47 protein-coding genes and 1 tRNA gene (2 of these 48 running past the window's edge) are annotated in these 57,671 nt (G+C 49.6%); 23 read left to right on the top strand and 25 right to left on the bottom strand.

Translation table 11 applies throughout. From position 1 onward, the window contains the following. Together K300_RS15435 and K300_RS0110805 are read left to right on the top strand one after the other, a co-directional pair. A protein-coding gene (locus K300_RS15435) for a substrate-binding periplasmic protein (RefSeq protein WP_022851689.1) crosses the window boundary here: on the top strand, positions 1–95 show its end. Its footprint begins 604 nt before the window's first position; 95 of the gene's 699 nt are visible here — the last part of the coding sequence; its start codon lies beyond the left edge, outside the window; it ends in the stop codon at positions 93–95. A 6-nt stretch (positions 96–101) separates the two neighbouring features. Further along, a complete protein-coding gene (locus tag K300_RS0110805; RefSeq protein WP_026836420.1) occupies positions 102–2,231 on the top strand; it encodes a sensor histidine kinase in 2,130 nt (709 codons plus the stop codon). A gap of 129 nt (positions 2,232–2,360) precedes the next feature. Here the strand turns inward: K300_RS0110805 and K300_RS0110800 are convergent, their stop codons facing one another. The 4 genes from K300_RS0110800 to aroF form a co-directional block, all read right to left on the bottom strand. Next, on the bottom strand, positions 2,361–3,668 hold the full coding sequence (locus K300_RS0110800; protein WP_022851688.1) for a pyridoxal phosphate-dependent aminotransferase: 1,308 nt from the start codon (positions 3,666–3,668) through the stop codon (positions 2,361–2,363). Between the two features lie 88 nt (positions 3,669–3,756). Then, entirely contained in the window at positions 3,757–5,082 is a 1,326-nt protein-coding gene (gene der, locus K300_RS0110795; RefSeq protein WP_022851687.1) for a ribosome biogenesis GTPase Der, read from the bottom strand. Then, complete coding sequence (gene gltX, locus K300_RS0110790; protein WP_022851686.1) at positions 5,079–6,527, bottom strand: glutamate--tRNA ligase; 1,449 nt, start codon at positions 6,525–6,527, stop codon at positions 5,079–5,081. Before gltX ends, der begins: the two co-directional genes overlap by 4 nt. 147 nt (positions 6,528–6,674) lie before the next feature. Next, a complete protein-coding gene (gene aroF / locus K300_RS0110785; protein WP_022851685.1) occupies positions 6,675–7,691 on the bottom strand; it encodes a 3-deoxy-7-phosphoheptulonate synthase in 1,017 nt (338 codons plus the stop codon). Positions 7,692–7,985: 294 nt separating this feature from the next. Here aroF and K300_RS0110780 point away from each other — a divergent pair, with 294 nt between their 5' ends. After that, positions 7,986–8,693 carry a DUF547 domain-containing protein gene (locus tag K300_RS0110780; protein ID WP_022851684.1) on the top strand — a complete coding sequence of 236 codons (708 nt, stop codon included), beginning with the start codon at positions 7,986–7,988 and terminating at the stop codon, positions 8,691–8,693. Here K300_RS0110780 and K300_RS0110775 read toward each other — a convergent pair. From K300_RS0110775 to K300_RS0110760, 4 genes are read right to left on the bottom strand one after another with little or no spacing between them, the layout of a single operon-like run. After that, positions 8,690–9,391, bottom strand: coding sequence for a Rossmann-like domain-containing protein (locus tag K300_RS0110775; RefSeq protein WP_022851683.1), 702 nt, complete (start codon positions 9,389–9,391; stop codon positions 8,690–8,692). The two genes, K300_RS0110780 and K300_RS0110775, sit on opposite strands and share 4 nt — an antisense overlap. After that, positions 9,388–9,690, bottom strand: coding sequence for a phosphoribosyl-ATP diphosphatase (gene hisE, locus K300_RS0110770; protein WP_022851682.1), 303 nt, complete (start codon positions 9,688–9,690; stop codon positions 9,388–9,390). Before hisE ends, K300_RS0110775 begins: the two co-directional genes overlap by 4 nt. 4 nt (positions 9,691–9,694) lie before the next feature. Further along, the gene (gene hisF / locus K300_RS0110765) at positions 9,695–10,459 is read right to left on the bottom strand and encodes an imidazole glycerol phosphate synthase subunit HisF (protein ID WP_022851681.1); all 765 of its coding nucleotides are present in this window, start codon (positions 10,457–10,459) and stop codon (positions 9,695–9,697) included. A gap of 14 nt (positions 10,460–10,473) precedes the next feature. Beyond that, positions 10,474–12,297, bottom strand: coding sequence for a phosphohexomutase domain-containing protein (locus tag K300_RS0110760; protein ID WP_022851680.1), 1,824 nt, complete (start codon positions 12,295–12,297; stop codon positions 10,474–10,476). 169 nt (positions 12,298–12,466) lie between these two features. Here K300_RS0110760 and K300_RS0110755 point away from each other — a divergent pair. Further along, positions 12,467–12,542 (top strand) — tRNA-Phe (locus K300_RS0110755). A gap of 178 nt (positions 12,543–12,720) precedes the next feature. Here the strand turns inward: K300_RS0110755 and K300_RS0110750 are convergent. Together K300_RS0110750 and K300_RS0110745 are read right to left on the bottom strand one after the other, a co-directional pair. Further along, positions 12,721–13,140, bottom strand: a complete 420-nt coding sequence (locus K300_RS0110750; RefSeq protein ID WP_162139888.1) for a hypothetical protein — start codon at positions 13,138–13,140, stop codon at positions 12,721–12,723. A 567-nt stretch (positions 13,141–13,707) separates the two neighbouring features. Continuing rightward, the gene (locus K300_RS0110745; protein WP_022851678.1) at positions 13,708–14,040 is read right to left on the bottom strand and encodes a DUF2023 family protein; all 333 of its coding nucleotides are present in this window, start codon (positions 14,038–14,040) and stop codon (positions 13,708–13,710) included. 259 nt (positions 14,041–14,299) lie between these two features. On the opposite strand from K300_RS0110745, the gene K300_RS0110740 reads away from it, so the two are divergent. The 6 genes from K300_RS0110740 (at position 14,300) to K300_RS0110715 (ending at position 23,622) form a co-directional block, all read left to right on the top strand. Then, complete coding sequence (locus K300_RS0110740; protein WP_022851677.1) at positions 14,300–16,465, top strand: ATP-binding protein; 2,166 nt, start codon at positions 14,300–14,302, stop codon at positions 16,463–16,465. Further along, entirely contained in the window at positions 16,462–16,833 is a 372-nt protein-coding gene (locus K300_RS15430) for a response regulator transcription factor (RefSeq protein WP_022851676.1), read from the top strand. The genes K300_RS0110740 and K300_RS15430 overlap by 4 nt, the downstream gene beginning before the upstream one ends. Before the next feature lie 62 nt (positions 16,834–16,895). Further along, positions 16,896–17,951, top strand: a complete 1,056-nt coding sequence (locus K300_RS0110730) for an EAL domain-containing protein (RefSeq protein WP_022851675.1) — start codon at positions 16,896–16,898, stop codon at positions 17,949–17,951. After that, positions 17,948–18,550, top strand: coding sequence for an NUDIX hydrolase (locus K300_RS0110725; RefSeq protein WP_022851674.1), 603 nt, complete (start codon positions 17,948–17,950; stop codon positions 18,548–18,550). Before K300_RS0110730 ends, K300_RS0110725 begins: the two co-directional genes overlap by 4 nt. Before the next feature lie 190 nt (positions 18,551–18,740). Continuing rightward, positions 18,741–20,717: a hypothetical protein gene (locus tag K300_RS0110720; RefSeq protein ID WP_022851673.1), complete on the top strand. Its 1,977-nt coding sequence runs from the start codon at positions 18,741–18,743 to the stop codon at positions 20,715–20,717. A gap of 7 nt (positions 20,718–20,724) precedes the next feature. Then, positions 20,725–23,622: a carboxypeptidase-like regulatory domain-containing protein gene (locus tag K300_RS0110715; RefSeq protein WP_022851672.1), complete on the top strand. Its 2,898-nt coding sequence runs from the start codon at positions 20,725–20,727 to the stop codon at positions 23,620–23,622. Positions 23,623–24,712: 1,090 nt separating this feature from the next. Here K300_RS0110715 and K300_RS0110710 read toward each other — a convergent pair. The 7 genes from K300_RS0110710 to K300_RS0110680 form a co-directional block, all read right to left on the bottom strand. After that, positions 24,713–25,471: a 3-hydroxybutyrate dehydrogenase gene (locus K300_RS0110710; RefSeq protein WP_022851671.1), complete on the bottom strand. Its 759-nt coding sequence runs from the start codon at positions 25,469–25,471 to the stop codon at positions 24,713–24,715. Between the two features lie 71 nt (positions 25,472–25,542). Continuing rightward, positions 25,543–26,292, bottom strand: a complete 750-nt coding sequence (locus K300_RS15425) for a FadR/GntR family transcriptional regulator (protein ID WP_022851670.1) — start codon at positions 26,290–26,292, stop codon at positions 25,543–25,545. 15 nt (positions 26,293–26,307) lie between these two features. Continuing rightward, on the bottom strand, positions 26,308–27,546 hold the full coding sequence (locus K300_RS0110700) for a (Fe-S)-binding protein (protein WP_022851669.1): 1,239 nt from the start codon (positions 27,544–27,546) through the stop codon (positions 26,308–26,310). Continuing rightward, positions 27,547–28,920, bottom strand: coding sequence for an FAD-binding oxidoreductase (locus tag K300_RS0110695; RefSeq protein ID WP_022851668.1), 1,374 nt, complete (start codon positions 28,918–28,920; stop codon positions 27,547–27,549). Positions 28,921–28,946: 26 nt separating this feature from the next. After that, the gene (locus K300_RS0110690; protein WP_022851667.1) at positions 28,947–30,269 is read right to left on the bottom strand and encodes a TRAP transporter large permease; all 1,323 of its coding nucleotides are present in this window, start codon (positions 30,267–30,269) and stop codon (positions 28,947–28,949) included. After that, positions 30,270–30,770, bottom strand: coding sequence for a TRAP transporter small permease subunit (locus K300_RS0110685; protein WP_022851666.1), 501 nt, complete (start codon positions 30,768–30,770; stop codon positions 30,270–30,272). 89 nt (positions 30,771–30,859) lie between these two features. Continuing rightward, a complete protein-coding gene (locus K300_RS0110680; RefSeq protein ID WP_022851665.1) occupies positions 30,860–31,942 on the bottom strand; it encodes a TRAP transporter substrate-binding protein in 1,083 nt (360 codons plus the stop codon). 282 nt (positions 31,943–32,224) lie between these two features. Between K300_RS0110680 and K300_RS16300 the strand changes: the two genes are divergently transcribed. Then, positions 32,225–32,710: a LutC/YkgG family protein gene (locus K300_RS16300; protein ID WP_022851664.1), complete on the top strand. Its 486-nt coding sequence runs from the start codon at positions 32,225–32,227 to the stop codon at positions 32,708–32,710. Between the two features lie 7 nt (positions 32,711–32,717). Continuing rightward, positions 32,718–34,826 (top strand): L-lactate dehydrogenase (quinone) large subunit LdhH, encoded by a 2,109-nt coding sequence (gene ldhH, locus K300_RS0110670; protein ID WP_238320651.1) that lies wholly within the window; start codon positions 32,718–32,720, stop codon positions 34,824–34,826. A gap of 65 nt (positions 34,827–34,891) precedes the next feature. Here ldhH and K300_RS0110665 read toward each other — a convergent pair whose 3' ends face one another. From K300_RS0110665 to K300_RS0110655, 3 genes are all read right to left on the bottom strand, one after another. Then, complete coding sequence (locus K300_RS0110665) at positions 34,892–35,197, bottom strand: AzlD domain-containing protein (RefSeq protein WP_022851662.1); 306 nt, start codon at positions 35,195–35,197, stop codon at positions 34,892–34,894. Continuing rightward, a complete protein-coding gene (locus K300_RS0110660; protein ID WP_022851661.1) occupies positions 35,187–35,891 on the bottom strand; it encodes an AzlC family ABC transporter permease in 705 nt (234 codons plus the stop codon). Before K300_RS0110660 ends, K300_RS0110665 begins: the two co-directional genes overlap by 11 nt. A gap of 61 nt (positions 35,892–35,952) precedes the next feature. Further along, positions 35,953–37,350 (bottom strand): sensor domain-containing diguanylate cyclase, encoded by a 1,398-nt coding sequence (locus tag K300_RS0110655; RefSeq protein ID WP_202898562.1) that lies wholly within the window; start codon positions 37,348–37,350, stop codon positions 35,953–35,955. Between the two features lie 257 nt (positions 37,351–37,607). Here K300_RS0110655 and K300_RS0110650 point away from each other — a divergent pair, with 257 nt between their 5' ends. The 5 genes from K300_RS0110650 (at position 37,608) to K300_RS0110630 (ending at position 43,705) form a co-directional block, all read left to right on the top strand. Further along, positions 37,608–38,189: a D-sedoheptulose-7-phosphate isomerase gene (locus K300_RS0110650; RefSeq protein ID WP_022851659.1), complete on the top strand. Its 582-nt coding sequence runs from the start codon at positions 37,608–37,610 to the stop codon at positions 38,187–38,189. 13 nt (positions 38,190–38,202) lie between these two features. Beyond that, positions 38,203–41,526, top strand: a complete 3,324-nt coding sequence (gene mfd, locus K300_RS0110645) for a transcription-repair coupling factor (RefSeq protein WP_022851658.1) — start codon at positions 38,203–38,205, stop codon at positions 41,524–41,526. A gap of 66 nt (positions 41,527–41,592) precedes the next feature. After that, positions 41,593–42,570, top strand: a complete 978-nt coding sequence (locus K300_RS0110640; RefSeq protein WP_162139887.1) for a peptidylprolyl isomerase — start codon at positions 41,593–41,595, stop codon at positions 42,568–42,570. Then, positions 42,482–43,408 carry a peptidylprolyl isomerase gene (locus K300_RS0110635; protein ID WP_022851656.1) on the top strand — a complete coding sequence of 309 codons (927 nt, stop codon included), beginning with the start codon at positions 42,482–42,484 and terminating at the stop codon, positions 43,406–43,408. The genes K300_RS0110640 and K300_RS0110635 overlap by 89 nt, the downstream gene beginning before the upstream one ends. Continuing rightward, positions 43,409–43,705, top strand: a complete 297-nt coding sequence (locus tag K300_RS0110630; RefSeq protein ID WP_022851655.1) for an RNA-binding S4 domain-containing protein — start codon at positions 43,409–43,411, stop codon at positions 43,703–43,705. Here the strand turns inward: K300_RS0110630 and K300_RS15415 are convergent, their stop codons facing one another. Together K300_RS15415 and K300_RS0110620 are read right to left on the bottom strand one after the other, a co-directional pair. After that, positions 43,706–44,674: an ADP-ribosylglycohydrolase family protein gene (locus K300_RS15415; protein ID WP_022851654.1), complete on the bottom strand. Its 969-nt coding sequence runs from the start codon at positions 44,672–44,674 to the stop codon at positions 43,706–43,708. Then, on the bottom strand, positions 44,674–46,446 hold the full coding sequence (locus K300_RS0110620; protein WP_162139886.1) for a hypothetical protein: 1,773 nt from the start codon (positions 46,444–46,446) through the stop codon (positions 44,674–44,676). The genes K300_RS15415 and K300_RS0110620 overlap by 1 nt, the downstream gene beginning before the upstream one ends. A 131-nt stretch (positions 46,447–46,577) precedes the next feature. Here K300_RS0110620 and K300_RS0110615 point away from each other — a divergent pair, with 131 nt between their 5' ends. From K300_RS0110615 to dnaJ, 6 genes are all read left to right on the top strand, one after another. Continuing rightward, the gene (locus K300_RS0110615; RefSeq protein WP_022851652.1) at positions 46,578–47,120 is read left to right on the top strand and encodes a flavodoxin family protein; all 543 of its coding nucleotides are present in this window, start codon (positions 46,578–46,580) and stop codon (positions 47,118–47,120) included. A gap of 65 nt (positions 47,121–47,185) precedes the next feature. Continuing rightward, positions 47,186–48,160 (top strand): class II fructose-bisphosphate aldolase, encoded by a 975-nt coding sequence (locus K300_RS0110610; protein WP_022851651.1) that lies wholly within the window; start codon positions 47,186–47,188, stop codon positions 48,158–48,160. 247 nt (positions 48,161–48,407) lie between these two features. Beyond that, positions 48,408–49,442 carry a heat-inducible transcriptional repressor HrcA gene (gene hrcA, locus K300_RS0110605; RefSeq protein WP_022851650.1) on the top strand — a complete coding sequence of 345 codons (1,035 nt, stop codon included), beginning with the start codon at positions 48,408–48,410 and terminating at the stop codon, positions 49,440–49,442. 20 nt (positions 49,443–49,462) lie between these two features. Beyond that, entirely contained in the window at positions 49,463–50,008 is a 546-nt protein-coding gene (grpE, locus tag K300_RS0110600; protein WP_022851649.1) for a nucleotide exchange factor GrpE, read from the top strand. Between the two features lie 25 nt (positions 50,009–50,033). Beyond that, positions 50,034–51,965 carry a molecular chaperone DnaK gene (dnaK, locus tag K300_RS0110595; RefSeq protein ID WP_022851648.1) on the top strand — a complete coding sequence of 644 codons (1,932 nt, stop codon included), beginning with the start codon at positions 50,034–50,036 and terminating at the stop codon, positions 51,963–51,965. Positions 51,966–52,078: 113 nt separating this feature from the next. Beyond that, positions 52,079–53,206 carry a molecular chaperone DnaJ gene (dnaJ, locus tag K300_RS0110590; RefSeq protein WP_022851647.1) on the top strand — a complete coding sequence of 376 codons (1,128 nt, stop codon included), beginning with the start codon at positions 52,079–52,081 and terminating at the stop codon, positions 53,204–53,206. Positions 53,207–53,258: 52 nt separating this feature from the next. On the opposite strand, the gene K300_RS0110585 is transcribed toward dnaJ, so the two are convergent. The 3 genes in view from K300_RS0110585 to K300_RS15410 are tightly spaced (each overlapping or abutting the next) and all read right to left on the bottom strand, a layout consistent with a single transcriptional unit that may run on beyond the window. Further along, complete coding sequence (locus K300_RS0110585; RefSeq protein WP_022851646.1) at positions 53,259–56,366, bottom strand: efflux RND transporter permease subunit; 3,108 nt, start codon at positions 56,364–56,366, stop codon at positions 53,259–53,261. After that, positions 56,356–57,609, bottom strand: a complete 1,254-nt coding sequence (locus K300_RS0110580) for an efflux RND transporter periplasmic adaptor subunit (RefSeq protein WP_022851645.1) — start codon at positions 57,607–57,609, stop codon at positions 56,356–56,358. The genes K300_RS0110585 and K300_RS0110580 overlap by 11 nt, the downstream gene beginning before the upstream one ends. After that, on the bottom strand, positions 57,599–57,671 hold the 3' end of the coding sequence (locus tag K300_RS15410; protein ID WP_022851644.1) for an efflux transporter outer membrane subunit. It continues 1,370 nt past the right edge of the window; the window shows 73 of its 1,443 coding nt (coding positions 1,371–1,443); its start codon lies off the right edge, out of view; its stop codon occupies positions 57,599–57,601. Before K300_RS15410 ends, K300_RS0110580 begins: the two co-directional genes overlap by 11 nt.

Below are 57,671 nucleotides of genomic sequence, written 5' to 3'. Positions count from 1 at the left end.
AGCACGCCCCCTTGGCTGTTAAACTCAAGAATACACTTGAATTAATGGAGGATTCGGGCGAAATTGAGGCTATAAAGAAAAGAAGACTACCCTAGGTTTTGATGAAAAAACACAAAAGCACATTGGTTTACCGCCTGTTCATATGGACTTTTTTATTTTTCCTCTTCATTACAGCTCTTTTCACCGCAGTCGAACTGTATCGTGAACGTGAAAGTGAGCGCAGCAGGCTAAACCGATACGTCAACCACTTCTTCGAAGCGCAGATAAACTCCATAGCAGAAGGGCTTTGGGTCTTTGATAGAGAGATTCTGGAGGCTCAGGCTAAGGCAGCCGTATTCGATAAAAATATCAACTTCATATATATAGAAGACAACTCCGGCGTTATTAAGATCGAGGAAGGCGAGAGAATGCCCTCCCCGGAGATTAGTATAACCAGAGAGATCATAAGAGAAAGGGGTAGCGAACAATATCTGCTAGGAAAGATAACCCTGCAGGCGACACTCGAACCCATCGGCATGGTTATAAAGGAGAACCTCCCCTATATCCTTTTCTCCACAGGGATCAAGGTTCTCCTTGTTGCCAGTATGATTACTATACTGTTCTACCTGTTCATAGTACGGCACATCATTAAGGCTTCCAACTATGCCGATCAGGTGAGCATTGATGATGTAAACAGTATAAGACCGCTCAGCCTAAACAAACACTCCGCCGACGACGAGCTTGATATACTAGCATCTTCAATAAACAAGCTTATCGACAACACAAAGAAGGAGCTCATGAGCAGGCTGGCAGCCGAGAAAAGGCTGCAGGCTGAAAAGATGCGCCTGCTGAGCACACAGGCAACACTCGAAAAGGCAAACAGGATCGGCAATACCGGTCACTGGGAATATAAACCCGATGAGGGCAAGGTCTGGCGTTCCCCCCAGATGCTTAATCTGCTCACCCTGGACACAGAGGAAACAACCGAAACAATGGATGATCTCTACCACCGTATCATCCCTGAAGATGCCTACATTGTTGAGGATTTCATGAATAGCCTCGAAAAGTTGGACACCTTCGAATTCGAGTACAGGATCAAAACCCCCTACGGCAACATCAAGCATATCCTAGAAAAGGGAGAAGTCGTTAAGGATAAGGACGGCCATATCCTCTCCGTTCTGGGCCTCGCCAGAGACATCACCGAGATACGTGAGGCCGAGAAAGAGAAGGAGGGATATACCAAAAAGATACAAGGGCTTTACAACGAGCTTGAAACAATCCTCAACACGGTTGTGGACGGGGTTATCAAGGTTGACGATACCGGACACATCGTATACGTAAACAACTCCGCAGCAACTATGCTTGAATACGAGCAGGAGGAAATGATAGGCAGAAACCATCACGCCCTTGTTCATCATACAAAGTCCGATGGAACTCCCTACCCTGAAAACGAATGCTGTGTATCGAAGGCATATCTTTCCGGGGAACAATGCCGTACTCAAGAGGATATCTTCTGGAGGAAAAGCGGCAGAAGTATAACAGTAGACAGCTCCAGCACACCGATAAAAAGGGATGATACAATAATCGGAGCCGTTATCAGTTTCCGGGATATCACAGAACAGACAGCGAACAGGAGAGAACTCCAGAAGTCACTCAAGGACAAGGAGACACTCCTCAAGGAGATACACCACAGGGTTAAAAACAACCTGCAGATCGTTTCAAGCCTCCTCAGTCTCCAGTCCCTCAGCATAAATGAGGAGGATGCCGTATACCTCAGAGCAAGTCAGGACCGTATAATGACCATGGCGCTCATCCACAAGATGCTCTATGAATCCGACGATCTGGGGCATGTGGAGATGTCCGAGTACGTTACGAGTCTGTTCAACTACCTGAAAGAAACGTATCACACCACTGGCGTTCAGCTCAGGGGGAGGATGGAAAGAGTCTTCCTCAGCATCGACAAGGCGATACCCTGCGGTCTCATCGTAAATGAGCTTCTCACAAACACGCTCAAATATGCCTTCACTGAAAAAGAGATGGACAAGATAGTTCATGTAAGCATCTTCAGGGAGGATAACGACGTTGTTCTTCGTATCAAGGATAACGGAAAAGGGCTTCCTAGGGATTTCAATATCGATGAATGTGAAAGCCTCGGCTTGCAGCTTGTGCAGAACCTCACAGAACAGCTCTACGGCAGGCTTAAGATCCTTAAGGGGCAGGGAGCGGGATTCGAGATCAGGTTCGAGGAGTAAAGGGACATCCAAATCCCCGCATCTAAAACCCCATAGAGTTCAATAACTTCAAATAAAAAAGACCGCCCTTTCGGACAGCCTTATAATTTATATTTTGATTAACTCTTCTGTTCTCAATCACCCTCAACGCTATTTTCTACTCGATTCCACATACTCAACGATCTTATCCGCAAGCACCTTAACCATATGCTCAAACCTGTCCGCATCCTTTTCAAGGAGGGTCATACGGAAACCGGGCTTGTTTGTGAAGAATGAGGTAAGGGGAACTGTGCAGATACCCGTTGCGCCGAGGAGATAGTAAACGAAACGCTTGTCCGGCTCTATCCTCCCTTCGGTGATCCCCTCCACATAGTCACGAACCTCGGGCTGTTCGATATGCAGAGACTGATGACCGTTCAGTACAGCCTCATTGAAGACAACGGACATATAGAAAGCACCGTTGGTACGGTTTACCACAACGTAGGGAACATCCTTGAGGATGTTATATGCGATGTTACTGAGCTTCTCATAATGCTTAAGCTTACTTTTGAGGTAAGGCTTATACTCCTCATGCGCCATGATTCTGGGTATTGACATCTGGGGGAGTGTTGTGGAACAGACCTCGGCCATCTTCTGGGTCAATATTGCATCGATGTAGCGTTTAAAGGTCTCGTCCTTATCCTGATTGTATACCTCAATCCAGCCGCATCTAGCACCGGGCCATGGGTATTCCTTGCTTATCCCCTTCATGCTTATCCCCGGCACATCGCCGATAACATCGCAAAGCTGGGCGGTCTCTTTTCCGTTATAGGTCATGTTGTTGTATATCTCATCGAAAATGAGCATGAGGTCATACTCCTTTGCGATGCGAACTATCTCACGCAGGCTCTCCTCGGAGTGGACATAGCCTGTGGGGTTATCCGGATTGATTACGAGAATACCCACGATGGAGTTATAGCTTCTAACCTTGCTCTCAAGCTCGTTGAGATCGGGAGCCCAGCCGTTGTAAGGATTCATCTGGTAGGTGTTCGGCGGGAAGGAGGCGTGCAGAACCTCAGCAAGCAGATGTGTGGAATAGGTCGGTTCGGGCATGATGATACGAGCATCAACCCGTATGGAGCTGTAGGACCTTGCAATGGCGTCACCAAGACCGTTGAAGAATATTATATCCTCCTTATCGATCTGTGCGCCACCCCTGCTGTTAACCTGTTCGGCGAGGAATTCCCTCGTTTCCACAACACCTTTTGTGGGGGAGTATGCATAGGCATCATTATCCATTACGATCTTCGCTATCTCTTCACGCATCCATAAAGGAAGCTCTTCACCCTTAACAACGGGATCCCCGATATTCTCGAAGTAAACATCCACGCCCGCTTCCATGAGCTTGTTTGCAACTCCGACAATATTTCTGATTTCATAGGTAAGCCCGTTTCCGCTTTTAGCAAGATCGTATCTCATAGCACCCTCTTAAACACCGTTTTAAAGTAAATTCACGGTTTATATAACAGATTAATAAAGATTTCAAGCCCGCAGAGGGGCAAAAAACCTAATCTTCCTTCTTATCCCCTCTTTTTCTCAGGTAAAGCCTTATGGGGATTCCCTTAAAGCCGTAGCGCTCCTTTATGAGGTTTATGATAAACCTCTGGTAGGAAAAGTGTACCGCCTCGGGGTAGTTCACAAATATAACGAACTGAGGGGGTGCGGAGGCAACCTGTGTCATATAGAAAAACTTGAGCCTTCGGTTCCTGATAACCGGCGGCTGATGCCTCTCCTGCGCCTCCTGGAGGAGTTCGTTAAGCTCCGACGTCTTGATCCGCTTCGTGTAGTCCGCATAGAGCCCCTGCACAGCCTCGAAGATCTTAAAAGAGTTCTTCCCGGAAACGGCCGAAGCGTATATCACAGGGGAATCGCTGAGGAACTGGAGCTTGAAGTCGAGATCACTACGGATCTTCTTCGCAGCCTCATCCCTGTTCTGTACCGCATCCCACTTATTAAGCACGAGAACAACGGGCCTGCCCGCCTCCCATGCATCGGCGATAACCTTCACATCACGCTCGGTTATACCCTCAACTGCATCCATTATGCATACAGCAATGTCCGAACGCTCAACGGCATCCTCCCAGCGGAAGTAGCCGTATTTCTCGATCTTATCCTTGAACATTACGGATTTGCGTCGGATTCCGGCGGTATCTATGAGGACATAGCGCCCACCTTCGTAATCGAACACGGTATCTATGGCATCCCGGGTTGTTCCGGGTATGTTTGTTACAATAACACGCTCCTCACCGAGCCAGCAGTTCACCATGCTCGATTTACCCACGTTCGGCCTTCCGGTTACGAGAATCTTGATGCGGTCCTTGTAGTCCGGTTCAACGCCGTCATCCTCGGGGAGGTACTCGATTATTACATCGAGAAGCTGGTCGATATTCCGGCCGTGGGTGGCGCTGATGTTATATACATGTTCAACACCGAGGGAGAAGAACTCATATGCGGCGTTTTCAAGGCTGTCGCTGTCCACCTTGTTCGCCACGACGAAGAAGTTTTTCCCCTCCTCGCGTAGCATGTCGCATACGATCTCATCGAGGGGGTGAAGGCCGTCACGGGCATCCACCATCAGTATGAGAAGGTCCGCCTCTTCAAGGGAGTTGCGGAACTGTCTCTGCATCTCCTTCTTGACGATCTCCTCTTTCAGGTCGAAACCGGCTGTGTCCACAAGGCGGAAGTGTCTGCCCATCCACTCAACGGTGAATTCTATCCGGTCTCTGGTTACTCCGGGCATGTCGTCTACAATGGCTATGCGCCTTCCGGCGAGCCTGTTAAAAAGGGTGGACTTGCCCACATTGGGGCGTCCGATGATTCCAATAGTTTTCATTTAGTTATCATTTCCAGTGTTTTATCTATTCTTCGAACAAGCTCCTCCACGGGGAGAAGTGTTGCAAGTTTATCAAGCTCAGGCCCCTTGCTGGAACCGGAGAGCCCCACACGTATCGCCATGAATAGTGCCTTGCCCTTAGCGCCGGTCTCCTTCTGGATGGCCTTGGGGATCGGCTTGAACATATCCACAGGTATGTATTCACCCAACTCAAGCGACTTTGTTTTGAATGCCTCAAGAACCGCCGGGGTTGTTTCAAGCTCGAGGATCTCCTTCGCCGCTTCGTCCGGTTCCTGAAATTCGAAATATACCTTCAGCTGATCTGCGGCTTCGCTGAGGATATCGAACTTGTCGTGTATGGAGTAGACCATCCTCTCATAGCGTTCGGGATTCTTCTCCGCAAAACCTTCGGGGAGGACATCCTGCACGAAGGGCTTCACTATCTCCGCCAGCTCCTCACTACTCTTGGAGCGGATATAGTTCCCGTTCATCCAGCGCAGCTTGTCAAAATCGAAAACCGCTGCCGAGGTGGAGACACGGTTCAGGGTAAAGACCTTTATCAGCTCCTCTGCATCGAGCATCTCACGCTCCTCCTCATCGGACCAGCTGAGCAGGGCAAGGAAGTTGAATATGGCCTCGGGGAGGTAACCCTGTTTGCGGAACTGCTCCACGCTTGTGTTGCCATGACGCTTGCTCAGCTTCGATTTATCGGGGCCGAGGATCATCGGTATATGGGCAAATACGGGTCTTTTAAAGCCGAGGGCATCGAAGATGAGTGCCTGCTTGGGGGTATTGCTCAGGTGGTCATCACCCCTGATAACGTGGCTTATCTTCATGAGCGCATCGTCAATAACAACAACGAAGTTGTAAACGGGAACCCCTCCGGGGCGGACAATGATAAAGTCGCCGATGGGGTCGGTGCTGAATTCGATATCACCCTTAACGGCATCCGCCACGGGAACCTCATCCACATCCACACGGAATCGGACGGAGAACTCTCTGCCATCATTGAGGTTTTGATTTATCTCATCATCGCTGAGGTTTCTGCATTTTCCGTTATATTTATAGGCTCTGCCTTCGATGCGGGCCTTCTCGCGATCCTTCTCAAGCTCATCCTTCGAGCAGAAGCAGCGGTATGCCTGCCCCTTATCGATAAGCTTCTGTGCGTACTCGTTATAGAGCTCAAGCCGCTCGGTCTGGCGGTATGGGCCGTAATCCCCCCCTTTGCGGGGACCTTCGTCCCAGTCCATCATGAGCCAGCGCATATCCTCGTAGATAAGCTCCTCACTCTCAAGGCTGGAACGCTCAATGTCGGTATCCTCCACACGCAGGATGAACGCTCCACCCTGATTCCGTGCAAAAAGATAGTTAAAAAGCGCTGTTCTTGCGTTCCCGACATGCAGATGCCCTGTGGGGCTTGGTGCGAATCTGACTCTAACGGACATGCAATCCTCCATTGTAAATATATCTGGACGCAGTTCGACTGCGTACATTTTCAGTGAAGAAACAGATTATAGCTTTTTATGAAGAGATCAAGGGGAAGTTGATTAATAGGATAAAAAAGCCCCCTTTCGGGGGCCCTGGAATGATTATTACATGTAGCGGCCTATGGAGAGGGCAACCGCTTTGAGCTCGCCCATGAGCTTCACGAAGTGCTCGGGACTTATGGTCTGGGCGGCATCGCTCATAGCGTTATCCGGCTCGGGGTGCACCTCAACAATAACTCCGTCCGCACCCACGGCAACCGCCGCCCTTGAAAGGGCTGTCACATAAGGCCTGTGTCCACCGGAGTGGCTGGGGTCTATGATGATGGGGAGGTGGGACTTCTCCTTAACCACAGGCACACAGCTTATATCAAGGGTGTTCCTTGTGGCGGTTTCGAAGGTTCTTATACCCCTCTCGCAGAGGATAACGTTCTTGTTCCCCTCGCAGAGGATGTATTCAGCGGCCATAAGGAATTCTTCTATTGTAGTTGCCATTCCCCTCTTGAGCAGAACGGGTTTATCCGTCTGACCGAGGAGGCTGAGAAGGGCGAAGTTCTGGATATTTCTGGCGCCCACCTGAAACATATCGGTGTACTTATAAACAACGTCCACGTTTCTGGGGTTTACAACCTCGGTGCAGAAGGGCAGACCCGTTTCTTCTCTGGCTGTGGCAAGGTGTTTGAGTCCCTCTTCCTGCAAGCCCTGGAAGGAATACGGGCTGGTTCTGGGCTTGAATGCGCCCCCACGGAGCATCTTTGCACCCGCTGCCTTAACATGCTGGGCGGAGCGGACTATCTGCTCCTCACTCTCAACGGCGCAGGGACCTGCAATGGCGACAACCTCGTCACCGCCGAACTTAACACCCGCAACATCGACAATGGAGGTCTCCTGTTTGACCTCCTTACTGGCAAGTTTGTACGGCTTAGATATGGGGACAATGCGGTCAACACCCGGCATCTCTTCGATAACACCAACGTTTTCACGCTTACCGTTAACCCCCACAAGGCCGATTACGTTACGTTCTTTGCCGAAGATTACGTGGGGGGAGAAACCGAGCTCCTCAGCCTTTTCCACAACCTCTTCAAGTGCATCCTTTCCTGCGTCCATCCTCATTACTACGATCATCTTTTCCTCCGTTACCGGGGTACAGATTCATACAGTCCGCAGGCATAAAAAAAGGCCGCGGAGCTTATCGAAGCTGACCGCGGCCTTTGTTAATATACTTTTGGTATTTTAACTACACCTCAGACAGCCTCTCCCTAAAGAAGAAGTAAAAAAAGTAGCTGCTAAAAAAGTAGTTAAAATAGTTTTTCATTTCCATACGCACAATAAAGCACGCATGGTAATAAAGTGTCAAGCATTTAATTTAGCTTGATTAATTCCTGACATCAGGGTGTTATTAGTTATACGGGGGCGATGATGAGATATATTATTACAATTACGATATTTTTACTCTCAGTTACGGCATATGCCGATAACCTTACGATCTACACCGAGCTGCTGGACAGATACGTTAAAAACGGTCTGGTGGACTATGACGGCCTCAAGCGAAACGAGTCGCTACTCGATGATTACCTCGACAGTGTAAAAACCACCGTTCCGGATGATCTCCCCCGAAACGATCAGCTCGCCCTATACATAAATGCATACAACGCATGCACTATGAAGCTGATTCTGAAACACTATCCGGTCAAATCCATCAAGGATATCGGTGGGCTGTTCAAGTCGCCTTGGGATATCGAGTTCTGCCGTGTGGGATGCGCACCGATGACGCTGGATGAGATTGAGCATGAGATTATACGCCCGACCTTCAAGGACAACCGCATTCATTTCGCAGTGAACTGCGCCTCCATGGGGTGCCCTAAGCTTCTGGATGAGCCTTACCGCGGGGAAACTATCGACGTACAGCTGGACATGGTGACGAAACGTTTCCTGCGAAACGGTGAGAAAAACTATATCGAAGGGAGCAGGCTCTACGCAAGCAGGATATTCGACTGGTACGATGAGGATTTTCCAAACGGAACCCTAGCCTTCTTCCGGAGATACTACCCTGATATGCAGGGGCTTTCCATGGTTGATAAGGTAAAAAATGCCGATTACGACTGGTCACTTAACAAGGCGGACTAGAGCCAGACCTTTGCGACAGAATCGCCGAAGCGCCTTGTACCCTGTCCACGGCTCACAAGCTTCATAACCCTTTCACAGTCCACAACCTTTGTGCCACCCAGCAGGTAACCTCTGTCTGCAAGAACCTGCACAACGGGGGTTGACGGACCTATGATTATCTTCTGCGCATTATCGTTCATGTAGGGTTCATAGGTGTGCAGAGTCTTATTTATGAGCGTAACACCTGTGATTATAAAGGTATCGCAGTCTGGCATGTAATCGGGCGCATCCTCGGGGTTGAGCGTCCCCTCTCTGTCCTTTAACTCGAAGACATGCACTCTGCCCCCCTGCCTTTCGATCATAGCCTGAACGGGGCGCAGATGCCCCACCATGCCCACAGTTTTCCCGCTGAAATCCGTATCCTTTAGAGGGTCAATATCCCTGCCGCCGCTCACTGTGCTGTTTATAACGGCCATGCCCACGGCGGCATCAAGCAGGTTTTCGGACATATAAATGCGGGCCGCATCCGCCGCCGGCATACCCTCTATCTCGTCACTCAGGAGGGTACAGCTCTCAGGCTCAAAATCACGCAGAACATAACCCAGACCGCAACCTGCCTCCGTCCTCACGCAGACATAGTTCAGCCCCACTACGTAATCAAGAACGCTAAGCCCCTCCAGCTTTGGGAGGACCTCGTTCAGGATCCCTTCGTAGTTCATTTTCTGATGCCGGGCTTGCCGAAACGCTCCTCCAGAACACCAACAACATCCTCAAAGGGAACGCCTCTGTACTCCAGAGCAACGATCATGTGGTAAATTATATCCGCCGCCTCGCCGGCAACGGCTCCGTCGCTCTCTTTGATAAGCGAGCGGATGAACTCCGCATTCTCTTCTCCCAGCTTCTTAACCAGCTTATTCTCCCCCGCTTCGAGGAGCTTGCATGTATATGAATCATCCTTGGGATTGCTCTTTCTCTCACGCACTATCTCAACAAGTCTGCCGATAACATCTGTATTCATCCGATTAAACCTTCCTTATCTCAACACCCCTTTCGGCCAGATAATCCTTAACCTCGCCTATGGAGTATTCCTTATAGTGAAATATACTTGCGGCGAGCGCCGCATCCGCCTTCCCTTCTGTGAGCCCGTCGTAGATATGCTCCGGATTCCCCACACCGCCAGAGGCGATCACGGGGATGGAAACAGCCTCGGAGACGGCTCTGGTCAGCTCGATATCGAAACCGTCTTTCGTACCGTCACAATCCATGCTGGTAAGCAGGATCTCTCCGCATCCGTAGTTCTCCATCTTCACAGCCCACTCAACGGCGTCAAGCCCCGCAGGGTTCCTTCCGCCATGGGTGTATACCTCCCACCCGCTTCCGTCCGCCTTGCGCTTGGCATCTATGGCCACAACGATGCATTGTGAACCGAAACGCTCCGCCGATGCACGAACAAAGTCTGGATTCTTTACTGCGGCGGAGTTGATGGAGACCTTGTCCGCACCACTGTTAAGCAGGTTTCGTATATCCTCCTGCACACGCACACCACCGCCGACCGTGAGGGGCATAAAGACACATTCCGCCGTTTTGGCAACAACATCGAGGATGATTCCCCGATTGTCCGAGCTTGCGGTTATGTCCAGAAAGGTGAGTTCGTCCGCACCCTGTTCATCGTATATCTTCGCAACCTCCACCGGATCGCCGGCATCACGGAGGTTAACGAAATTAGTACCCTTAACAACCCTGCCGTCCTTAACATCCAGACAGGGGATAATCCTTTTAGCAAGCATCTATTCTCCTCGTATCAAAGGGGAAGCTCTTCAACATCCAGCCCGAACTCTGCGAGGAAATCCCCCGCCATGCCGTCATTTAGCGTCACCTTGTCCGGTTCGGGTGTCTGATAGCCGGATTCTTTGATAAAAAAGTCGTTCTCACTTAAGTCCATGGGCGCATCGTCGCCGTGCTTCGCCTTGTAGAGGTTGTGAAGCCCGAGCATAAAATGCAGTGCAGAGTTTCTAAGTGTCTCCGTTGAGCCCTCCACCATAAAGGTAAGCTTCGGGGAGGTGTTGCTCATGCCGTACATAAGGAAGCCGGCCGGCCAGTCTATGCGTATCTGCCCTTCGAACTCCACCATATCAACGCCGTCCATCCCGCCGAAGGTTTCACGGATTACGTTCACAACATCCGCCGTAACTCCCTCCTTCGCCTCGTTGGAGTTGGAGGGCGTTCTTATCTCCTTGGTGGTGAAACGGGAGGGAACCGCCTCGAAGAACCTTGCGAGGTCGTCATGCCCCATCTCTGCGAAGATCTGCTCGAGGATAAAGATATTCTCCACAGCATCATCTCTGGGGAAGCCGTCCTCAGAATCCGTAGCAAAGAGATGGAGCGATGCTTCGATCTGCAGGTCACGATAACCCGTTCCTTCGGCGAAGGCTCCTATGCTGTCGTATCCGGCAAGCTCGGCCATCTTTGCCATGTTCGCCGTTATTGTCTCCTTCCAGAGGGAATGCCCCTTGGCATGGAAGACAGTAGAGCCTCCGAGCTCCTCAACGAAACGCTTAACTCCGCTGGTGTAGCGGGCATCAATGTACACCGTTTTTGCAATTCTCTCAATCTCATTCAGCTTTTCCTCTGCAACGCCTGCGCATTTAAGATTGTTCACCAAAAGGGGAACAGCTCTGCGGAGTTTGTATTCTGCCAGTATATAGGCAAGGGCATCGCCGAGGTAGTGTCCTGTTTTACCGGTTTCAAGGGCATCTGCCCCCTGGGTTACGGAGCCTCTGTCCGCATCGAGGTCGAAGGAATGTATCCGCTTACCGGCATCGAGTGCATCCTGAAAGCCGGGGACCTTTGCCACCATCTCCTTGCGGGTGGGGTCGGCAAGGAGACCGCCGCTGTTCACATCGAGCCCCTCACCGAGGATGGTTACATCATCACCGAAGACGCTTCGGAAAAGCTCGGGGTATTTGCTTCCCGTTCCGCCGAAGAGGTTTACGGCGATCTTTGAGTTGTCTTTATTTTTGAAGTATCCGCTGTATCTGGAGGTCATCTTATCGGCGTATTCATCCAGCCCTTTGTCCGTAAGATCTGTTATCTCCCCCTTTTGGGAGGGAACGGGGAGTTCTATGTCGTTTTTGAGTGCTTCGTTCATCTGTTTCAACAGGTAGGTATGGATCCCCTGGGAGCCTATGCCGAATTTTGCGCCGTTTGTTGTTACCTCAACGTGGGAGCGTGTTATCTGCACATGCCCCTGTGCGCCGAGCTGTGTCTGGTTCTGATAGACCTGTCCGGAGCCGGATATTCCTATGAGATAGACATTTACGCCGGATTCACTCAAACCTTCGGCGAAGGCGTTCGCCAGCGGTTCGGATGTGGGTCCGTTGTCGTATCCGATAACAACTGTGTCACCTTCGCGCAGGGTCAGTTCTGAACCGTTCTTGAGCTTGAAGGTCATTCCGCCCATGAGCCTGCCTGCAATACGCACCGCTTCCGGCGTAAGCACGGCATCATCGCCGAAGAACCTGCCCGGTTCACCCACATAGGCCCGTATATCGTATGAAGTACCTTTGAAAAGCTTGTCCGCATTGGCAGAAACGTTCGCCGGAGCATTTAGTCGCTCAACAGCCATTATTCACCCCCTTTGATGAACTCAATCCTTTATGCACTAATACTATATCCCAAAGATTAAAGGCAAACAACCCGCAGGGGGATTGGAGCCTGGATGATCGGGGTAAATTTTTATAAAATTTTTCATTGACAATAGGGTAAGCTTTTTGTAACGTATGCCTTCCAAAGTTGCCCAGGTAGCTCAGTCGGTAGAGCAGGGGACTGAAAATCCCCGTGTCGGCAGTTCGATTCTGTCCCTGGGCACCATTTAAATTTACCGACTAACGATATTCCAAGGCCAGTGTGAAAGCACTGGCTTTTTTTGTGGCACACTCTTGGTAGATTTTTGATTGAGAATTAGTGGGTAGAATCGGTTAAGAGTTAAGCAAAAATAGTTTATTGTAAAAACTTAGTCCCTAACATATAGTTTAGGACTAATAATAGTCTAAGATGCAAAAGAAACAAACTCAAAAGCATCTCTATTAATTTCAGTGTACTGAAACCCAGCATCCTTTCTCATCTCAATCACGACCGAACGATATGCCTGCTCTTGTTCGTCTTCTGTTGCTGATCCATGATATTTATTAACACTACAAACTACAAAATCATTCAAAGCAGTTAATACACTGTCAGATGCCCATAACCAAGAATTAGCATAATTATTGAGAAATTCACTTTTTGTATCTTCAGATGAACTCCTGCCAGAAAGAAAAACACCCATTGAAATTAATAAATTTTGGTAAACTTGACGTTTTTTTTTAATACGATCATATTCATCTATACTTTCTTGCTTAACCTGCTCTACTTTATTCGTTATGTAAGCAATATCTTCTTTAGTGGCTTTATTCTTGCCCTTCTCTTTCATATAACTAAAGTTAAAAGCTATAAACAAAAGTATTAGTAAATTAATCAATTCAACAACAGTATCTAACGACATAATTTCTGACCTCACTTGCTTTCTTACAGTCAATATATGCTAGAAAAAATCGTATTATTCAATATTTTCAACTCTGCACTCGAAAGCTAAGTTGAATAGATTTATAGTTCAGACCATTTTTCGTTCTAAATTGAATCTCGTCCAATTCGGTTGAAAACTGCCAAAATACAAAGTAACTCCTTCTTATAATGAACAATATATGCATTTGCTCATTAGCAAAGATTATAATTCATTATCAACGATGTGTTATTCAATTAATATTGTAAACGATTAACAAGATGGTCGTGCTGGGATTTATAAACGAGGTAAATTGTACCGCACCAGATTCAGAGTTAAGACAGGCTGTCAACTTCTTTAAATTACTATCGTTCATAATTCCTAGTTATCGTTATTTTATTTACAAACATATTGTTTGCATTTCGGATATTATACTAACGATTACACGGAACAATCAAGGCAAGTTTACATTTTGTCTAGGATTTTTTCATATTCTCCTCATCCCGCCATCTGCTCACTGCTTTCCGTGCGCTGGAGGTAGCGGCGGCATTGGAGGATTCGGTCGTAGCCGAGCATGATACCCAGAATGAAGTCCTGCTCGTTCGTCAGCTTATCAAGAGTCGCATCAAAGCGGCGCACAACCTCAACGCAGTTCGGCTCTCCAAAGAAGATATTAAAACGCTTCGTGTCGATGTCCTGAATCAAATAATCTATACCGTTCTTCTCCAGCTTTGATACCATTGCTTTTTTGTGCACAGACTGTGCCGTATGCAATATAAGACTGCGAAGACCCTTCTTATACTCGTATAGATGATGACAAAATACCTGCATCTGATAACCCTCTCAACAATGAATGTTTTATTAGTTTACGATTGTTAGATGAGCCTAACTATTTATCATCACCTAGTCAAGAGGTATTGTTTGCCTCTTCCCATAGTTTTGTCACATTATTGTCATTATGAATGTTCATTAACTTTACAATGGTTAAATAGCAGTTTAATATTTTTATAGAATTACAAATTCCATAGATTGGATGGCGATGTCAGTAAAAAACAAGACGACCCTTTTGGTGTCAGCTGCTCTTTTATTTTTGACACTCTTTTTCATAATATCGATTCACGCTGAGCACAGAAGGGATCTCGAGCTTTTCAGACAGAACGACAAACAAATTGTAAACCGCATGGTAAGCCAGATACCGAAGCGTCTTAACGTTGTTCTCCAGTCTCACATCAATCATGTACTCTCGAACAACCAGATTATGACCGCATTTCTGAACAGAGACAGAGAGCGGCTGGCAAGATATGCAGATCCCTTTTATAAACAATTCAGTGCCGAATTCCCCGGCGTGCGCACTGTTCTGCAGTTCCACAATGCAGACGGCACATCACTTTACCGTGCCCACGCCCCCGATTTCCACAGCGACGAGATAAGAGCCAGAAGAAACATGCTGAGGGTTGCCAGAGAGCATAGAAAACCCGTTAGCGGCATCGAGATAGGACGATTCGCCGCCGCTCAGCGTTATGTTGTGCCCGTAATGGACGGCGACAGTGTAAGCGGAATGATTGAGGTGGGCATAGGCATTTCTGTTATGGCTCAAAGACTCAACATGGCCGCCGGTTTCGAATCAACACTCCTGCTGAAAACTGAAAACAGCGACATATACGAACTCTCCGACAAAAGAGAGGTTTTTCCCGGATACTACGAGCTTTTTAATACCCACCCCTCAATTTTCTCGTCACTCTTCCTCAAGGTAAAATCACCCGATTCCTTCCCTATGCAGGCGGAGGTTACAGGGAAGATATACCGTATCATAAGTGACTTGCAGCTAACAGACTTCAGCGGCGACAATATCGGTCAGTTTGTTTTCATAACCGATATAACAAATATTTCAGATAAGTATAAGTCGTTCCTAACAAAAAGCGTTGCCGCTTCTATTATCCTTGTATTAATCATACTTGTACTCATCCGCAAAGGCTTCAATGAAACTGTGGGGAGTCTGGAGAAGAAGCATGAGGAGATGTTCGAAGAACTCAGTATCAAGGAAAAGAAATACAAAAGATATATGGATACCGCCCCAACACCCATTTTTATTATAAACCGCTACGGCGAATATTTAGAGGTTAACGCCGCCGCAGAGAGGTTAACCGAATACTCCGCAGAGGAGCTTTACACCATGCGGGTTGTGGATCTATGGCTCCCGGGGCATGAGGAAAAGGGCTTCGAAGTCGTTAATCGACTGGTGGATACAGGTAGCACCTCCGGCGATCTGAGGTTTATTAGCAAGACAGGTAGAAACTTCAGCATGCGCGTAACAGCCGCCGCCATTGACGAAGACACCTTTATGGGGATCTGTGTAGACACCACCGAGGTAGAGGAAAGCAAACGAAAACTTGAGGAGCTCAACTCCGAACTGGAAAGGCTTAATAATGAGCTCACCGCCAAGGTGCAGTCCGAGGTCGATAAGCGGAGAAGAACTGAACAGCTCCTTGAGGAGCAGAAGAAGTTTGCCGACATGGGGCAGATGATAAGTGCCATAGCACACCAGTGGCGCCAGCCCCTCAATGCCCTTGCGATATATATACAAAACGCCGCCGACGACTACGACAGTGAGCTCATGACAACAGAGATAATGGAGGAGTTTGAAGGGCAGAGTATGGAGCTTATCAAAAAGATGAGCCAGACCATCGACGATTTCCGGATGTTCTTCGCCCCCGCCAGAGACAGTGCCCCCTTTGATATAATCACCGAGGTGGTAAACCTCGTTAATCTTATGAGTGCACAGATGAATGCCAGAGGTGTTCAGTACCAGATAGTTTGCAAATGCACAGATAATGAATTCGAGGTTCGTGACAGGGCAGAATTTCCCGAATGCCGATGCAGCAAGACCCGCCTGAACGGCTATCCGGGAGAGTTTAAGCACTCCCTGCTGAACATTATTTACAACGCCCTCGACTCCATCGAAAAGAACAGGAAGCTGGGCAGAATCAACAGCGGCCTGATAGAGTTCCTTGTGGAAGGCTCCGATGAAACAGCGAAAGTAACCGTTACGGATAACGGAACAGGAATAGGCGAAAGTATTATAAACAAGATCTTCGACCCCTACTTCACCACAAAAGAGGAGGGAAGCGGCACAGGCATAGGCCTTTATATGACCCGTATGATGGTGGAAAAGCACATGAAAGGAACCATCACAGCAAAGAACAACAAAAACGGCGGGGCAAGTATCATAATGACATTCAGCAGGAGTATTTTGTGAACGACAAACTCAACAGCAAAATTCTTTACGTAGAGGACGATCCCACGATAATGGGTATTATGGGAAAGTTTCTGGAGAAAAAGTTTGAGACCGTTCTTAAAGCAAGAAACGGACAGGACGGCCTCGCATTATTCTTAAGCGAAGGTGCGGATGTCGTGATAACCGATCTCGCAATGCCAGTGCTGGACGGGTTTGAGATGATTAAAGCTATCCGCAGGGAATCTCCAGATGTGCCGATAATAATAACAACGGCCTACAGGGACGAAACGAGTGCCCTCAACGATTACAATGTAACAATACTGCATAAACCCATAAGCACAAGAGAACTTTACAACAAAGCAGCAGAAGAACTCCAACACCTTCCTTGACATTTTTTTGTTCATAACACTAATCTTAATCTGATATAATATTTAATTATGAGGTCTGATTAATGCCCTGTAAATGTATCAAGGTTCCTGAAACCGACTACTCGGATAAATCCATCGTTTTTACATCCTCCGTCCATGCCCTTTTGGACTATGTTAAAGCCAAGGCGGACGATAGCCGTATCCCCTTCACAGAGCAGTCAAACGTACTGCAGGTTCATGCACCCGGCGGAGAAAAGGTGCTTGGAATGATCTGTGAGGACGAAGCCATAACCGATATGGAAAAAGAGGAGATTAAGTTCGTTGCCATTGATGAAGGCGCCCCCATCGATATATCCATCTTCGCCACCATCCAGCCTGTGCAGAAGTACTGCACACTCCGTAACTCCGCGGACGTGATCGATCTTATAGAGCGCCGTGCATTTGTGAGCCACTTCCAACCTATTGTTGAGCTTGAAACGATGGAGATCTTCGGCCATGAATGCCTTCTAAGAGGCATAAACCGGTGCGGAGAAACTGTTTATCCGGGTGACATTTTCCCCAAGGCAAACTCCAACGACCTGATCTTCCGCCTCGACAGACTGGCACGGGAAACGGCCCTTGAATGCTCGGCTTCTGCCAGTGTTAAGGGGAGTATCTTCATAAACTTCATCCCCACCTCCATATACAATCCCGAAACATGCCTGAACACAACATGTGCCATGGCCGAGGAGCTGGGCATAGATTTTAGAAGGATCGTCTTTGAGGTTGTGGAAACCGAGCGTGTGCAGGACTTCAAGCACCTGCGCAACATCGTGGACTACTACAAGAGAAAAGGCTTTCGCACAGCCCTAGACGACATAGGAAGCGGTTACTCATCCCTCAACGCCCTGGCCGAACTGGAGCCCGACATCGTTAAGATCGATGCTCAGATTATTCAGAACATCCATAAATCAGACCTCAAAAGAAGCATCTTCGATGCGCTTCTTGATGTATCCGCAAAGAACGACATACAGCTCCTCGCCGAAGGTATCGAAACAGTGGATGAGTTTAACTATGTCAGGGAAAGAGGGGTCGACCTCGCCCAGGGGTACTATCTCGCAAAACCTGCACCAAAGCCAAGGGATAGCATAGAAATATGATAAAGAAGCCGGAGAACTCCATAAACCTTAAACCGTTTAATATGGAGTTCGAACCATGCCCCGATTCCAACTATATCAAGCTCCACAGGGTCAGCTATGAACAGGACGGCAGGCGCAAATCGTGGGACTTCATAAAGGTTCATGACTCCGTTGCCGTACTCCTTGCGGATAAGGAGCGGGAGGAGCTCATCCTTGTCCGCCAGTTCCGTCCGCCTGTGTATATGCGTGAAGGTACAGGCATAACATATGAACTTTGCGCCGGAATAACCGACAAGGAGCTCCCTCTGGAGGAGATAGCACGTGAGGAGATCCTTGAAGAAACGGGCTACAATGTAGAAACCGAGGATATCCACAAGATAAACTCCTTCTACACCGCAGTAAGCTTCGCCGGAAGCCGCCAGACACTCTTTTATGCCGAGGTAAACGACAACCTCCTTCAGGGTGAAGGTGGCGGAATAGGTAATGAGAAGATAGAGGTTATCCGCCTTCCTTTCTCCGAGATCGAGAACTTCATGTTCGATGAAACAAAACCCAAAACACCGGGTCTACTCTTCGCTCTCATCTGGTTCAAACGCCAAAGAGACACCGGCAGGAAATAAACGCTCCCCATTTATAGATTATTGCTATCAATAACCTCTTCGGTTTTGTGCTCCATCGGGGTTACTTTTACCGTGAAATATCTGTATCATAATGATATTATAATTTGTGTCGGAGAAAATCTGAGGGTCCGGCTATGGGCTTTCCCATACCTCTTCGGCAAAAAATTTCAATAAGCCGGAGGGTAGCTGCATGTCTCGTCTTTTCATATTTCCAATTATATTAATAACCTCATTCATCCTCTCAACGGGATGCGCAGATGTTGCCAAAAAAGCAAACAGCATGGCCGCAAGTGTAAAATCATCACTCCCCGAATCGCTGAGTAAATCCCATGAAGAGGAAAAGGCTCCCCCACAGCAGGTTCTCTACAATGAAACCTTCGACTCCCATAACGGCTGGGAGGAGGAGAAATCGCATAACTATCTGGCAAAGATCGCCGGTGGAGCCTACAACTTCCAGATGGCAGGCAATGTCGGGAGGTTCGAGCAGTACTACCCTGTCTATATAAATGAAAAATACGACTACACCATCGAAACCCAGGTGAAAAGGTTTTTCGGTGAAGACAGCAAAGCCTTCGGAATGAAGTTCGGCATAAAATATAAAGGGGCATATAAAGACTATTACAGCTTCCACATCTCCAGCGACGGCTCCTTCTGGATCGGTAAAGCGGTGAACTCCAAAACTGCAGAAACCCTTAAAGACTGGACGCCGTCACCAGCAATAATAAAAGGGCGGTTCAAAACCAACAAACTCAAGGTGGCCAAGCTCGGCAGCAGGACTTACTTCTACATAAACGGAACCGAAGTGCACAAGGAATGGGCCCTGCCCCTCCCCGGCAACGGAGTGGGGCTCATCGCATACGGCCCAAATATACTGAAATTCAACTACCTTAAGGTCACCGGTGTTCCGGACACGGAGAAACCGAAAACAGCTCCCAACTACCCCAATTACAAGTCCGTTGAGCTATGCAAAGGCAAAGCAGACACCCTCGGTTTTATCAATTGCTCCCCCTATACTTTTTTTGATGTACGAACAAACCTTGTCTGGACCAAAAGACCCCTGCTCTCCATACTCCACGACACCCTCCCCAGTACAACTACAAAGGGGGGAATGAACCGTGCAGAGGCGGACAGATGGCTGAGACATCTTAACGACATGAACTACGGCGGAATGACAGACTGGAACTACCCTGATCCATGGATGTATAAAAGCCTAAAAATGGATGATAACAAGAATATCGCCAAAAAATGCACTGACCCGAGAAACAGAACCTACTACCTCCCCAAGCAGATGGAGTGTATGAATTATGTGGACGATCTTTTCATAAAGGACCCCGTCAAGCAATACGACTTCCGGAGAGCGAGGATAGAGGACCTTGATTCGAATGGTTATACAAGAGGTCTATACGCAGTCCGCCCCGGGGATCTGAGTTTCTCCGCAATATTCCATTACGAAAAGAAGCCCCTGCCGAAAGCTCAGGAGGATATATTCGAGAAGGCGTTAACCGCCACAAAGGCAGGTCTCAGGAAGGAAGGGGCTGCCCTATTCCAAAAAGCACTTATGATGAACCCCTCAGCAATGTTCGAGCATCAGGCGTGGTACCGTATGTTCAGTGTCAGAATGGACTATCACTATATCAGCGAGGTTTTCACAGCGAACTACGACCAATACGGCAACAGAATAAAATTCTGGATAGACTACGGCCACTATGCAAACTTCGCCGCACAGCCCGGTATGCTCAAACTGGCCTCCATAAGGATCAAGGAACGCATACCGAACCTTCAGTCACAGGAAAAGATTAAGGCAGCGGAAAGGGCGGCAACCATATTCGATGCCCTCGCAGAGGCCCATGCAGGCAACTTTCAGGGCGCATACTCAATACTTCTCATGGCCGCACCCCATGATGACTACCTACTCGTACGCTACATAAACACCTTTGGCGATGCCCTTAAGAAGGATATGAACAAACTGGCAACCGTTATGGGACTCCCCAAAAACTACTTCTACGGAAGCTACGGCAAAGCCGATATGAAACCGATCCAGAATCCCGAGACAGGAACCAACATAGGCGTTCCCGCACCCGAGGCTGTAAAACCTGCGCCCTCTGGAAATACGGGCACAAAGCCCAAACCGGCTCCCAAGCCTTCCGGTGCGACCATCCTTGAATAGGTGATATATGAAGAAGGTTATTATCGTTCTGATAATACTTACGGCTTCCGTATGCTTTGCGGAAGAAAAGTTCAAGCTTTACGACCCCTCTAAGGGGGGATACTCCGATGCCGCATGGGACCATCTCACCACGACCCTTAACAACTTCTCGGCTAATGAGTATGTCGATTTTCTTGAGAAGCGAGGATTCAAGGGAAACCATATCGGCGTTACTGTGAACGGCAGGACGAAAAGCTTCAAATTCGGCGGTGCAGAGTTCCTAGATTTCATTAGGATCGCAGAGGCCGCCTATAACGGCGACTGGAAGGTCGCAAGGGAGCAGAGTGCAGAAACGGCCATAGGATACTTCTATCCCCTTGTTGGTCAATATATGGGCCTGCACAAAACCGCCCGCATCGCCATAGAATCTGTAATAGCCAACTGGTCGGATGAACTATACGAGACCCGTGCTTATAAGGATCTGCTCGATATCCTGAACGATCAGGTCCTCGCCGCAGCAAAGAACAGGGAGCCCTATATCCCCTCTTACTCCCTCGATCCCGGAACACCACTTCGCCAGCGCATGGTGGATTACGAGGACAGGATGTATTCGGTATGGATGAGCAAAAGCCCGGACATTGAGATACAGACAGGGGGGAACCCCGCAAGAATACGCCAGATCCTCGGGCACGACTTCGAGGATATGAGAGAGGTGTTCAACCATTTCCTTGTCCAGATAGTTTATAACCAGCGCGGTTATATCCAGACCACCTTCAACCGTGTCACCGAACAGGCAGCCAAGGAGGCCGCCCTTGAGGTAAAAAAACAAGCCTTTGAATCTGCCCGCATCGCTCTGAAAAAATCGCTTGATGCCCTGTCCAGACCCCACGAAGTCAGGTTCAGCCCCCCTGCCTCACTCGCCTTCAAAGGTGCACCAGGATACGAATACACCTTGAGCGTATACCTTGAATCGGGGGATACCGAAAGAAAGGTTTACAACAAACGTATCACCCTCCCCGTCTCGGGCGTGTTCTCCGAGGAACTGGAACTCGACAGTACGCCGAAGGGGGGAGATAAACTTCATGCGATAATAACCGACCCCTACGGCCAGAGCGAGGGGGATCAGTTTGCAGTAAAAGGTGACAATCTGAACCCGTTCACCATCAAAGCGAGCCTCAGCACTTACGACGGTGAACCCATAAACAGAGCTGTGCAGAACGGTGAGATCCTCGCCTTTCAGGCTAATGTTTCCCATACAAAGGTTGAGCCAGCACCTCTATCCATACTCACATGGCAGGTTAACGATGCCACCGGCAGTCCACTTCCAGGGCTTGTTAAGCAGGATACAGGGATCGCCTCCGGTGAGACAAAGAACTACCGCTTCCGCTTCCGGCTGGACAGCCTGCCGGACGGACGCTACACCGTCAGCCTGCGCCACTGCATAGATGGTATGCCGGAAAGCTGTGTATCCTCAGACACCCCCTTCACCATAGCCCAGAGCGTTGCCATTGATCGTATCGACATCTCCAGTCATTCAAGCGGAAGCCCCGATACAGATACGCTTTACAACGATGAAGAAGTGTATATCTACGCCTATTTCACCTCAAACGAAGGCTCAATTAAGGCGGACTTTATAGTTAAGGACAAGGAAACCGGAAAGGTTTACACAAACCTCTCCCACGATAAAGATATATCCGGCAGTTCATCTGAGCATAGAACAGGAATCGTATTGAGACCAAGCACTGTGCCAGCTGGAAGCAAGGCAGTGGCAGAAGTAACTATCACAGCACCCGACGGCCGTAAAATGACTAAAACCAGGGAATTTAGCAAGGACTTCTACACTGTCGGAGCAAAACACCCCACTTACATGAAACACAGCCAACGCTCAACGGCTCAGCTGAACATCCCCTCCAGATTCAAGCCGCCGTATAGAATTAATGCAAACCACAGCAGTAGCCTCTCCATGAACATTAGCGACAGCGGCCGGATGGATATGACAGCAAATCCGGTACTGGAGTTCGAAAACGCCTTTGTAAAATATACTGTTAAGGACTCCGAAGGGAGGATAGGTAAAGGAAGCTTTAATCTTCAACTGGAAGGTGAAACAAAGGTTGCCTCAACACCTTCAAAACCCTTTCCGAAGCTCAGAGAAGAGATCCCCATAACACCGCCAGAACCTGTACCTGTGCCTGTACCAACCAAGCCATCTTACACACCTAAAAAGAGCCAGCCCGCCAAGCCCCAGATGTCGAGCTACGATGCAATAAGGCTCGGTCAGCGCCGTTACAGGCACATAACAGACCGAATCGCAAATGAGATGATCCCACCATGCGTCCCCAACCGCTCCAGCATGGTGCGGAATATCCAGAACTCCGGAAATCAGCAGATCTACAAGGAACTGGGATACATGAGCGAGGCAACCTTCTCTGTGGAGCAGTCAAAGATGGTAGTGCAGACCTTTCGTACCATTAAGAAAGGATTCAGCAAACTCCACTACGATAAATGTATGGGCCAATGGCTCGATCTTCTTGAGCGAAACGGATACCTCAGTTCCGGCGAAAGACACAGTATTGAGGGGAGGCTAAAGTCAAGGATGCCAAGATACCACTACGCATACATCGAAACCGAGAAATTCCAGGCCATACGCCGTTGCAGAGTGGTAAAAGGAAAGCCCAGAACAGGCATGATGACAAAGATCCATAACAAAACGTTCAATAACGTCTATAAAACATGGGCAATCGCTGTCGGCCCCGCAACACCCGAGGCAAGCCAGCGATTCTGTAACGAATACGTGAATAATAAACGCAACTTCAATGCATATAACTCACCATGGAGACCCACTGGAGGCTCACACGGCTGGCAAATGGACCCAAACAGAGAGTATATAATGAAAAACCCTTACGACTCATACATGTCAGGGAGGTAATTCAGCCAATACTATCTTATCAAATATGAAATGAATAATTTTAAGGGGTGCTTTTTAGGAACAAACCACCCCTTAACAACCCCTCAAAAACTCCTTTATCTGTCTGAATAATTTTCCATCCATGGAAGCTTGTGCTAATCATACGTTTAAGGTTGATACATAATAAGCCAACATGGATGTTGGCTCTGTAGGCGTAGCTGAATTGGGCTTTGCTCAATTCACGAAGCCGGAAGTACGAGAGGGCAAGGTCTCCTTGCCCGAACAACAATGGAATTTCCATGAATGGTAAATTCCATACATAAAATCAGACCAGGGAAATTCTCAGGATGATGAATTTCCCAGATTAATGGCTGGAAAACCCTGAGGGAATAGTTTTGCATACTTTTCTAAATAGTATGTGGCGCATAAGCGCAATACAAATAAATTAGTGACTAATTTCGAATGTGATTATGTAAAGAATAAGACTAAGGGGAAATTTTTAGGGAAAACTTTCCCCTTAGGATCCCCTTAAAAACCCATTTGAAAGATAATTATTAAGGTTGATACGCAACAGGCTTCCATGGATGGAAGCCCTGAAGGCGTAGCTGAATTGGGCTCTGCTCAATTCACGTAGCCGGAAGTAAGCGGAGCGAAGGCTTTGCCGAGTGTAGCGGCAATGGAATTTCCATGGATGGTAAATTCCATAGATAAAAAAAAGACAGCCCTGAAGTGAAGAATATGGAGCTATGCTTCATATTCTATAACGGAAGTAAGCGAAGCGAAGGCTTAGCCGAGCGTAGCGGCAGGGAAATTCTCAGGATGATGAATTTTCCAGATTAATAATGTTGCTCCTTCTCACTTACGCAAGCGAGCTTTCATCCATGAAAGCTTATGCTAATCATACGTTAAAGGTTGATACATAATAAGCCAACATGGATGTTGGCTCTGCAGGCGTAGCTGAATTGGGCTTTGCTCAATTCACGAAGCCGGAAGTGCGAGAGGGCAGGGTTTCCCTGCCCGAACAACGATGGAATTTCCATGGATGGCAAATTCCATAGATTATAAGACTAAGGCTCACCTCAGTGAGCCTTTTATCCAATTATCTAAATACTTATTGCGCCGTCCAGCCGCAATCGATCGTAAAACTCGTACCCGTTACGCATTTTGCCGAATCGGAGCAGAGATACAACACAATATCACCTATCTCGCTAGGCTCGATAAGCTTTTTAACCGCCGCCTTCTTGAGCATAACCTCTTCGATAACCTCGTTTTCGCTTATGCCGTGAGCCTTCGCCTGATCAGCAATCTGACCGTCCACAAGGGGTGTGCGCACATAGGCGGGGCAGATGGAATTCACTGTTATACCGTGGGGACCACCTTCAAGGGCAGTGGTTTTGGTAAAGCCGGTAACGCCGTGCTTGGCAGATATATAAGCCGTTTTGAATGCGGATGCACGAAGACCGTGGACTGAGTTTACGTTGATAACCCTGCCCCAACCGTTCTTTTTCATATAGTTCCATGAATATTTTGTAAGAAGAAATGTTGCGGTGAGCATGAGAGAAATCATGAAATCCCACTTATCTTCGGGGAAGTCTTCAACGGGTGATACATGCTGGATCCCGGCGTTGTTGATGAGTATATCTACACTGCCGAACTCCGCTGCACAAGCCTCCACGAGGGCTTTGCATTCCTCACGCTTGCTGAGGTCGCATTTGAAGAAGGATGCGCCTATCCTTGCCGCTTCTTCCTTCCCCTTTTCCTCGTTGATGTCTGCACACATTACGTTGTAGCCCGCACCTGCAAGGCTTTCTGCAACGGCAAGACCGATTCCGCTCGCCGCTCCTGTTACAAGAGCTGTTTTCCGGCTCATATTGTTCCTCCTGACTGAAATTAATCTATTTTACCAATAAGTAAAAGCCATTCAGACCGAGCCGGAGATTATCAGATGATGCTGTCCTTTTTAACAAGGGGTTTTGGCATCTTTCTGGGGCCGAAGATCTTCTCCAGCTTGGTGAAAATATAGTTCATATGCTCCACCATGCAGTCGTAGGCCGCATCGGGATCCTTCCTGCTGATGGATTCAAATATACAGCTGTGCTGTCTGAAAAGTTCGTTATGGTCTTCCGGGCTGGTATAGAGCCTTGAGCGAACCTCGTAACTCACCTTCTCGATCCATTCATAGATGTTGTTCATCACATGCACAAGGAAGACGTTGTGGGTTGCATAGGATATAACGCTGTGGAAATTCGCATCGGAGATGTGCCCGACCTCGCCGTGTTCCTTTGCCATACGCATCTCTTCAAGATACTCATGCATTTGGGCTATCTCTTCTTCAGTGGCACGCTCTGCCGCTGCTCTGGCTGACCACGTCTCAAGATGCTTTCGGATCTCCATGAGATCAAAGATGGCATCATCACGCTTGATAAGTTCTGTGAATGCGGGAGCAATAAGCGGTGCGGTGACCGATTTAACGTAGGTACCATCCCCTTGGATCTGCTCAAGGAATCCCTGAGCTTCAAGCTTTTGGAGAGCCTCACGCAATGAAGGCCTGCTTACGCCCATCTGCACGGCTAGCTCCCTCTCTGAGGGAAGCTTTTCGTCAGGATTCAGCTCGCCCGTAAGGATCATCTCCTTAAGCTGGCGGTAGATCTCGTCGCTGACTCTTTTCGGCTTAATCTTTTGAAACTTCATAATTCTGCCTTGTTGTTACGATTTCTTGACTACACTCTCGTAAAACAACTGTACAGGATGGGACACATCCGCCTCAGAGCCCTCCTTAGCGAGGGCATCGGTGAGCTGCATAGCGCACCCGGGGCATGGTGTGTAAACCCGCTGGAATCCCTTTGTAGAGATCTCCTCTGCCTTTGATGTGGAAATATCGCTGGATTTTCCGTAGTGCTTAAGGCTGAATGTACCGCCAAACCCGCAACAGCTCTGGTTCTTGAGTTTTGTATAATCCGTTCCGAGATTATCCTTAACGAAGGATTCAAGAAGAGAGTCTTTGCTCCGGTCGTAATGGCAGGGGAAATGGATCGTAGTTTTCTCGCCGGTCTCAAGCTTAATATCAGCATGAAGAACCTCTTCCAGAAAGACAACAACGTCCATCATCTCCTGTTCGGGAGATCTTCCGGTCTGCTTGGGCCCCATCTCGTTCAGTCCATACTGACAAGTAGGACAGCATGTTACAATATATTTCGCATCAAGGGAATCGAAATAATCAATATTTTTATTGACCATTTTCTTAAAAAGATCGAGTTCACCCATGGTTGCCGCAGGTATTCCGCAGCAGTGGTTCACCTCGGGAACATACACAGAGACACCGAAATAGTTAAGCGTTTCAACGATAGCCTCGCCCCAGCTGGTGTATATCATGTTTGCGGCGCAACCGGGATAGAAGATAACAGTCATCTTCTCTTCACCCTTCGCTTTGTTCAGGCCGCCGTAAGTGTCCGCAAAGGTTTTGCTCTTCACTGATACAACGTTACGCCCGCCGGCTATGGGGATGATAGGCTTAAATACATCATCCTTTATCTTTTTACTGCCGAACTTGAGTCCCATATGCATAAGGGGAGCCATCTTAGCTAATAACTCCGGCTTCTCCATGGCTATGGAAAGCACAAACTTCTGCCACCCCTTCATCTTCTCTATCTTGCGCAGAACCGATTTTGCTTTGAGGAATATCTCATCGGTCTTAACGCCGCTGGGGCAGCTCTGCTTACATCTTCCGCAGAGCACGCAGTAATCTATGTGCTTGAGGATCTTACCTGCATCCTCAAGGCGTCCTTCATATACGGACTGGATCAGTGCAATCTTGCCTCTGGCAACGGACTGTTCCTTACCATCCTGATTATAGAGGGGGCAGTCCGCATGGCAGGTTCCGCACTTCATGCATTTGAGGACGAGTTCCTCGAGTTCTTTCAGCTCTTTTACAACATCATCGTACATTTACAGCCCCATTTTATGCGGGTTAAGCAGTCCCTTGGGGTCAAGCCCCTTCTTAAGCTTATCCATAAAGATAAGGGAGCCCTTACCCAGTTCGCTTTCCAGATACTTTGCCTTCGCAGAACCTATACCGTGCTCTCCGCTAATAGTTCCGTCCAGCTTGAGGGCGGTTTCAAATATTTCATCTATCGCTTTCTCGACCCTGGCCATCTCCTGCTCATCCCGCTTATCCGTAAGGATTGTGGGGTGAAGGTTTCCATCTCCGGCATGGCCGAATGTTCCGATGGTAAGGTCGTATTTCTTTCTTATGTTCTGCACAGCCTGCATCATTTCCGGGATACGGCTGCGGGGTACTGTGGCATCCTCAAGAATGAGAGTGGGGCGTAGCCTTGCAAGGGAACTGAGCGACTTTCTTCTCGCTTCCCAGAGCGCATCTCGCTCCTGCTCGTTCTCTGCCACCTTAACGCTTCCGCCGAGGGATTCGCATATATCGATAACCTTCCTGTACTCATCCTCAACGGCTTCGGGGTGTCCATCCACCTCGATGAGCAGAAGCGCATCCGCATCGACGGGGAGGCCTATATTTGTGGCCTCTTCAACGGTTTTTATGGTGAAATTGTCCATGAGCTCAAGGGTGGCGGGGAGGATCTTTGCCTGTATAATCTTGGATACAGTCTCGCTAGCCTTTATAACATCACCGAAGCTCACAAGCATGGATTTCTTCGCCTCTGGTACGGGAACGATCTTCATAATGAGCTCGACCATAACCCCCAGCATCCCCTCGGAAGAGACCATAAGGCCGGGGAGGTTATATCCGGTAACAAGCTTAACCGTACGCCCTCCACCTATGACAAGGTTACCATCCATGTCAAAAAACTTTACACCCATGAGATAGTCACTGGTAACACCGTATTTGAGAGCCCTAAGCCCTCCGGCGTTCTCAGCAACGTTGCCCCCCATGGTGGACATCTTCATACTACCCGGATCCGGAGGATATAGGAGTCCGTGATCGGATATGTGCTCGGCAAACTTCGCCGTAACAACTCCGGACTGGGTAACGGCATAGAGATCCTCTGTATTAACTTCGAGGATCTTATTTAAGCCGGTGGTGAGCATAACGCAGCCGCCGGAGACGGGAACTGTACCTCCGGAGAGATTCGTCCCCGCTCCTCTTGTAATTAACGGAATATCCGCATCACGGCACAGCTGGATGACCTTCTGCACCTGATCATAGTCCGAAGGTTTAACCACCATATCCGGTGGAACGGGCTTCTCAAATGCAGAATCGTAGCTGTAGCACATCAGATCAGCGGGTTCATCCCAAAAGTTGTCCGAACCCACTATTTCTTTGAATTTTCCATTAATTGCGGCTGACATTTATACTAACCTCACAAATCTGCTGTTTACTTAAATATAAGATCCGGCAGCCATGTAACGATCTGAGGGAAGGATACGCAGAGCGCAAGTCCCACAAGCTGCAGGAGTACAAAGGGGATAATACCCTTATAAATGTGCCCAAGTGTCATACCCTCTGGCGCAACTCCCTTAAGATAGAACAGTGCATACCCGAAGGGGGGCGTAAGGAATGACATCTGAAGGTTTATGGATACGAGCAGGGCGAACCAAAGGGGGTTGAAGCCGAGCTGATCCACTGCGATGGGCGTAAATATCGGCACACAGAGAAGCAGGATACCAAGCCAGTCCACGAACATTCCAAGAAGGAACACGATGAACATCATGATGGTAAGGATCACATACTTGTTGTCACTGATGGAGAAAAGGAGATCAGTGAAAACATCACCACCGCCAAGGCCCATGAACACAGATGTATAGAAGTTTGCACCAACGAAGATGATCATAACCATACAGGTGATCTTCAGCGTTGCAATAAGTGCATCCTTCATAAGTTTAAGGTCGAGTCTCTTGTTACCTGCTGCAAGAAGAAGCGCACCAACACAACCAAGACCTGCGGCCTCTGTGGGAGTTGCGATTCCAGCACCGATACTTCCAAGAACTGCCAGAATAAGGAATATCGGGGGCATCATGGACTTTGTAGCCATGATGAACTTTCTACCTGCGGAGTGGTGCCTGTCCGCCTTGGGAAGGGGAGGACCAGCATCGGGATTAAAGAAACAGTAGATGAATGTATAAACAAGATACAGGGTCGCAAGCATAAGCCCGGGAACGAAAGCGGCGAGGAAGAGTTTACCCACCGAGATACCCACCAGACCACCGTAAACAACCAGCATGATCGATGGGGGTATCAAAATTCCAAGCGTTCCACCCGCGGTAATAACCCCCGCTGTCAGCGAATAGCTGTATCCTTTTTTAACCATTGAAGGTGCGGCGAGAAGACCCATAGCCACAACGGAAGCTCCGATGATACCTGTGGTTGCGGCAAAAACCGTACTAACCACGATGGTGGCAAGGGCGAGACCGCCTCTAATTGGCCCCAGTACAATGTACATCGTTTCGTACAATTCCTCTGCAACTCCCGATTTATCAAGGAACTGCGCCATCAGAATGAACAGAGGGATGGCAACGAGAACATAGTTTGTCATCAGACCGTAAGTTTTATTGGCGAGGATAAAGAATGCTCCAGGGCCGTACCCCACCAGTCCGAAAATGATCCCGAGTCCTCCAAGGGTGAAGCCGAGGGGGTGGCCCAGGAACACCGCAATAAGGAGGATTAAAAACATCGCTACCGATAGTATATCAGCGCCCATTTAGCTTTCCTCACTTTTGAACTTCCTGAACGCCTTCAAGAACTCTGCAATACCTTGGATAGTAAGCAGAATGAAGCCGATCGGAATCAGGGTTTTATATGGATATATAGCAGGTGCCCACGCCGATTGGCCGTGTTCTAGTCCCTGCCATGACTGCAATGTAAATTTTCCGGTTGCATATATTGCAACGCCCATAAAGGGAAAGAAGAATATGATATATCCTACGATGTCCATGATACCCTGAACCTTTTTAGGAAGGGCGCCGTATATAACATCGATGGATATGTGCATCTTGTGCTTAAGTGTATAGCCTGCACCGAGGATAAAAAGAGCGCCGTAAAGCATGTAGCTGAGCTCAAAGCCCCAGATTGTAGGGGATGAGAATATCTTACGGGCTATTACCTCGTACATGACCACAAACAGCAGAACGAAGCCGATAACACTAACGGCTCTGCCGACGTATTCGTTTATGGCTTCGAGAAAATTAATTAGTTTGTTCATGCCTGTCTCCGAAAGTTTAAAAATGAAACGAAAGGGGGCCGTTAAAGCCCCCTTTACGGTTTAGTTATTAAACAATTACAATTCGGTGATTACTGAAAATGCTTGCCGTCGATGTACTGGTCGTAGGGCCATGCAGCAAGACCGCTGCGAAGGTCACGCCAGTTAGCGAAGTCTGCCTTGAAGTTCTCCTGAGAAGCAAGAACCTTGTCGAGGTAGGGGTGCTTCTTACGAAGGCCGTCAAGGTAAGCCTTGGAAGTCTTAGCAAGCTCGTTGAGTGAGTCTTCGCTGAGTTTTGTGAAGTTAACGCCAGCCTTCTTGTATTCTCTTATAGCCTCAGCGTTTTTAGCTTCGAAGTAACCCATGGACCAAACCTGAGTTTCTTTAGCTGCAACTTCAATAGCTTTCTGAAGGTGCTTGGGAAGCTTGTCGTAAGCCTTCTTGTTTACCATGCTCATAAGCTGAACAGAGGGCTGGTGCCAGCCGGGCTCAACAACGTTCTTAGCAACTTCGTGGAATCCCATGGGGAGTGTGATTGAGGGTGAGGAGAACTCTGCAGAGTCGATAACCCCTCTCTCAAGTGCAAGGTAAACCTCGCCGCCGGGCATGGGGGAAACAGATACGCCGAGCTGAGTAAGAATATCAGCAGCCCAACCCACTGTACGTACTTTCATACCTTCCATATCGCTGATCTCATTAACGGGCTTCTTCGTGAAGAAACCGAGTTCCTGACCAGTGTTTCCTGTGGGGAAGGGAATAAGACCGTATTCAGCATAAAGCTCGTTTGCAAGCTCCATACCGTCAGCGCCGTAGAACCACATAGTGTAGTCCATTGCGTCGAAACCGAAGGGAACGGATGCGAAGGCTACGAATGCCTGATCCTTACCTTTCCAGTATCCGGACCAGTCGTGGCCCATCTCTGCAACACCGTTACGTACTGCATCGAAAACCTCGAAAGCAGGAACGATAGCACCAGCGGGGAAGAGCTTGATAGTGAGCTGTCCGTCTGTGATCTCGTCAACTGTATCACAGAAGTGCTGAGCTACATTGTGGAAGGGAATTCCGGTTGTCCAGGTCTCGATCATTTTCCAGCGGTACTTCTTGTCTGCTGCAACAGCTGAAAGGCTGAAGGCAAACATAAGAACCATTACCAATGAAAAGATTCTGCGTTTCATAAACAATTACCTCCTGACTGAAATATGAATATGTTCAGATGGTATTACCTTTATTCCAGCTTCGTGATAATGTCAACAGTAAATATCGATCCGTTTATAAAAACGTTTGAAAGAAACGATATACACAAAAGCCCTATTTGGTCGTCTTTTCAAAGCTTTTGGGGTTTATTTTTTTAACTAATAAGCAATCGTTCGTTGAAATAAAAAACTGTTGACTGGGGTGGTGTATTGCTTTAGCTTACTGGTATTACCAATTACTATTTAAACCACAGAGGCTGTATAATGAACGATACAAGTGTTCTGGAAAGATTTATTCATTTCTCCGAGATGGTGAGCAATGAGAATGTGCTTGTTACCAGCGAGGAGCTGAAACAAAAAATTGAGGAGCTCAAGCCCTCCTATGCAAACATCCCCTTAATAGGTATCACAGAAACAAACACCGAGATAACCGAAGCGGGTATTGAGGCTGCAGTTGTTGAGGCGGACTATGCCATCGGCGAAACCGGCTCCGTTGTCGTCAACAGCTGGGATGAGAAGCTCCGCATGGCAACCTGTCTGGCAGAACATCTTTACGCTGTCGTGCCGGAATCCAGAATAGTTATGACACTGGACGAAATAGAAGAATACATGACCGAAAAGAACAAAAACCCCTATTCATACATAGCATTCATAACAGGCGCCAGCAGAACAGCGGATATCGAAAGGGTTCTCACCATAGGCGTACACGGTCCTGTAAAAATGACAGTATTCATAGTTAAGGGTGTATAAGATGAGCATGAAGAGCAAAATAAAGGAGAAGATCAGCGATAAGGACCTATACACGGCCCTTAAGAACTTCTCCTCCGCATATAAGCAGTCCAGAGACAAGGCATATACAGGATTCGACTTCAAAGAGCTACAGAGCGAGATGAACAGCGTTAAGGAGCTCAGCAAGGAGAAGGTGAACGAGCTGTTTTCACAGTTTAAGGACAATGCAGAATCCGCAGGCGCCAAGGTTTATCAGGCTAAGGATGCTGCAGATGCCTGTAAATACATCGCAGATCTTGCTAAGCAGAAGGATTCCGAATATCTCGTAAAATCAAAATCAATGACCTCCGAGGAGATCAAGCTCAATGACTACCTCGAGTCGGAGAACCTCAAACCCATAGAAACGGATCTCGGCGAATGGATACTACAGCTCGCCGGCGAACACCCTTCCCATATGGTTATGCCCGCCATCCACAAAACACGGGGACAGGTCTCGGAACTTTTCGAGAACCATACGGGAGAGACCGTCAGCCGTGAGGATATCGGCGAGATGGTCAAGGTAGCCCGTAACAACCTGCGTGAATTCTACTTCAAGGCAGGGGTAGGTATAACCGGGGCAAACGTTGCCGTAGCCGAAACAGGAACCATAGGCATCGTAACCAACGAAGGTAACGCAAGGCTATCCTCAACAATACCCCCAGTACACGTTGTGCTTGTGGGATATGAAAAGCTTGTGCCCACCTTCCGGGAAGGGCTCAAGGTTGTTCGTATGCTCCCGAAGAGCGCAACGGGTCAGATCATAACAACGTATACAACATGGATTAAGGGGCAGAACCCCTCCATCAAGAACGAAACCGGAAATAAGGAAGTACACTACGTATTTCTCGACAGCGGCCGGCTCGATTATCTTGATCACCCTCTTCTCAAAGAGGCTCTCAAGTGCATCCGCTGCGGAAGCTGCGCAAACATATGCCCCGCCTATGAGATGGTGGGCGGACACGTTTTCGGACACGTATATATAGGAGCCATCGGCCTAATAATGACCGCCATGTTCCACGGCGACGACAACGCCAAAGACATCCTCAAGCTCTGCATCGGCTGCAAGGCGTGCAGTGCAAACTGCCCCGCAGGGATCGATCTTCAGAGGATCATCGCCGAGCTCAATGTGATGATGGGCGATAAATACGGTCTCGGACTCCCCCGCAAGTTTTTCTATAAGAATATAATGGCGAACGATGCCGCATTCCGCAAAGCAATGAAGGCGGCTTCTGCGTTCTCCTCACCCCTTACATCAAAGGATGGGGAGTACATAAAAACAATACCCCTGGCGGGCCGTGAAATAAACTTCAGGATGCTTCCCTCCATCAAAGGAGATACTTTCACGGACAGCCATAGCAAGAACACCCCGCCTGCCCCCAAGGGCAGGGTGTTCTTCTATCCCGGTTGCGCTGTGGAATATTTCTATCCCCAGATGGGGCATGCCCTTGTGAAGATCCTAGAGGATGCAGGCTACGAGGTGGATACACCCGAAAAGGCCGCCTGCTGCGGTCTCCCTGCAATCCATGCCGGAGACGGTGAAAGCGGCAAGAAGACTATACAGAACAACCTTAAATATATGAAGAACCCCGACGACTACGAGGCATACCTTGTTCTCTGCCCCAGCTGCGGCATGGCTATCGTGGAGGACTTCCCCGAGTACACCGAAGGTGAGAACAGGGAACTGTCAGAAAGGATATCCCCCAAGGTTAAATCCCTCGGCATGTTCATGGCTGAGAAGGGTATAAAACTGAATCTCCCGAAAGACAAGAAGGTTACCTACCACACCCCCTGCCATCAGGGAAGGGGTCTTGGTGTTTCCGCAGAGGGTATCCTCGCAGATCTCCTCGGTGATGCTTTCGTTCCTATGCAGGATTCAGATGTTTGCTGCGGCTTCGGTGGTTCATGGTCCTTCGACTATGCGGAGATATCCTCCGGTGTTCTAGGCAAGAAGCTGGACAACATCGAAAAAACAGGTGCGGACATAGTCCTTGCGGATTGCCCCGGATGCGTTATCCAGATAAACGGAGGAGCGCAGAAGAACGGCATGAAGCAGGAGGTTATGCACCTTTCGGAGTTTTTCAAGAAATCAACAGAGTGAGCAGTAACGCGACACAACCTATACATTGCCCCGTCCCAAGCGGGGCTTTTTTTGTACTCTCCCGACTACATAAGGTACGAAAACAGATAAACGGCGGCAACACCTGAGGCGAAAACGGCAGTAAGGCTGATTCCCCGCCATGCCAGGACTGCGGATACTGCTATTCCGGCGGCGGATGCGGCGGGTGTTCCCCCGGCTGTTAGCGCACCCGGTATTATCAATGCGCCCAACGACGCATAGGGTATGAACCTGAGAAAACGGTTAAGCCATGGCGCAAGACGCAGATCCTTCAGAAATACCACCGGGAGCATACGGGGAACGTATGTGACCGCTGCCATGAGGATGATTACGAAAACCGGTTCAAGCTTCATCCTCTTCCTCCCTGTGGATAAACGCCGCAAGCATAGCACCAGCCACGGTTGCTATCATGATCTTCCAGCCTGCGGATAGAAAGGTAACACCGATTATCTCCATCCCTCCATTCACTGCCATGGCGGATACACCAGCCGTAACAGCGGGGCGTGTCCGCTTCATCTCCGGAACCAGTAAACCAATAAAGAGTGCATAAAGCCCGAATGTGAGTGCAGACTTTACGGAATCCGCCAGTAAAGAGCCCGCCAGAACCCCCGCAACGGTTCCGGAACACCATGCGGCATATGCTGTGAAGTTGAGACCGTATAGGAAGCCCTCTGGCAGAACCTTTTCCTTACGCATGGAGGCCATGGCAAATGTTTCATCGGTTATACCAAAGGCGGCCACGGCACTGCGGGGCCTAGTTATATCCTTAGAAAGCCTTCTGGAGAGGGAGGATGACATCAGGAAATGGCGAAAGTTAAGAACGAAGGTGGTGAGTACAATCTCCCATCCTCCTATGCCGACGGCAAAGAGGTTAGCCGCCACAAACTGGCTCGCCCCGGCGAAGACGATGAGCGACATAAGCACGGCAAGCCATGGCTCAAGACCTGCGGAAACCGCAGTAAGCCCGAATGAGACGGCGATGGGGAAGTATCCGGCGGCGATGGGAAAAGCGGAGCGGACGCCGGTGAGTATCGGTTTATCGTTCATGGAAAGAGAATTACACACAGACGCCTATATGTAAATATACAGTTCACAGCATAACAGTTGCTCAGCCAAGCCCTTCCTCGCTGACAACGCAGTTTCGTCCCTTCTCCTTTGCGGCATAAAGGGCATCATCAGCCCGCTTGGTGAGAGAATCGACATCGTCATAGTCCTTGAGATGTGCAACACCGAAGCTGGCCGTTGTGCGGACCTGCTCCTCGCCGTGGACAAACTTAATATCGATGATGGCGGTGCGGATCCTCTCGGCAACGTTAACAGCCGTATGAAGCTCGCATCTCGACAGTGCCATGAACTCATCCCCGCCCCAGCGGACAAGGAGATCATCATCCCTCATGCAGTCTTTGATGACATGGACGATCTTCTTAATCACCGTATCGCCGAAAAGATGACCGTATTGATCGTTTATCTTCTTGAAGTTGTCGATATCGATAAGAACAACGGAGAGAGGCGTCCCTTGCTTCTTTGCGATACGTACGGTTTTTGCGAAGCTCGAATCAAGCTCCCGCCTGTTATAGACCCCTGTCAGTTTATCTGTTACAGCGAGAAGCTCAAGCTTCCCCTGATAGTAGTTAACCATAAATATGTTGATTGTGATAACCACAGCTATCACAAGAGCGGCAAAGATCATGTTGCGTACAAATGTGCTCCAAATCTCTGCCAGAGCGGCATCCTGGCTCTGCTCCACAATGAGGTACCATTTAAACTCGGGGATATATCGGGAAGTGACTAGAACATGGTCGCCATTATTGCCGTCGAATTCCTGTACAGAGGGCTTCTCACCCGTTTCAAGAAGTTTGTCGGCAATGGTGCCTATCCCGGCCATATTGCGGATATTCTTTGAGAGGATGTAGTCCTTTTTCACATGGACCTGTATGAGCCCGTCCTCGTCCACAAGGAATATCTTCCGGTTGTACTTGTTTCTGTATTTCTCCAGTATCTGCGCCACCTCATCCATCTTGAGTCCGACACCGGTAACACCGAGGAGATTGCCGAGGTAATCGTTAAGGCGGTGGTTTATGAAGATAGTGAGGGTATTGCCAGAGGCCTGATCCGTGTCCACATCAAGATCATATTTAACATCCATATCCCTGAAAGAGTAGTACCAGTCATCGTGTTCATCATCGGGGCTTATCTGCTTGAGGATGCCGTCGTAGTAATAGTAGTTATTGGATATATCTGACACAAAGAAAGAGGAGAAGAAGCCGTAGCGTTCCTTGATCTCCCTCAGATAACGCTTAATGCTGTCCAGATCAGCCTCACCGGCTATGGCCCAGTCCTTCAAAAAGGTGTCATTGGCCATAAGGGAGGACACGAAGATGGGGCGCATGAGATCCCGCTGGATCTCAGAGTATATGTTGTCCCTTGTCAAAGGGAGGGAGCTGTTTATGATGCCGGAACGAACCGAGTCCCTCGAAACCCTGTAGTTAACGATATTGATAGCCACAAAGGCAAATATCAGTATAACACTGAGCGAAAAAATGAGCCTGAAACGAATAGAGAGGTGCTTCATACGTATTAAACCGTTCCTTTGAATATTTGTCGTATATTATCACACAAAACACACTGGCTAAAGAGTTATGTATTACATTCCTCTCTATGCGCATCATAAAATATACATAGGAGGAATTCAAAAAAAACTCTTCACATAATCTTCTCAATACATAAAATAGCGGAGGACAGGTTTATTCAACGGAGATAATGATGGAATCATACATTAGAGATATATTCGAAGACATGAAAGAGGTGCAGACCCGTTTCATGGCAGAATCCCTACCCGTTATCGTAGGCATATCCACTTCCATAGCGAACTGTTTTGTGAATGGTGGAAAGCTTTACATATTCGGCAATGGCGGTTCTGCGGCGGATTCCCAGCACATTGCGGCGGAATTCATAAACCGCTTCCGCATGGAGCGCCCGCCTCTCCCTGCGGTGGCGCTAACCACCGATACATCGGCGATTACCGCCATCGGTAACGACTACGACTTCAACGAGATATTCTCGAAACAGGTTAAAGGGCTTGCCGTTGAGGGGGATATTGCATGGGGGATTTCCACCAGTGGAAACTCCGCAAACGTCCTTGAAGGGCTTCGTTCTGCGGCGAAGCAGGGTGTTACAACAATTGGCTTCTCCGGTAAGGACGGCGGAAATATGCGGGGGCTTTGCGACCATTTCCTTAATGTTACAAGTGAGAACACTGCCCGTATACAGGAGATGCACATAGCCGCCGCCCACATCATCTGCCAGCTGGTGGATGAGATAATGTTCGGTAAATTCTCAAGGTAGTCAGCGCATAATCATGGAAGTCAGCTCACACACAGGTGGACTCTGGGGTTCCGCCTCCGCATGGTGGATAAAGCAGAGGATATACAACGGAGGAAGGGTTCTTGTAACGGCTCCGGATAAGAACCGTTACGAGACGATGCTCAATGAGCTTCTGCTCTTCTTCGGGCCAGAGTATGTGCTCCCCTTCCCCGAATACACACAGGAGCCCTTCGAGGAGGCACGGATCCTCCCCGATCTTCTGGCAGAGCGTGCCGAAGGGATGCAGAGGCTCCTGAACGGATTCAGGGGGATAATCCTGACAACCCCGCCGGCACTGATGAAAGCCTTACCCCCCAAGGATCTTTTCTCCGAATCGATCATAAAGCTCAGAGTGAACGACCTCGCCGAAAGGGAGGAGCTCACCTACGCCCTTGAGTTCGGAGGTTATGTCCATACCGAGCTGGTTTCGGGTAAGGGTGAATACACCCTGAGGGGTGATGTGCTTGAGGTTTTTCCGCCGGAGATGGAGGAACCGGTAAGGATCGAGCTTTTCGATGACGAGATAGAGCGCATCGAGAGCATCGACCCCTTCAGCAGAAAACACACCCACTCCTTTAAGGAGCTTTTTATACTCCCCGCCGGAGAGGCTCTGTTCGATGAGAACGACCTTATGAAGGTTCAGGATCCCACAGCTGCGGAAAAGGCGGAGAACTTCGGCAAATTCGCCGGATACCACTGGCTGGCCCCCTTCGTCTACTCCCGTATGGAAACCCTCTTTGACTACATTGGCCCTGACTTTACCCTGTGCCTGCTGGACGACAAGCTGGAAGAGTCCCTGGACGGCTATGACGAAATAATCAAAGATAAATTGGAGGACACACCCTACGCCCTCCCCATGGAAAACAACTTCCTCAAGCCGGGGGAGGTTCTGGCAGTCGTGGGCGGAAAACAGACCCATCTACTGGAGGAGCTCCATTCCGGCGATGCCCTCTTCTCCGGCTATAAAGCATCCAAGGCATACTTCTCCCACGAGCGAAGAAACCTTTATCAGTCTGTCACTGAGGCAGCGGCGATCCTCAAGGAGATCGACAGGGACGACTACCGCCCAATAATCGCCATAGAGAGCCGCAAGCTCCGCAATATCTTCCTAGAATTCATGCGTGACCATGAGATTTCGGTCACCGAGATAAAAACGGCGGATGAGGCGAAAGGACCCGGCGTATTCCTATATAACGAAAAGCTTTCGGGTGGATTTCTGGATCCGGAGACACTCCTGGCAGTTGTCACCGATGAGGATATCTTCGGCGTGGTTAAACGCAGACCGAAGAAGCGCAAGAAGGAGGTATACTCCACAAGTCTCGGAGATCTCGAAGCCGGCGACTATGTAGTCCACGTGGACTACGGTATAGGGATATACCGCGGGCTTGTGAACAAGGATATCGGCGGCATATCTGGGGATTTCATACAGATCGAATACGACGGCGGAGAACTGCTGTACGTTCCGCTGGAATCCATAGGCCAGATACAGAAGTATATAGGAACCGGAGACAAACCCCCAAGGATTCATAACCTTAAGAGCGCATCATGGAAAAAGCTCAAGAATCAGGCTAAGGCGAAGGCGAAGAAGATCGCCATCGACCTGCTCAAGCTTTATGCCGACAGAAAGATCCAGAAGGGCTTTGCCTTCCGGGATGACGGCGAATTAATGCAGAGTTTCGAACAGGGCTTTGAATACGATGAAACCGATGATCAGCTCTCCTCCATCCACGATGTCTATCAGGATATGGAGGACACGAAGCCGATGGAACGCCTCGTCTGCGGGGATGTGGGCTTCGGCAAGACAGAGGTCGCTATGCGGGCGGCTGCAAAGGCCATAGCCTCGGGCAAGCAGGTGGGGGTTCTTGTCCCCACTACAGTGCTCGCAAGACAGCACTACGAAAACTTCCACCAGCGGTTCAAGGACTTCCCCGTAACGGTGGACTACATAAGCCGGTACAGAAGCACACAGGATATAAAGAAAACCCTGAGGAAACTCGTCACAGGAGAGGTGGATATAATCATCGGAACCCACCGCCTCCTCTCCCAGGACGTTGAATATAAGGATCTGGGGCTTCTTATAATTGACGAGGAACAACGCTTCGGCGTTGCCCACAAGGAGAAGATCGCCGCCCTGAAAAGCAATATCGATATCATATACCTCTCCGCAACCCCCATACCCAGAACACTCCAGCTCTCCATGTCCGGCATCAGGGATATAAGCGTTATCGAAACCCCGCCGGAGGAGCGCCTACCCGTCATCACAAGGGTTATAAAAACCGATGACGAGGTGCAGAACGCTCTTAAAAAGGAACTGGAACGTGGTGGACAGGTATATTTCCTCCACAACAGGGTGGAGAATATCGAGCAGGTTGCGGACAATGTAAGGAGCCTGATGCCCCACGCACGCATAGCCGTGGCCCATGGTCAGATGACCGCCGCCGCCATGGAAAAGGTTTTGTACAGCTTTTACGCAGGCGAAGTGGATATCCTCGTCTGCACAACCATCATAGAGAACGGCATCGATATCGCCAACGCAAACACCATCGTCATCAACAACGCCTCCGCCTTCGGCCTTGCTCAGATATACCAGCTCAAGGGGCGTGTGGGGAGATCAAAAAGGCGGGGCTACTGCTACATGTTCGTACCGAACCTAAACGCAGTGAACCCCATTGCGAGGAAGAGGCTTAAGATTATTCAACAGCTCTCCGACCTCGGAAGCGGCGTTAAGATAGCCTTCTACGACCTCCAGCTGAGGGGTGCTGGGAATCTCCTCGGTGCGGAGCAGTCCGGCTTCATTGTAAAGGTCGGCTACGAGCTCTTTATACAGATGATCGAGAATGCAGTCAGCGAGCTCAAGGGTGAGCACACCGCCGTCAACCAGACAGAGATAACCTCCGGCGTACCTTACTATATCGCCGCAGACTATATAGAGGATGTTCAGCTCCGATTCGATTACTACCGCCGCTTCGACAAAATAGACACCGAGGAGAAGATGAACGAGCTCCTAACAGAGCTTGAGGAGAGCTACGGCGAACTCAAGCAGGAGATACGCAACTTGGGGCGGATCATGCTCATCAAGAACCTTGCCTCAAAGATCTCCGCCGGGAAGATAACCATCCATACAGGGCGGGTGCGCATAAACTTCGACAAGGAAACCCCTGTTAAACCGCATGTTATAATGAACACCCTCTCCAGACAGAAGCACGTTTATAAGTTCGAGAACGAGTTCAGTCTTCTACTGTACTTCGAGCCGGATAACGACTATCTCATGAAAACAGCCCTCTTTCTTGGTGAACTGCTTGAGAACTCGGATGTCTGAACATAATGGAGTGCGCAGGCTTCTAAATCTGTTGCCTGAAACGGAGTAATAATGTACCTTACGCAAATGCTTAAACACATACATATACTGCTGATTGCCGCTGTTTTCATCCTTGCTTCCTGCTCCGACAAAAATGGGGATGAGGACGCCGTGCAGGCTCCCCCTTCAAAGACGATAATGACCATCAACGGTGAAGAGGTTACCGACCGCCAGTTCTACAACTACACCTACTTCACCCGCAGGGAGATAGACCCTCTCAAGGTAAACAATGAGGAGATCAGTCAGAAACTTCTGCGTGACTTCACAGAGCACCGCCTGCTGCTCCAGGAGGCTGGAAGGCTGGGTATCATCCTTGACCCCGAGCGCAAGGCGGAGGTCGATGAGTATATTGAGAAGATGAGTAGCGGTCTCATAGAGCAGGGATACGATAATGAAACCGCCGCAGAAATTCAGGAGAAGCTCGTTGTGGTAACAGAGGAGGCTCTGGTTGTACAAAAGCTTCTGGATACCATAACAAACCCCTCCATAAACATAACCGAACAGGAGCTTAAGGAATACTTCGAGATGAAGAAGGAGAACCTTGAGCCGAAGACCCTCGCCCATGTTATGCACATCCTCGTCCACGATGAGGAGACTGCAGAACAGGCGGTCGGGGAACTTAAGAAGGGCGTCCCTTTTTCAGAGGTTGCAGAGAAGCACTCCGTCTCCCACGAAAAGGTGAACGGCGGCAACCTCGGATTCATAGATGCAGACGATTACCCCGATGTCTTCAAGGAAGCCTTCAAGCTCAAGAAGGGCCAGACCAGCGGGATTGTGCAGTCTGAATACGGCTACCACATCTTCAAGGTTCTTGAATACATGAAAACAGGAAAGATTAAGTTTGACGACATGAAGGCGGAGCTGTACGCTGAGCTCTACGCCATAAAACAGGAAGAAAGCATAAGGAACTATATCGATGAGATCTATAAGAAAGCAGACATTACTGTTATTAGCACTCCTGATCTTCAGCCTGAGCAGCCACTCACAGGCGCAGATAGTCAATAAGGTCCTCGCCGTTGTCGGCGACAAGGTAATTACGGACTATCAGGTACTCTCCTTCAACCCCTCGAAGGTAAAGGAGATATACGCCATTGAGGACAAAGCGGCACGCAACAAGGCTCTCAAGGAGTATAAGACCAAAACCCTCGATTTCCTCGTTGAACAGTACACGATGGTTATCGCTGCTGAAAGCGAGGGTATCCGTGTGAGCGACGAAGAAGTAGACCGTGCCGTTGAAGAGGTTCTCGAGAATAACGATCTCACCCTCGAAGAGCTGGAACAGGTTCTAAAGAATGAAAACCAGACCCTTAAGGGCTATAAATGGCAGATCAAAATGGACATCCTTAAGTCACGTATCAGAAGCAAGGTTCTGGGGCCGAAGGTTGTTGTCACCAAAACCGATGTTAACCAGTATATCCTTGGACATCAGGAGGAATTCGACCTCACAGACCAGTACGAGCTCCGTATGCTCCGTGTTGAGAGTGAAGATGCGCTCAACAGGGCGATGGCGCAGTACGAGGAAACTGATGATTTCCCCGGTGTTGTGAAAGAGTTCTCCGGCGATGACGAGGGTGGCTACCTCGGATGGTTCGAATACTCCGCACTCGATCCCTCGCTACAGAATATCCTCAACGAGAAACGTGAAGGGGATATAACCGAAACGGTTAAAAGCCCCGGCGATTACAGGGTTTTCTACATTCAAGGCTACAAGGATAAGCTTGAGGGAACCGATGAGATACGTGACCAGGTAACTGATAAGATTGCCGGAAAGCGCATCGGCAAGCTTTATGAGAAGTGGCTGGCTGAATCGAAGGAAAAGATACTCATAAGGTATATCCGGTAAATGCGTCTCGACAAATTCCTTAAATCAGTAAACCTTATAAAGAGAAGAACCGTCGCCAACGAGGCGGCGGACGAGGGCTTTGTTCTTATTAACGGAAGGAAGGCAAAGCCCTCTTCCACGGTGAAGGAGGATGATATCCTCGAGCTTGATATGTGGAACTACTACAAGAAGGTTCGAGTTATCCAGCTCCCCGGCCGAAGGAACGTCTCCAAAAAGGATACGGCTCTTTATATCGAACAGCTTGAATACAATGCAAAATCCCCTGCGGACATCATCGAGCTGGACGAGGAGGAGTAGCTATATCTTGAGGTAGCTGGCGATTCCGGCGTACCTTGTGATCCTCTCATCAATAAAGCTCAGCCATCTTTCCGGTACAGCCCCTACTCCGTAAACCGCACCGGCAACAGCCCCCGCAACAGCACCCAGCGTATCAGAATCACCCCCGAGATTAACAGACTTGAGAACAGCCTCCTCGAATGAAGAGGACTCAATGTTGATCCAAAGGGCGTTCCCGAGAGTGTTAACGCAGTAACCGGAGCTGTCATAAGCTTCGGGCGGAACAAATATATCCTCCAGATCCCCTATCATATGGCGGTAGACAACCTCCATCTCACCCAGTGCATCTCTGAGACTTGAGCCGTAGATAAGCCTTTTGAGGATAAGGTTATATATAACATTGGTAAACTTCGCCACCGGATGGGCATGGGTCACAGAACACGAAAGACCGGAGGCATCGATGAGCGAAGCATCGCTTCTGCGCAGATAGGCTGCCGTAAGAACGCTTGAGCGCATGAGGCTTCCGTTCCCGTTGGATTCCCTGTCTTTTCGGGGCTCTCCACTCTGAACAGCCTCTCTCGTAACCCTTCCCGCATCGATAACATCGCCTGCCGGAGTGTATGCCCCCTCCATAAGCCATTTTCGGTAATGCTTAAGTTCGTTGGCGGGATCCGCATTCCCACCCGTTTCGTGGAGGGACTCTGCGAGGGCTATGAGCAGGGATGTATCATCGGTCCAGTCACCGGCATCGAGACCGAAGAACCCGCCGCCGGATATTTCGTTTATTATGTTCCCTTCCAGAACCAGAGGCCTCACGGGGCTTATCCTCCCCTCGTCCCCCATGAGCGAGACTCCGAGCATGTCGCCGATTATGTTTCCGGCTATCATCCCCGATACCCTATCACGGGTATCCTCCTCAAGATCGGTCATACTACCGAGGCTCGCGGGGGAATGCAGACAGTCCGAGACGTTCTCGAAGTTCTCTTCCATCAGATAACCCTTATCTTACCCTCTTCGGTCCGTATCCTTTTTCCGCTCAGAAGTATCTCCGCAGGTCGGATACCTGTATAAAGCGGCGTGTCTGTAACCGTGCAGTATTCCGCCAGGTGCCCGAAGACCGGTGCGGTCTCGGCTATGATACATTTCTTATCCGTCATTGTGTGCATAAGTGGGAGAGGAACTGTTCGCACTGCGGCGGCCTCGCCGGGCACATCCGCTTCCATATCCCTGTGGAAGAAAGAGAGGGGGGAAAACTCGCCTGTCTGCTTGGCCAGATACGCCTCCATAATCTCTGGGGAGCGCTCAAGGTCCTTTTCGTATATCTCATAGGGGGTCAGCTGGGACGAGCATCTCCCGTTCTGCCACTTCTTAAAGGAAAGGGTAATGGGTATATTGCCGTAGTATTCATCCTTGCGGAAGTTGTTCAGCTCCTCGATATCAAAGAGGAAGACATCCTCCCGCCTTTTGAGTATTCTTCCTTCGGTCAGCTCTTCGCCGAAGATGAGTAAAGCTTCACGAACAGCGTGGTTCAGGGTGTATGCTGCCTTAAAGGCCTCGTCACGCAAACCGAGGTATCTTTGCAGTTCATCCAGTTCCACCTGCATCCTTTTCTTCTTTATCCTCATGCGCTTTGCCATGGAGAATTCGGAGAAGAGCTCATCAAAACCAGTCCGCTCAAAGCTTATGCCCGGATACTCATTCTCCTCTAATATAGGGTCAATGAATGGTGCGGCTTTAAAGCTCTCCTCCAGTACGGATGCATTTCTTGTCTTATATGCAAACCGCATGGCGGTCTCCATGGAGCCTGTGTGAGAAAGCATACGGGTGAACCCCTGCCAGAGCTTGAGCTGTACCATCTGAAAGGCCATAGCAGTAAGCGCCAGCAGTTCGGTGAACTCATCTTCAAAGATGTCCTGATGGGAGATTTCTCCCGCCATATTCTTAAGTTCATCGATGGTCTCTGCCACCTCGTCCTCTTTTATGCCGAAGAAGGAGAGCTTCGGAGGGTGGAAGTTAGTCTTGTTCTTTTTGAGGTACACCCATGGAGCGTAGTTGTAGAAATAGAAATCCGTGGTCGTCTCGAGGGTGGAGGTAACGCTCTCCACGTTTGCCATATTCGTGTACGGCTTGTTGAATATCAGCTTAAGTGAGGGTGTGGTGTTCTTGATATTTGCACTCATGAACAGGGGATTAAAAAGGCTCGGAACCCTCTTTGCGGCAGAGGCGGCAAAGCCGGAGAACGTCTCGGGGAATATTGCGGAAAGGGACCCCCTGCTGTAAAGGGTCTTCTCCGGCACAACAGCCTCCCTCGAGAGCGTATACTCCACAGCGGAGAGTGCGTTAATCGGCTCCCTGCTTCTGCTGTCCAGCTTTCTGGGGGGTTCGGGGATCTCTTCCGCAAAGAACACACGGAAGACCGTCTCGTCTGTCTGGGCGATGCCGATGCGCATCTGTTTACCCAGATTCCGCTCCACGCTAGCGGCGGTTTCGGAAACCTTAACAAGGTTCCGCTCATTGAGGGGGAACTTTATCTTCGCCCGGATAAAATCCTTGTACACACCTTTGAGTATGACCGCCTCAAAGCCCCTCATCTTAAGGGTCATAAAACCGGGGTTACCGTTATAAACCGTCTCCGCCTCGATTATCCCTTCGGGTTCTGAGGGGAGCACAACCTTTTGGCCGAAGACCTCTGTTTCGTAGCCTTCGTCCGCCGTATCCAGAGTTTTTATACCTGCTGATTCGAGTTCTTTTATTATATCCATGGGCGCATTATCGGGCAGGAAGGCGGTTTTGGTCAACAGAATTGTTCCCTGACCCGTTTAGTAAAATCAGATCATGAAAGTAGTTGCAACCCCTGCTTTCAAAACGTTATATTACCCACGAGGAGTATTATATGAATGTCATGATCTTTAATGCAAGCCCCCGCCCCGGGGGGAACTCCGACTGGCTCTCAGATGAGCTTGTCAAAAAATACAATACCGAGGAACTAAAGTATTACCAGCTAAGGGAACTCAACTTCGGAAACTGCCACGGCTGCACAAACTGCAAAACCGGCGACGGCTTCTGCGAGGTGGAGGACGATCTTAAACCGGTATTTCAGGAGATCCTTGACAGCGATCTGATAGTATTCATATCCCCAAACTACTACGCCCAGATAACTGGCCTTGGCAAAACGTTTCTGGACAGATGGGCATGCCTGCGCAAGAGGAAGGGCATACCCCAGTTTCGCCCCGAACAGAAGATGTTCTTCATAATGCCCCAGGGCTCGAGCAACCGGAGCCATGGCGAACCTGCCAACGAGTGGGCTAAGAGGCTTTTTACCATGTTCGGGTTGAAATACTACGGTATGGTTATCCCCGGATGCGCCTCCCAGAGCAGGGACGGTATCCGGCTTAAGCTGGACGACATAAAGATGTCGCTAAACATGTTTCCTTAATACGCCGGCACGGTTTGATTGCTTATCCGGCATAGATATATCCATTAAACAATTCGGAGGTAGAGATGAGCTATTCCTACAAGGATCTCGGTCTGGTAAACACCAGAGAGATGTTCAAAGAGGCTATGGAGGGCAAATACGCCATTCCCGCCTACAACTTCAACAACCTTGAGCAGATCCAGGCTATTATAACCGCCTGTGTTAAAACAAAGTCACCTGTTATCCTGCAGGTTTCAAAGGGTGCCAGGGAGTATGCAAACGCAACTATCCTCCGCCATATGGCCATGGGTGCTGTGGAATTTGCCGAAGAGCTTGGTTACAAGGTTCCCATCGCGCTCCACCTTGACCACGGCGACACCTTTGAGGTCTGCAAAAGCTGTGTGGATTCAGGTTTCTCCTCCGTTATGATAGACGGCTCCCACCACTCCTTCGAAGAGAATATCGAGCTCACCAAGAAGGTTGTGGAGTATGCCCACAAATATGATGTGACCGTTGAAGGCGAGCTCGGCGTCCTTGCGGGAATAGAGGATGATGTTGTGGCCGAGAAATCCAACTACACAAACCCTGACGAGGTTGAGGAATTCGTCCAGAAAACCGGCGTTGATTCCCTCGCAATCTCCATCGGAACATCCCACGGTGCATATAAATTCAAGATCAAAGAGGGCGAAGAGATTCCCCCTCTGCGTTTCGATATATTAGAGGAGTGCGAGAGAAGGCTCCCCGGTTTCCCCATCGTTCTCCACGGCGCATCCTCTGTTATGCCGAAATACGTTGACGCTATTAACAAGTACGGCGGCAAGCTGGACGGCGCAGTGGGAATCCCCGAGGAACAGCTCAGGAAGGCGGCAGCAAGCGCTGTCTGCAAGATCAACATCGATTCCGACGGCCGCCTCGCTTTCACAGCCAAGGTTCGTGAAACCCTCTGGAACAAACCGGATGAGTTCGACCCCAGAAAATACCTCGGCCCCGCGAGAAGCGAACTGGTAGAGCTTTACAAGCACAAATGCGAGAAGGTTCTCGGCTCCGCCGGCAGAGCCTGAAAGATAAAATAAATACCCGGGGGAGCTAATGCTCCCCTTTTTTGTTGCATCCCTGTAAGACGCCGTAACATCCATCCCATTGATACAAAATATCTTTCAATGATTTTATGAAAACCGCTTGACATGAACCGGCTCAAGTCATATTGTTATGATTGGCACTCGACATAAAGGAGTGCTAACAGCATAGAGAGCAAAGGGAAAAACGATATAAACCTTGGCAGAAAAAACATAAAAGGGGTCGGTTTTAATGAGCTTCCTTAACGAAAGGGAAGAATCGGTACTCAAAACAATTATCGAAGAATACGTTAAAACAAGCGAACCTGTGGGCTCCAGATACATATCAAAGAGCGGCCCTCTCCGTCTTAGTGCGGCCACTATACGAAACATCATGAGCGACCTTGAGGAAAAAGGGCTCATCGAACAGCCACACACCTCCGCAGGGCGTGTACCCTCCGATTCCGGCTACAGATATTACATCGACAAGCTCGTAACCTTCGGCTCCATCGAGGACGATCTGGTCGAAAACTTTATGGATAGAAACGCTCCCTCAAGCGTAAACGATTTCTTCAAGGGTGTGAGCCAGAAGATGAGCAAGCTCACAAACTCCATCGGCTTCGTCGTTACCCCCAAGCTAAACACCATGCACCTCAAGCATATAGAGTTTCTCCCCTTCAACCCCACCACGGTTATTGCAATCATAGTAACCAAAAGCGGGATAGTGCACAACGTTCTGCTGGATATGGAAAAGCCGGTGGATCCTTCCGCCCTTGTCCGTGCAAGCAACTACCTTAACGAGCATTTCCAGAACAAATCGCTCCAGGAAGTTCGCCTGCACATATTAGATGACATGCGGGAGAAGAAGGAGAAGATGGATAACCTCTTCACCAACATCTACGACATCGGCAACCGTATATTTAGCAACGAGGATTTCGGTACGGAGATATACGTTGAAGGTACATCAAACGTTCTCGGGATGCCTGAGTTTACGGATGTCAAGAAGCTCAAAGAGCTCTACAGCATCTTTGAGGAGAAGCATTTCTTCGGCGAACTGCTGGACAGATGCACCAGAGAGAAGGGTGTGCAGATCTTCGTCGGCTCCGAGATAGGCAAAGAGGAGATAGCCGAGATGGGGCTCGTCTCCAACTCATACACCAGAGGGGGGCAGATAGTCGGCTCCCTCGGAATAATTGGCCCCAAAAGAATGAGCTACCCGAAGGTTGTTTCCGTGGTGGACTACACCTCGGTACTCATAACTAAAATGTTGGAAAAACTTTCTGAATAATAGATTTTTGCGAGGTACGGATGAGCGACAGAAGGATTGATGAAACCATCGATGACAACTATGAAACCCCCGAGGAACAGACCGAAGGGGAGAAGGATGAACTCACTGAGCTGAAAGAGAAGATTGAAAATCTCGAATCGGATATCAAAGAGACGAAGAACAGTGAGCTTCGGGCCTATGCGGAGCTTGATAACTTCCGCAAGCGCACAGCCAAAGAGATGGAGGACAGAACCAAGTACGCCGGCACCAAGATTATGGAGAGCCTGCTGCCTGTTATGGACCATCTTGAGATGGCGCTCCAGCATGGTGATCCCAAGGATAAAAACCCCCTCCGTGAAGGTGTGGAGCTTACCCTTAAGCAGATGAAGGAGGCGCTCGCAAAGCACGGACTTGAGCAGATTAAGCTTAAGGAAGGTGATGAATTCGATCCCAATTTCCACGAAGCAATGATGCTTGATGATACAGATGAGTATCCTCCCAACACGGTGACACTCATCATGCAGAAGGGATACACCCTCAACGGCAGGGTTATAAGACCTGTAAAAGTTAAAGTTAACAAGAAATAATTAAGGAATAGAAGGAGGACATTTTATGGGTAAAGTAATAGGAATCGACCTCGGAACAACAAACTCTGTGGTCTGCTTTATGGAAGGGGGACAGCCCAAGGTTATCCCCAACTCAGAAGGAACAAACACAACACCCTCTGTTGTGGCATTCACTGACAACGACAGGCTTGTGGGACAGCTTGCCAAAAGACAGGCTATCACAAACCCTGAGAACACAATCTTCAGTATTAAAAGACTCATCGGCCGTAAGGCGGATGCACCCGTAGTGGAGAAGGCCAAAAAGGTTCTCCCCTACAATATAGTGCCCTCGGATAATAACGACGCATGGGTATCCGTTAAGGACAAGAAGTTCGCTCCCCCGGAAATCTCTGCAATGATTCTGCAGAAGCTTAAATCCACAGCGGAGGACTACCTAGGCGAAACCGTTACCGATGCGGTAATCACCGTTCCCGCATACTTCAACGACGCCCAGCGTCAGGCCACCAAGGACGCAGGAAAGATCGCCGGACTCAACGTTCAGCGAATCATAAACGAGCCCACTGCGGCTGCCCTCGCCTACGGTCTTGACAAGAAGAACGATGAGAAGATCGCTGTTTACGACCTCGGCGGCGGTACCTTCGATATCTCCATACTCGAGCTCGGCGACGGCGTATTCGAGGTTAAGTCCACCAACGGCGACACATACCTCGGCGGTGACGACTTCGATATGAGGATCGTTGACTTCCTCCTTGAGGAGTTCAAGAAGGAAAACGGTATGGACCTCAGCGCAGACAAGATGGCTCTCCAGCGTCTTAAGGAAGCTGCGGAGAAAGCTAAGCATGAGCTCTCCTCATCCCTCGAAACGGAGATCAACCTCCCCTTCATCACCGCAGACAACACAGGTCCCAAGCACCTTGTGGTCAAGCTCTCCAGAAGCAAGCTTGAGTTACTCGTGGGCGATCTCGTGGAGAAGACCCTCGAACCCTGCCGCAAGGCGCTCCAGGATGCGGGTTCAAAATCATCCGATATCAACGAGGTTATCCTCGTCGGCGGTATGACAAGGATGCCTCTCGTACAGAAGAAGGTGGAAGAGTTCTTCGGAAAGGCTCCCCATAAAGGTATCAACCCCGATGAGGTTGTGGCCATAGGTGCTGCTATCCAGGGTGCGGTTCTCAGCGGAGATGTTAAGGACGTACTTCTCCTCGATGTAACACCCCTTTCACTCGGTATCGAGACCCTCGGCGGCGTGATGACAAAGATCATCCCCAGAAACACTACTATCCCCACACGCAAGAGCCAGGTCTTCACCACAGCGGCGGACAACCAGACCTCCGTTACCATCAGCGTATTCCAGGGTGAGCGTGAGATGGCGGCGGACAACAAGTCCATCGGCCGCTTCGACCTCGTGGGAATCCCCTCTGCACCCAGAGGAATGCCCCAGATCGAGGTAACCTTTGACCTAGACGCAAACGGTATCCTCAACGTTTCCGCCAAGGATCAGGGAACGGGCAAAGAGCAGAGCATCCAGATTACTCCCAGCTCCGGTCTCAACGAAGATGAGATCGATCAGATGGTTAAGGATGCAGAAGCAAACGCAGACACCGACAAGAAGAAGAAGGAGCTTGCCGAGATCCGCAATCAGGCGGATACCCTTGTGTACTCCACCGAGAAGTCACTCTCCGAGCACGGCGAAAAGCTGGATGACGAAACCAAAGGAAACATCCAGACAGCCCTTGATGAGCTGAAAGAAGTTAAGGACGGCGAGGATGCCGACAAGATCAAAGAAGCTGTGGAGAAGCTCACCAACGCATCCCACAAGCTTGCAGAGATCCTCTATCAGCAGTCTCAGGCTGAGAATGCCGGAGCAGAAGCGGGTGCACAGCAGGAAGAGCCCGGTGCAGAACAGGCTGATGCAGGCCAGGATGAAGATGTAGTTGATGCAGACTACGAAGAAGTTAAGGACGAAGACAAGAAGTAATTGTCCATACAGTTATAACAGGGGGGAGGCTTTCTCCCCCTTTTTTTGCTTGAAAGTTAAGCTGATTTCTGTAATTTTGTCCAGATTGAGTCCAAAAATAAGGGAGTTGAACCTTGTCCAAGGATTATTACGAGATTCTGGGGGTTAACAAAAACGCCTCCGATGCAGAGATAAAGAAGGCCTACCGCAAGCTAGCCATGCAGTATCACCCCGACAGAAACCCCGGGGATGAGGAGGCCGAAAACAAGTTCCGTGAGATGAGCGAAGCCTATGAGGTGCTGAGCGATCCCCAAAAACGGGCGCAGTTCGATCAGTACGGCAGAGTCTTCGACAACAACGGATTCGGCGGTGGCGGCGGTGCTAGTGGTGCCGGCGGATACGATGCGGAAACGATCTTCGAGGAGTTCTTCGGCGATGTTTTCGGCGATTTTTTCGGCTCCGCCGGACGTTCCAGAAGCAGGAAACGCCCCACCAGAGGGAGCGACATCAAGCTTACCCAGGAGATCGAGTTCGAAGAGGCCGTTTTCGGTACCAACGTTGAGGTATCCGTACCCCGGGTGGTGAACTGCCACCGATGCGGTGGAACCGGAGCAGAGCCGGACGGCATGGAAACCTGCGACCGATGTGGAGGTGCAGGAACCATACAGAACCGTCAAGGGTTCTTCGCCATATCCCAAACCTGCCCCACATGCAGCGGTACAGGCCAGAAGATCAAGGATGTCTGCCGTGAATGCCGTGGTGACGGAGCAAAGCGTCAGCATAAGAAGCTCAGCGTGAAGATCCCCGCAGGCATTGAGGACGGCATGACTATCCGCATCACCGGCGAAGGTAACGAGGGGCAGCACGGCGGACCAAGCGGCGATCTCTTCCTCGTGGTTAAGGTTAAGCCCCATAAGCTTTTCCAGAGAAAGGGGCGTGATATCTTCCTTGAGCTACCCATATCCTTTACCGATGCAATCCTCGGCAAGGAGCTGGAGATACCCACCCTTGAGGAGAAAGAGAACATCAAGATCAAGGCTGGTTCACAGCCCGGCGACCGCATAACCCTCAAAGGGAAAGGGGTTCCCGATGTTCAGGGCTACGGCATAGGCAACATGTACGTTGATCTTAAGGTGGTTCTCCCCACAAAGCTCACCAAGGATCAGAAGATACTACTTGAGAAATTCGACGAGGAGACCTCCGAGGAAACCTACAAATCGGAGAAATCGATCTGGGACAGAATGAAGCAGTTTTTCAGCTGAAAACTATATAGTTCAGAAACAAAGAGGGGAACCCGAACAGGTTCCCCTTTTTTTATGCACCATCCGGCGAACCGAAGACCCACCGGAAACCCTTCTTGATATCCTCTAATATCATATAAAGCGCAGGCACAAGCCCAAGGATAATACCCGTTGCAAAAACTATACCGAAGCCGAGGGAAAGGGCCATAGGTATAAGGAACCTTGCCTGTAGTGATGTTTCGAATATCATCGGAAGCAGCCCGAAAAAGGTTGTAAGCGTTGTAAGCATAATCGGGCGGAAACGTGAGATCGCCGCATTCACAATGGCGGAATAAGGCGTTGAGCCCTCCCTCACCTGCCGGTTCGCAAAATCTATAAGTACAAGGGAATCGTTCACCACAACACCGGATAGAGCAACTATTCCGAACACACTGGTAAGGCTCATGCTGTAGCCCATAATAAGATGCCCCGCCACAGCCCCCACCATGCCGAATGGTATGCTTATCATGATGATAATTGGCTGGAAATAGCTTCTGAATGGTATGGCAAGGAGTGCATAGACGATTATCATCGCCAGAATCATACCCTTGCCGAGTGCCTGAAAGCTCTCCTGCCGGCTCTCCTGTTTACCGGAGAAGCCGTAGCTGAGTCCGGGATACTTATCCATAAGCGCAGGTAGAGCATCCTGTGTTATCTTTGCCATAACCTGCGGCGTCTGGTTTTCGGGAGTGACCTCCGCCGTAACGGAGTTAACCCGCCTGCCGTCACGCCGCTTGATGCTCGTATACGCCCTTCCCCGCTCCATATCGACAATATTCTTCAGCGGAACAAAGGTTCCCGAGGGTGACTTTATGAGCATCTCCTCAAGGTAATACTCGCTCTCCCGCTCCTTCTCCGGAAGACGGACATAGACATCCACCTCGTTCTTCCCGCGAAGCTGGGTTATCGCCTCATAGCCGAAATAGGCGTAGCGTATCTCTCTTGCCACCGACTGCGGCGTAAAGCCGAGGCGGTAGCCCTCATCGGTGAGCTTGAAGTCTATCTGCTCCTTACCGTTGGCAAAGCCGTCATCAATATCCGAAACAATGGGGAAGAAGCTAAGCCCATCGGCAAGCTCTGCGCTGGCCGCCTCCAGTATATTCACATCCCTGTGCCGCAGTTCCACCGTGAGTGCTGCGCCGGAACCGGGCCCACCCATGTTCGACTTAAACTGCATGGTTTCAAGCCCCGGTATATCCCCCGTAGCCTTGCGCCATCTCTTTATGAATTCAGATGTGGAGATCTTCCTCTCATCGGGGGGTGTCATCTCCACCATGGTCCAAGTGGTGTTCCCCTGGGTTAGTGAGAGAATGCCCTTAACCTGACCCTCTCGCCCTACCTCTGAGATAACCTTCTCTGCCGAATCCATCATTTTCTGATAAACGGCCTGTGTTTCATTGAAGGGAACTCCGTAAGGGAGGGTTGCAGAGGCGTAGGCGTAATCAGACTCTATTCTTGGAAATAGGGAGAAGCCCATCCTTCCGGTCTTCACATAGAAGAAGGTAACCACAAGAATGACAGATGCAAGAACTATGCTCACGTACCTGTATCGCAGAACGATCTTAAGGGATGGTCCGTACACATTCTTAACCAGCGAGCTGAAACCGTTGCTAAACGAGGTCTGCCTGTCCGCCAGCCACTGCATAGGCCGGCTGCAGAAGGATTCTCTCTGATGGGCAAGGTGTGCGGGAAGTATGAAAAGTGCCTCGATGAGTGATATGGCAAAAACAGACACAACCACTATCGGTATATACATGAATATCTTACCCATAATGCCGGGGACAAAGTACATCGGCATGAAGGTGACCATGTTTGTGATAACGCTGAATGTTACGGGCATGGCTATCTCACGCGCACCCAGCACCGCCGCCTCCCGGAAGGAATAGCCCTTCTGCCGGTAACTATAGACGTTCTCCCCAACCACGATGGTATCATCCACAACGATACCGAGGGAGACGATGAAGGCGAAGAGGGAGACCATGTTGATACTCGCCCCCATGGAGGGGAGTATGAGCAGGGAGCCTATAAATGAGACAGGGATGCCGAGGGTTACCCAGAAAGCAAGCCTCGCCTCGAGGAAGAGCCCGAGAAGGATAAATACAAGGATAAGTCCCATATAACCGTTCTTGAGGAGCAGATCCACACGCTGCTTGAATATGATGGAACGGTCGTTCATAAGGTCTATATTCAGCCCCCCGGGGAGGGTCTGCCTGAACTCCTCAACGACCTCCTTAACAGCATCGGATACCTCGATGGGGGTCTGGTTCCCTATGCGGTATACCTCAATGGAAATAGAGGGCATTCCGTTATAGCGGTACTGCATGTCGTATTCACTGAAACTGTCATCAATATCCGCTATCTCGCCAAGGGTAAGGACACTGCCGTCTGCACCGGAGATAATGGGTATCTCGGCGAATTCATCCCCGTAGTCACGCCGTTCCTGCATACGCACCAGAACCTCACCGGAGGAGGTGTCGATGCTGCCTGCGGGTAAATCTATGGATGCGTTCTGTATCTTCTGCCCTATCTGGGCGATGGTTAGCCCATAGGTTTTTAGCTTTTCCGAAGGGATCTCAATCTTCACCTGAAAGGCCTTTTCACCCTCAAGCTCAACCTGGGTTATGCCGTCGGACTGCAGAAGGCTGTCCTTGATCATCTCCGCCGTTTCACGCAGAACCATATCGCTCTGCTCGCCGTAGATAACAACGCTGACAACCTCACGCTTTCGGGAGCGTATGATAACGCTGGGCTCATTGGCATCCTCGGGGAAGGATGTTATCCGGTCCACCTCGTTCTTTATATCCGTTGAGAGCTGGTCCAGATCCGTACCCTTAACAGCCTCGACATCAACACGCCCGCTCCCTTCGCTGGCTGTGGAGGTTACCTCATCTATGCCGTCGATACCCTGTATAGCTTCCTCAACGGGGAGTATGATGCCCTTCTCCACCTCTTCGGGGCTTGCACCGGGATAACCTACGGTTACGGTTACACGGTCTATCTCAAACTCGGGGAAGACCTCCTGTTTGATATCGAAGCCGACTATAATTCCGCCCACAAGGAGGAAGAGCATGACAAGGTTCGCCGCAACGGAGTTTCCGGCCATCCATGCTATGGGGCCTTTCTTGATCCCGTTATTCGGCATTTTCTCTTCCCTTTCCTTTCTTCTGAGGCGCCTGAGTGCTCTCCCCTTCAAACATAAGGGGCATTCCATGCACAGGAGAGGCCACACGTGAGGTTATTATCCGCTCCCCCTCATCGAAGGTGTTTCTGGCGTAAACCCACTCGGGATCCTTCCAGATAATATCCAGCTCTCGTATATCCAGCGTGTTATCGGGCATTGCTATGTATACCTTGCTGTTGTCAACAACGAGCCTGCGGGGAATCTTGACTGAATTAACAAGCTCCCTCCCCTCTATCTCCGCCTTTATGTGGCTTCCGGCAAGGAGTGGTGGCCTGCCGCTGTCAAGCCCCATGGGGTCTTCCACGGCGATGAGAAGCCTTGCCATAAGGCCGTCCGACTCCAGTTCGCTGAGTAGCTTAACTATCCGTCCTTCATAGTTCGCCTTTGTATTCGTTCCGGTCAGGCGAATGTTAACATGGGCATCGGGTATATCGAACCAGTCGAGCCTGTCCAGAGGTATGGAGACCTCCGCCCAGAACTCATCGGTTCCCGCCAGAGAGGCGACAGCTGTGGAAGCTGAAACCTGAGAGCCTACCTCTGTACTCTCTTCCAGCACGACAGCGTTAAATGGAACATTCACCCTTGTGCGGGAAAGGTTTAGCTTCGCTTTGGCAAGATCCGCCTCGGCATTTTCCACTGCGGCCTTTGCCTGTTTAAGCTGGGGCTCCCTTAGTGCGAGGGGTGATCTTTCAGCCGGACCCGTCTCCTCTTTGAGAAGCTCCCACTCCTCTTGGGCGATCTTCTGACGCCCCATCTCTATCTCGAGATCCGCCTGAGCCTTTCGCAACGCTATCTCCGCCTTCTGCACCTCTAGCTTATAGTCTGTATCATCGATAACAGCGAGTACCTCACCCTTCTTGAGGGTTCCGCCGGGCTTAAGTGACGGGTTGACCCATTCGACCCTTCCGCTCACACGGGGGGAGAGGTTCAGTTTACGGGCGGGCTTCACAGTACCGTACCCGTTGATCATAACCTTCACATCCGATGCAATAACAGGGCTTGCCTCCACAAGGGTCTTCATCTTCTGGGGGGGACGCTTCTTCGCCACGGGTTTATTGGTAACCAGAAAACGAACCGTAAGAAAGCCTCCGACGATAAGAGCCGCTATTATTCCAATGGCAAGCAACCGCTGGAGAATGGAACGTTTCGGTACAGGTGTGTCTCCGGATATCTTTGCCTCTTCTGTATAATTCTTACTGCTCATCTTTGTCCGCCCCGTTTTCGTCATTTATATATTCTTTGTCCCACCGGCAACCAAGTGCCTTG

This window comes from Limisalsivibrio acetivorans (assembly GCF_000421105.1).
In the GTDB taxonomy this organism is placed as follows: Bacteria; Chrysiogenota; Deferribacteres; order Deferribacterales; family Geovibrionaceae; genus Limisalsivibrio; species Limisalsivibrio acetivorans.
The sequence above is the reverse complement of the archived record's forward strand: the minus strand, read 5'-3'. Positions and strand labels throughout refer to the sequence as shown.

Coding starts and splice junctions, on each gene's coding strand:
- K300_RS0110805 (WP_026836420.1), top strand. CDS start 102: ATGAAAAAACACAAAAGCACATTGGTTTACCGCCTGTTCATATGGACT.
- K300_RS0110800 (WP_022851688.1), bottom strand. CDS start 3,668: ATGAGATACGATCTTGCTAAAAGCGGAAACGGGCTTACCTATGAAATC.
- der (WP_022851687.1), bottom strand. CDS start 5,082: ATGAAAACTATTGGAATCATCGGACGCCCCAATGTGGGCAAGTCCACC.
- gltX (WP_022851686.1), bottom strand. CDS start 6,527: ATGTCCGTTAGAGTCAGATTCGCACCAAGCCCCACAGGGCATCTGCAT.
- aroF (WP_022851685.1), bottom strand. CDS start 7,691: ATGATCGTAGTAATGAGGATGGACGCAGGAAAGGATGCACTTGAAGAG.
- K300_RS0110780 (WP_022851684.1), top strand. CDS start 7,986: ATGAGATATATTATTACAATTACGATATTTTTACTCTCAGTTACGGCA.
- K300_RS0110775 (WP_022851683.1), bottom strand. CDS start 9,391: ATGAACTACGAAGGGATCCTGAACGAGGTCCTCCCAAAGCTGGAGGGG.
- hisE (WP_022851682.1), bottom strand. CDS start 9,690: ATGAATACAGATGTTATCGGCAGACTTGTTGAGATAGTGCGTGAGAGA.
- hisF (WP_022851681.1), bottom strand. CDS start 10,459: ATGCTTGCTAAAAGGATTATCCCCTGTCTGGATGTTAAGGACGGCAGG.
- K300_RS0110760 (WP_022851680.1), bottom strand. CDS start 12,297: ATGGCTGTTGAGCGACTAAATGCTCCGGCGAACGTTTCTGCCAATGCG.
- K300_RS0110750 (WP_162139888.1), bottom strand. CDS start 13,140: ATGAAAGAGAAGGGCAAGAATAAAGCCACTAAAGAAGATATTGCTTAC.
- K300_RS0110745 (WP_022851678.1), bottom strand. CDS start 14,040: ATGCAGGTATTTTGTCATCATCTATACGAGTATAAGAAGGGTCTTCGC.
- K300_RS0110730 (WP_022851675.1), top strand. CDS start 16,896: ATGCCCTGTAAATGTATCAAGGTTCCTGAAACCGACTACTCGGATAAA.
- K300_RS0110725 (WP_022851674.1), top strand. CDS start 17,948: ATGATAAAGAAGCCGGAGAACTCCATAAACCTTAAACCGTTTAATATG.
- K300_RS0110720 (WP_022851673.1), top strand. CDS start 18,741: ATGTCTCGTCTTTTCATATTTCCAATTATATTAATAACCTCATTCATC.
- K300_RS0110715 (WP_022851672.1), top strand. CDS start 20,725: ATGAAGAAGGTTATTATCGTTCTGATAATACTTACGGCTTCCGTATGC.
- K300_RS0110710 (WP_022851671.1), bottom strand. CDS start 25,471: ATGAGCCGGAAAACAGCTCTTGTAACAGGAGCGGCGAGCGGAATCGGT.
- K300_RS15425 (WP_022851670.1), bottom strand. CDS start 26,292: ATGAAGTTTCAAAAGATTAAGCCGAAAAGAGTCAGCGACGAGATCTAC.
- K300_RS0110700 (WP_022851669.1), bottom strand. CDS start 27,546: ATGTACGATGATGTTGTAAAAGAGCTGAAAGAACTCGAGGAACTCGTC.
- K300_RS0110695 (WP_022851668.1), bottom strand. CDS start 28,920: ATGTCAGCCGCAATTAATGGAAAATTCAAAGAAATAGTGGGTTCGGAC.
- K300_RS0110690 (WP_022851667.1), bottom strand. CDS start 30,269: ATGGGCGCTGATATACTATCGGTAGCGATGTTTTTAATCCTCCTTATT.
- K300_RS0110685 (WP_022851666.1), bottom strand. CDS start 30,770: ATGAACAAACTAATTAATTTTCTCGAAGCCATAAACGAATACGTCGGC.
- K300_RS0110680 (WP_022851665.1), bottom strand. CDS start 31,942: ATGAAACGCAGAATCTTTTCATTGGTAATGGTTCTTATGTTTGCCTTC.
- K300_RS16300 (WP_022851664.1), top strand. CDS start 32,225: ATGAACGATACAAGTGTTCTGGAAAGATTTATTCATTTCTCCGAGATG.
- ldhH (WP_238320651.1), top strand. CDS start 32,718: ATGAAGAGCAAAATAAAGGAGAAGATCAGCGATAAGGACCTATACACG.
- K300_RS0110665 (WP_022851662.1), bottom strand. CDS start 35,197: ATGAAGCTTGAACCGGTTTTCGTAATCATCCTCATGGCAGCGGTCACA.
- K300_RS0110660 (WP_022851661.1), bottom strand. CDS start 35,891: ATGAACGATAAACCGATACTCACCGGCGTCCGCTCCGCTTTTCCCATC.
- K300_RS0110650 (WP_022851659.1), top strand. CDS start 37,608: ATGGAATCATACATTAGAGATATATTCGAAGACATGAAAGAGGTGCAG.
- mfd (WP_022851658.1), top strand. CDS start 38,203: ATGGAAGTCAGCTCACACACAGGTGGACTCTGGGGTTCCGCCTCCGCA.
- K300_RS0110640 (WP_162139887.1), top strand. CDS start 41,593: ATGCTTAAACACATACATATACTGCTGATTGCCGCTGTTTTCATCCTT.
- K300_RS0110635 (WP_022851656.1), top strand. CDS start 42,482: ATGAGATCTATAAGAAAGCAGACATTACTGTTATTAGCACTCCTGATC.
- K300_RS0110630 (WP_022851655.1), top strand. CDS start 43,409: ATGCGTCTCGACAAATTCCTTAAATCAGTAAACCTTATAAAGAGAAGA.
- K300_RS15415 (WP_022851654.1), bottom strand. CDS start 44,674: ATGGAAGAGAACTTCGAGAACGTCTCGGACTGTCTGCATTCCCCCGCG.
- K300_RS0110620 (WP_162139886.1), bottom strand. CDS start 46,446: ATGGATATAATAAAAGAACTCGAATCAGCAGGTATAAAAACTCTGGAT.
- K300_RS0110615 (WP_022851652.1), top strand. CDS start 46,578: ATGAATGTCATGATCTTTAATGCAAGCCCCCGCCCCGGGGGGAACTCC.
- K300_RS0110610 (WP_022851651.1), top strand. CDS start 47,186: ATGAGCTATTCCTACAAGGATCTCGGTCTGGTAAACACCAGAGAGATG.
- hrcA (WP_022851650.1), top strand. CDS start 48,408: ATGAGCTTCCTTAACGAAAGGGAAGAATCGGTACTCAAAACAATTATC.
- grpE (WP_022851649.1), top strand. CDS start 49,463: ATGAGCGACAGAAGGATTGATGAAACCATCGATGACAACTATGAAACC.
- dnaK (WP_022851648.1), top strand. CDS start 50,034: ATGGGTAAAGTAATAGGAATCGACCTCGGAACAACAAACTCTGTGGTC.
- K300_RS0110585 (WP_022851646.1), bottom strand. CDS start 56,366: ATGCCGAATAACGGGATCAAGAAAGGCCCCATAGCATGGATGGCCGGA.
- K300_RS0110580 (WP_022851645.1), bottom strand. CDS start 57,609: ATGAGCAGTAAGAATTATACAGAAGAGGCAAAGATATCCGGAGACACA.